Raw genomic sequence first — 56,456 nt, forward strand, 5'->3', positions numbered from 1 at the left:
TTCGACCTTGCAACTTGACGAGCGTCATGCTGCGAGAGCATGCTGGCGTACAGAGAGACTTTGACTGCTTTCTCTATTTCCTTCCGCTCTTAGGACGTTGTCAGTCGCGGCCCTTCACCTCTGTCACATGCCCCATCTTGCGACCGGGGAGCGGGGGGCCCTTGCCGTAGATGTGAACGGCGGTGCCGGGCACGGTGAGCCACCGCCCGTAATCGAGGACGTCCTTGCCGATCAGGTTTGTCATGACGGCACTACCCCGCCGGACCGGCTTGCCGAGCGGCCAGCCGGCGACTGCGCGAATATGCTGCTCGAATTGCGAGACCGAGGCGCCATCGAGCGTCCAATGACCGGAGTTGTGGACTCGTGGTGCGATCTCATTGACGAGCAGCGTTGGCCCGCTCGCGCCGGGTACCACAAACATTTCCACGGCCAGCACACCGACATAATCAAGGGCAACAGCAATTTTCTCTGCCGTGTCGCGAGCCTGCGCGGCGAGCGCATCAGGAATCGCGGCCGGCGCGCGCGAATATTTCAAGATGTGATCGTGGTGCTCGTTCTCGGTCACGTCGAAACATTCGACACGTCCATCGACACCGCGCGCGGCGATTACAGAAATCTCACGCTCGAACGACACGAAGGTCTCGACGATTGCGGACTTGGTGCCGAGATCGTCCCACACCTGATCAAGATCGTCGCCCGCGCGAATGATGGCCTGTCCTTTGCCATCGTATCCGAAGCGACGGGTCTTGATCACGGCGGGAAGGCCGATGACGTCGATTGCTTCGCGAAGCCCCTGCGCCGACGCCACGTCGGCATAGGCGGTAGTACCGATCCCAAGACCCGCGACAAATTTCTTTTCAAGCAAACGGTCCTGCACCGTTTCCAGGATACGATGATCTGGCAGCACCGGCCGGCGTGCGGCGAGGATCATCGCGGTGGCCGCTGGGACGTTCTCGAATTCATAGGTGATCACGTCGACGTCGGCTGCGAACAATTCCAGTGCCTCGACGTCGGCGTATTCTGCGCAGGTGGCGTTCTGCACAACGTCGAACGCCGGGGAGTCCGGGTCCGGCGAGAATATCTGACACTTGAGGCCGAGGCGTGCGGCCGCCAAGACCAGCATCCGGCCGAGCTGACCGCCGCCGAGAATTCCGATGGTGCCTCCCGGTTTAAGCGTCGGCCGCCGAGAACCAATCACGCTGTTTCCTCCGGGCGCTCGGCTACTGCATCCGTCTGCCGCTTGCGCCAGGCGGCAAGGCGGCCAGCGAGCGATGGGTCATTGAGCGCCAGCACGCTTGCCGCCAGCAGCGCCGCATTGATGGCGCCGGCCTTGCCGATCGCGAGCGTTCCCACTGGAACGCCGGCCGGCATCTGCACCATGGAATAGAGCGAGTCGACCCCGGCAAGCGCCCTGGACTCGACGGGCACGCCAAGCACCGGAAGTTCCGTCAGCGATGCCGCCATGCCGGGCAGGTGCGCCGCGCCGCCTGCGCCCGCGATGATGACCTTGAACCCCTCGGCCTTGGCGCCCCGGGCGAATGTAAACAGTCTTTCAGGTGTGCGGTGCGCGGAGACAATCCGGTTTTCACTGGTGATGCCGAGCGCGGCCAGCGTTTCCGCGGCGTGGCGCATGGTCTCCCAATCCGACTGGCTTCCCATGATGATGGCGACAACGGCGGTCATTTATCTATTTGTTTGTTCGGGAATCCAGAAACCGATCCGAATTATAGGAAGGCGTCTTGACGAGGCAAGCAGCTGGGAATGAACTATCCTTTCTTGGTGAACGGCGGCAAGCCTTGCGACGATGAAAAAGACACCTAAAGCGGCTCGGTCCCCGACCGTCAAGCGGAAGGCTAGTCATCGCAAGGCAGCGTCTGCCGCGCAGCTGGCAGCGCTCGGATCCAAGCGCCAAACGGCAAAACCTGACCTGGCGGCAGATGCCAGGGCGGCCGTCCGCCGCCTCAAATCCCGGCTCGCGGCGGCCCAGGCGCGGATTGCGGATCTCGAGGCCTCAGCGGATACCGATCATCTTTTGGGCGTTCTCAATCGCCGCGGCTTCGAACGCGAACTGCGCCGCTCGGTAGCCTACATTCGACGTTATCACGCAAGCGGTGCGCTATTCGTGCTCGATGTTGATCGCTTGAAGCCCATCAACGACTCCTTCGGTCATGCGGCGGGAGATGCGGTGCTGAAAGCCGTGGTCGGCGCACTGTCGCGAGACGTGCGATCCTCCGACCTGATAGGGCGGCTCGGCGGCGACGAGTTCGCGGTGTTATTGTGGAATCTCAGCGAGACCGACGCCAAAGCGAAGGCGTCGATGCTCGAAGAAACCATCGACCGGCTGACACTGACTTTCCGTGGAGAGGCGATCACAACCGGAGCCTCGATCGGGGTCGCCATGCTCGGACCGCACATCGACGCGGCGAGCGCGCTGGAGCAGGCCGACTGCGAAATGTATGTTCGCAAGGCGCAGCGGCGCTGTCGTTGAACGGGTCATGCCTTGCGGCCGGTTGGGGAGGCACTGACGTTCATCTCCGACGACCGCGGGGGTCGCTCGGCGTTCAGGCAATAATATCCGGCGTGATCTGGTCTTCGATGAAGGAGATGCGGTCACGCAACTGCAGCTTACGCTTCTTTAGCCGCTGTAGCCGCAACAAATCGGGTGCAGGCGATTGATGCAGCGCATCTATGGCGGCATCCAGGTCGCGGTGTTCCTGTTGCAGACGGGCGAGCTCGGCTCCGAGTTCACGCTCTTCTTCGTCGGTCATGATGACGTACTGACTTGAATCGCGAAGAGTTTGCGAAGGGTTGGGGGAGTTTCTACTCCGCGAATTATCTCCCGTGCCCGCGCTGCGCGCAAGTCGCCGGGTTCCATGCGGGCGGGTTCATTTTGGAATCTCACAAATATGATCGATGGGCCTTTCTGTCCCATCGACAGTCGTCGCCATTCATGTAGACTTTACTGTTCGGAGCGAATCTGGGGGTCTAATCTCACCTAGGAGGTTCGAATGGCAATTCAGGCGCATCTCGCTGAACTGGAACGGAAACATCGAATCCTGGAAAGCGAATTGCACGATGCTCTCAGGCACCTTTCCACCGACGATACGAGGATTGCCGAGTTGAAGCGCCGAAAACTGATGCTCAAGGACGAGATCGAACGACTCAAGTTCTCCACAGCCGGGACCGTCCACTAAACTCTCGACCTCTCCTCTCACTTTTAGGGTCATGGAGTCAGTAGCCGTTTTGCTGCTGCTGCCGGTTCGCGCGGGCGGAGCCCAAACGATAGTGCCAGCTATCGCCCAAAGGGGGACACTCCGCTCGATAGCTGTTGCCTGTTTTCAATTAGCCTTGTTCGCTATTTCACGGCCAAGGCAGCGACATGGTCGGCAATCGCAAGTGACGAGGTCAGGCCGGGCGACTCAATCCCGAACAGGTTGATCAGCCCGGTCAGGCCGTGGTCTGCGGGTCCCTCGATCATGAAGTCCTGCACCGCAACCGCAGGCGGCACGATCTTAGGACGGATTCCAGAATATGCGGGGATCAGGGCACCGTCAGGCAGGTCAGGCCAGTAGCGTCGGATCGCCGGGTAAAACTGGGTTGCCCGCCCTGGATCGACGTCATAGTTCGGTATCTCGATCCATTCCACATCGGGGCCGAAGCGGGGCTGGCCGGCAAGGTCGAGCGTGAGATGCACGCCAAGGCCGCCGGGCTCCGGGACCGGATAGATCAGGCGCGAAAACGGCGCACGGACGCTGCAACTGAAATAGCTTCCCTTGGCGAGATAAGCGGGTGGAATCCGGTCGACGGGCATGCCTTCGATACGGCGTGCCACCGCCGGAGCGCCCAAGCCAGCGGCATTGATCAGCAGATCGCAGGCGAGTGTCATCGGCGAGTCGCCGCCGGTTTCGATTTCCAGCCCATGAGGCGTCGCCTTGGCGCCCAACAAGGGGGTAAGAAATGCGAACGTCGCACCGTCCCGCTCGGCGTCACCGCGCAAGGCAAGCATAAAGGTGTGACTGTCGATAATGCCTGTCGACGGAGATAGTAGCGCGGCCACGCAGTGCAGCGCCGGTTCGAGCGCGCGGGCATCGCCGCCGCTCAGGAACTGTATGTCTTCGACGCCATTGGCCTCCGCGTGAGCTCTGATGGCCCGCAACCTGTCGACCTCACGTTCGGTGGTCGCAACCACCAGCTTGCCGCAGGTGCGGTGTGGAATCCCGTGTTCCCGGCAATAAGCGTAGAGGGCGGGGCGTCCGCTGACGCAAGTCCGCGCCATCAGACTGCCGGCGGGATAGTAGATACCGGCGTGGATCACCTCGCTGTTGCGCGACGACGTTTCCGTTCCGATGTTGTCCGCAGCTTCGAGAACGATAACCTCGCGGCCGGATCGCGCGAGCTGCCGCGCGATCGCAAGCCCGATCACGCCTGCGCCCACGACCACGCATTCAACCCTGTCCATTTGGTAATCCGGACTGTTTTCTGTCGCCCGCGTAATTCCCGCTGGTCCGTCGCCTGGAATCCGATTCAACGTCTCCACGTTTCGGCATCATGCTCTAGCGGGGCCATTAATCATGAGAGATCGATTGTGGCAATCCAGGGCATATTTGCCAACCAATCTCAATCAGGCGCGATGATGCAGGTTTGTGCCATCGGATCTGTAACGACCAATATTCCGATCTATGGGTTACATCGAGGAGCATTGCTAGCGCGAGTGCAATCTCCGAGCCCGAATGCCGCATCCAAAACTCTGCCGACAACGTGTATTGCCGTTGGTCGGTTGATTTCGACATTCGCAAGTAGATGATGCGATCATTGGAATCGGATCACTAGAGCCTCTCCGCTTCTGATGGATCAGAAGTGGGACTCTATCTTTATGTTTTGATGCGTCTTCACGCGAACCGGTATCCACCTCGAAAACGCTATAGCCTTCATCGCGAAACGAGACGGGATGGAATGACGAAAGAAGCGAGACCTACCTCCGATGCGGCCGCCCCGTCCGACCTGCCGCTGTTGCAGGTCGATGCGGTCGTCAAGCGCTTTGGCGGATTTACCGCTGTTGATCGCCTGTCACTCGACATCAGGGCGGGGGAATTTTTTGCGCTGCTGGGGCCAAGCGGCTGCGGCAAGACCACGCTGCTCCGGATGCTAGCCGGGTTCGAGACGCCTGACAGCGGGCGCATCCGTCTCGGTGGTCAAGACATATCCGGCGTTCCGCCGCATCGGCGTCCCGTCAACATGATGTTCCAGAACTATGCGCTATTTCCTCATCTGTCTGTGCGAGACAACATCGCATTCGGGCTGAGGCGGGCGAGCCTGTCGCGCGCCGAGATCGATGCTCGCGTCGCGGAGATGGTGGCACTGGTGAGTCTCGATGGCATGGAAAAGCGCAAGCCGGAGCAGCTTTCGGGCGGTCAGAAGCAGCGCGTGGCGCTGGCGCGCGCGCTCGCGCGGCGCCCGCGGCTATTGCTGCTCGATGAACCGCTGGCCGCGCTCGACATGAAACTGCGCGAGTACACTCAAGCCGAATTGATGCGGCTGCAGCGCCAGCTCGGTATGACTTTCATCATCGTCACCCACGATCAGGAAGAGGCGATGATGATGGCGGATCGCATCGGGGTGATGAATGCGGGGCGTCTGGAACAGGTGGCGACGCCACGCCAGCTCTATGAAGCGCCGAACTCTCGCTGGATTGCCGAGTTCGTTGGCGGAATCAACATCATCGATGGCGAAGTGGAGTCGCGCGACGCCGGCCGCGTAACGGTCGCAACGCAAGCAGCGGGACAGGTGACGGCTGCGGCACCCGTGCAGGCGCTAACGACGGATCAGGTCTGCGTTGCAATACGCCCGGAGAAGGTTCGCTTGTCGCGAGGCGAGGCGACATCCGATGCGGGCGACGCGGCCGGGATCAACCGCTTGGAAGGCGTCATTTCCGGCATCAGCTATCTTGGCGGTCAGACTCGCTATCAGGTCAGGCTTGATCGCGGCGCGCTGCTGTCCGCGTCGGTTGCTAACAACGTTCGGCGGGAGGTTGACGCCTACGATAAGGCGGAGCGCGTGGTGGTGTGTTTCGCGCCAGACGATTGCATGGTGCTTGACCGATGAACGGGCGACGTCTTTTTTCCGTTCCCGCGCGCAGGGCGGCGATTGCGCCATTTCTGTGGATGTTGCTGTTTTTCTTGCTGCCGTTCGGCTTCGTGCTCAAGATCAGCCTGTCACAAACGGTGATGGCGCAGCCGCCTTATCTGCCCGTGTTTGATCCGGCTGAGGGCATAGCTGCCCTTAAGGCAGCCATTGCGGCGCTGTCGCCTGAAAATTTTAAGCTGCTTGCGTCGGACCATTTTTACGTCCTGTCTTACCTGCGAAGCGTTGTCGTCGCCCTGATATCGACGTCGATCTTGCTCGCGGTCGGCTATCCCATTGCCTACGGCATGTCGCGCCTGCCGGCACGCTGGCAACCGATTGCGATGATCCTGGTGATCGTGCCGTTCTGGACCTCGTTTCTGATCCGCGTCTACGCGTGGATCAACATTCTCCAGCACGATGGCATCCTGAACAACGTGCTGATGGCGCTGCACCTCGTCAGCGCTCCCGTCGTGTGGCTGTCCACCGATGCGGCGATGTATATCGGGATCGTCTACTCCTATCTGCCGTTCATGATCCTGCCGCTCTACGCGACATTGGCCAAAATGGATCCCGCGCTTCTTGAGGCTTCCGCTGACCTCGGCGGTTCGCGTCTGACCACGTTCTGGCTGGTGACGGTGCCGTTGTCGCTGCCGGGTATCGGCGCAGGCGCGCTGCTGTGCTTCATTCCGATTGTTGGCGAGTTCGTGATTCCGGATCTGCTCGCGGGGTCAACCTCGCCGATGATCGGGCAGACCTTATGGCTGGAATTTTTTACCAACCGAGATTGGCCGGTGGCGTCGGCGATCGCCGTCGTGCTGCTGGTGCTGCTGTTGGCGCCGCTTCTTATTAACGAGCGAGTGCAGCGTCGCCAGCTGGAAGAACTGCGATGATGGCAAGGCCCGCGCTCGCCAGACTGTCGCCTTTCAACATTACCGCGCTCGCGCTCGGGTTGACGTTTCTGTACCTGCCTATCGTCGTTCTCGTGATCTATTCGTTCAACGCCTCGCGGCTGGTGACGGTCTGGGGCGGATGGTCCGTGCGCTGGTACGTTGAACTTTTCAACGACGAGGCGATGTTGTCCGCGCTTGCGATGAGCCTGCGGGTTGCCGCAGTGTCGGCCACGGCCGCTACCGTTCTGGGAACGCTGGCTGCGGTCGCCCTGACGCGCGCCGGCGCCTTCCATGGACGCGCGCTGTTCTCGGGAATGCTGTACGCCCCGCTGGTGATGCCCGAGGTGATTACCGGACTGTCCTTGTTACTGCTGTTCGTTGCGGTCGATGCGCAGCGCGGGTTCTGGACGGTCACGATCGCGCATACGACGCTGACCATGTGCTTCGTTGCCGTGGTGGTGCAGTCGCGACTCGGATCGCTCGATCGAAGCCTGGAGGAAGCTGCGATGGACCTGGGCTGCGACCCCCTCCAGGCGTTCGTCAAGGTGACGTTGCCGCTGATCCTGCCGTCGGTCATCGCGGGCTGGATGCTTGCCTTTACGCTGTCGATGGACGACGTGGTGATCGCGAGTTTCACCACCGGTCCCGGGTCCACAACGCTCCCGATCCGGATTTATTCAGAGGTGCGTCTTGGCGTGAAGCCGGAGATCAATGCGATCTGCACACTGATCGTCGGATCGATCGCTGCGGTTATCGTGGCCGCGTCGCTGGCTTCGAAACTCTCGAGCCGGCAAGGCGAAAGCGCCGCACCCTTGTAGACGTTGGTGGAAGAAGGGCTTGGGATTGAGGAAGAGGCTTGCGGACAACGTCAGTTTGTACGCGACGCTCCGGACCCGGTCGGGGTGTCCGGAACGGTCGCCTCGGGAACTGCCTTCTGATCCGTTAGATGTTCGATCACCGAGCGAACCGCGTCGCGCGTTTTGCGGTCCCTGACCGCGTCGAGTAGGGGCGCTGACGCCTTGGACCGCCGTATCAGGCTTTCCGGATCGGGAAAGACCAGCGGATCGTCCCATGGTCCCTGGACCACGAACGGTAACTCGAAATTGTCGGCACCCGCTGACGACGTCAGGCTCGCGACGCCCTTGAGATCGTAGTCTCGCGAAGGCACCGAGGCAGTGCCGGTCAGAGTGAGACGCGCTGCAGGCCCTTCGACGCGCACGTCCGTCGCGACGGCGACCCCGTCGTCGAAATCGAGGGCGATGTTCAGCTTGTCGAATGGTGTCTTTCCGTTGCGGAAATTTCCGCCGCCGGAGAGCGGCCGCCGCTCCAGCCGCTTCAGCAGTTGCTCGACATTGAATCCGCTGATCGCGCCGTCGTGGCCGGTCAGAACCGCCGTCCCGTCGAGCGATTGCGCCAGCCCGTACGGACTCGATCCCTTGGCCTCAAGCGAAATATTCAGGTTGCCGCGCCCGGAGAGCCGGCCGGTGCCGAACAGATCGCTGAGGCAGGCTTGCAGATCGACGTCGATCAGCTGAAACTGCGCCTTCACATCGGCGGCCGCTTCGGCGTACGAGATGCCGAACGATCCCTTCGCGATACCGTCATAGATTTGCGCTTCGCCGATGCTGAGCGCGAGCGATCCGTTGCGAAGGTTGGCGCCGAGTGCGGTTTTGCCAAGCCTGGTGGAGCCGACGATGACCTTTGCCGCCGAAAGCCGCATGTCGAGGTCGGTGGCGGACAGCGCATGCAGATCGAATAGTTGCCGGTTCCAGTCGCGAGCTCCGCCGGCGAGCAGCCGGATCGTCTTGACATAAGGGGTGAAATCCAGCGTTCCGGCGGCAAGCGTGGCCTGCAGGGTCTGCCGTCCGTTATTGGCGTAGGTCATTACGCCCTCGGCGACATTGCCATCGATTTCGACGTTGACGTTCGTGAGCGCGACCGACGAGCCGATCATGCTGGCGCGCGCCTTGAGCGCGAAGCGATCGAAACCGCCGTCGCCGGGAGGAGGCTGTCCGATCCAGCGCAGCGCCTCGCGCAAGGAAGTGCTATCGGCGGAGAGCGTACCTTCCATCATCCAACTGATCGGGTTGGCGACCGTACCGTCAAACGAGAATTTCAGCGGTGCGCTGGCGACCTTGATCTTCAGGCCGGATCGATCGCCCGATAGCGCTGCAAGAAAATCACTGAGGCTTATGCTGCCGTCGACGCGTTCGCCGCGCCAGTCGAACTGTCCTGTCGCTGCGAACGAGCGGGAAATCGAGGGCCACGCCAGCGACAGATTGAGGTCGCGGAGGTTTTCGGAAATCTCACCGGCCGTATCCTCATAGCTGAGTTCGCCATTCTGGATTTGGATTTCCGAAAACGAGACCGGGCTGTCGGCTCCGGGCTTCATATTTCGCGCAATCGTTTCCACGAAGGGGGTCCAGTTGCTACGGCCGTCGGCAGCGCGCTTAACGCGGATGTGAGGGTGCAGCATCATGACGTCGTCGATCTGGAAATGCTGCATGAGAAGCGGAATCAGGCGCAGATTGGCGGTCAGCACATCGACGCTGAGTGCGGGAGCCTCGGCGTCGCTACCCTTGATGCGGGCACCATGGAAGGAAACATAGCTGCCGGGAAAAACCGAGACGTCGATGCGGCCATCTGCGACGAAGTCGAGTCCCGTCACCGTGCGGATCTGACTTTCGACGGCGTCTCGCAAGGCGTCGTGGTCGAGCAGCCGCGACATGGAGATCAGCCCCGACAGGCCGATCACCGCAACTCCCAGAACGGCCGCGACCGATATTCCCAGGCGCTTCATTCCTTGGGCCATCGTCAATGACATGTCCGGGGTTGGTTGACGCTTGCCGGCCGGTCGGACGCCGTCCGGCAGCGCCCGCAACTTGATTGGTTTTCTTGACGCTTTCAAGGCCGCCGACAGTCCGATTTTGACATTTACACGCCGCTACGGCGAGAGTTTTGCTGCTGTAAACGTGAATAGCGAATGTCAAATTCGCTACGCTAAGACGGCCATAGCTCCAATTGACGCCCCACGAGGATTTTGCCTAATACTCCCCTTTAACCCTGCCCGTGCGCCGGTAGCGGCGCTTTCCTCCTTGCAGGTCGCAGCTCATGAACAAAGTCTACCCCGACGCCAAATCGGCCCTCGATGGTCTCCTCAGGGACGGCATGATGATCATGTCCGGTGGATTCGGCTTGTGTGGCATCCCGGAAACGTTGTCCGATGCCATTCGTGACTCTGGAGTCAAAAATCTGACCTTCGTGTCCAATAACGCCGGCGTCGATGGAATCGGACTGAGCCGTTTGCTCGAAACACGGCAAATCAAGAAGATGATCTCGTCTTACGTCGGCGAGAACAAGCTTTTCGCCCAACAGTATCTTGCCGGAGATCTGGAACTTGAATTCAATCCGCAGGGCACGTTGGCTGAGCGCATTCGCGCGGGCGGCGCCGGCATTCCGGCGTTCTACACAAAAACCGGCGTCGGCACCCTCATTGCCGAGGGCAAGGAGGTGAAGGAATTCGACGGCCAGAAATATCTTATGGAGCGAGGGCTATTCGCCGATCTCGCCATCGTCCACGCCTGGAAGGGCGACACCGCTGGCAATCTGGTCTATCGCAAGACCGCGCGAAACTTTAACCCGATCATGGCGACTGCCGCGAAGGTTACCATCGCAGAAGTCGAACATCTGGTGCCCGCTGGCGAGATCGATCCCGATCATATCCATACTCCCGGCATCTTCATCAAGCGTATCGTCGAGGTGGGGAGCGCCAGGAAGCACATCGAATTCCGCAACACCCGTCCACGCCCGGCGGCATAGGCGCTTCTAGGCTCAGGACAGTGCTGGATCGCTTCCGATAAGCTCCTTGCAACGACAACAATATGACAGGAGAGCCCCATGGCCTGGACCCGCGAGCAGATGGCAGGGCGTGCCGCCAAGGAATTGCGCGATGGTTATTACGTCAATCTCGGAATCGGTATTCCGACGCTGGTCTCAAACTTCATTCCCGACAATATCGACGTTCAGCTTCAGAGCGAGAACGGCATGCTCGGCATGGGTCCATTTCCCTATGAAGGCGAAGAGGATCCCGACCTTATCAACGCGGGCAAGCAGACCGTCACAGAATTGCCGACCTCCAGCTATTTCTCGTCGGCCGACTCGTTCGGCATGGTGCGCGGTGGCCATATCGACCTCTCGATCCTCGGAGCGATGCAGGTGGCGCAGAACGGCGATCTCGCCAACTGGATGATCCCGGGCAAGATGGTCAAGGGCATGGGCGGCGCGATGGATCTCGTCGCCGGTGTCAAGCGCGTCGTCGTCGTGATGGAGCATTCCGCCAAGGATGGCCCCAAGTTGCTCAAGCGGTGCACGCTGCCGCTGACCGGCGAAAGGGTTGTCGATATGGTCGTTACCGATCTTGCGGTGTTCACCATCGACAAGCACGGCAAGGATGGCATGACGCTGATCGAGCTCGCCGACAGCGTCACGCTGGACGAGGTCAGGGCTAAGACCGAAGCCGAATTCGGCGTCGGGCTGCAGAGCGCTTGAGGACGATGCGCGACAGCGGCCAGAAGCCGATATCCGATGGCCTCAGGCGCTACAGACCCGGCCGCAGGGTTTCAGTCATAGATTTGACGCGTTTTCTTCACGCGAACCGGATTCCACTTCGCTCGTAAACGCTCTAGGATAGCGCGTTTGTTTGCGCAAATACCACTTCGATCAGCGTGCCGGAGTGTGGCCCCGTTTTGATGTGGAACTGGGCACGATTGGCCTCCACCAACGCCTTGGTGAGCGACAGGCTGACGTCTGCGCTCTTCGAAGCCTGATCGCTCGGCGCCGGTGTGCGGAATGGCTCCGTCGCCGCGGCCAACTCGTTTTCGCTGAGGCCGTGTCCGGTGTCCCGGACGCGCAACGCCACGTCACCGAAATCATTGATTGTCGTCGAGACGATGACCTGCCCGCCGGCATTGGCCAGATGGATCGAGTTTCCGATGAGATTGAGCGTGATCTGACGTAGCGCCTGTGCGTCCGCGACGACCGGCGGTAGCGTGTGCGCAAGCGAGGTTCGTATGATGATACGCTCGCGATTGGCCTGCGGCTGCATCACGGCGACGCATTGCTCGACGATTTCGTTGAGATTCTGGTTCACGAAGGCGAGATCAAGTTTGCCGGTCTCGATCCGCGACAGGTCGAGCAGGTCGTCGATGAACGCGATGATGCGTTCGCCCGAAGCACGGATGTCCTTCATGTACTCGACATAGCGCTCGTTTCCGAGCGAGCCGAATTTTTCATCGATCATCACCTCGGCAAACCCGATAATGGAGTTCAGCGGCGTTCTGATTTCGTGGCTGATCCGCGCCAGCACGTCGGCCTTTGCATTCGCTGCGCGCTCGGCCTGCCGTCGCGCCTGTGACAACTCGGTCTCGATTTTCTTTGACTGCGACAGGTCGCGGAACACGGCGAAAAAGTTGGGGCTTTCAGTCTGGGTCCGGCCCATCGTCATCGCTAGCGGGATCAGGCTGTCCTCGCGCACGCGGCCCAACACCTCGCGCCCGTGATCGAGCAGTCTTGCGTCGTCGTCCACGAGGCCCTTGAGATAATCGCGCACCGCGCCCTGGCTTTCCGGCGCGAAGAGATCGGCGAGATTACGCTGCGTGAGACTGTCGCCGGAATGCCCGAACAACGCTTCGGCGCTGCGGTTGCAAGCAGTGATGTGTCCGCCGTCGTCGAACATCAGGATGCCTTCGGCTGCGGTGTCGACGATGGTGGCAAGCTCCTCGGCGCTTGCATGGCCGACGCGAGAGGGCGCCGATGCACCGCCGCATATCAAGGCATGCGCGGGCTCGCCATCCCAGGCCATCACGAAAAGACGGGCGGTGATCGGTTGTTGCGGCGCGCCCGACGGTGGCGTTGCCGAGACCGTGACGGGAGAGCCAGTGGGCGGCATGCTGTCGGCGGCGGGCATGTCGGCTTGAACCAGGAGGGCATCGAGCCCGCCGGCCTCTTGCAGCGCCTGAAGACTGCTGTAGCCGACCTGCGCGAGAAACGCCGGGTTAGCGTACAGTGCGCGGCCGGCTCGGTGGATCATCACGCCGCCTGGAAGCAAGTCGAGGATCAGGCTGTCGCGCGCGATAGTGGCCTGCGGAGTCGGTTCGGGCGGTGACAATCCATCCACCTGTGTTTGGGTGGCTTCGGACGGCTTCTGCACGACCGGCTGCTCGGCGTTAGTTCCAGGCTCGGCGGCGTCGGGCTCGCCCTCCAGCCGGGCCGAGAGCTGGCGCGCCAGTTCGTTGAAGGCATTGTTCTCGACAGGCGTGAGAGGAGGCGGTTTCAAGTCGACCGGAGGCTTGAACGGCAGGACATTCTTGGGCGTTTCCACGGTGGTGTCCGGTTCTGTTGGTTGTTGCAAGAGTTCGGAGGGCTCGGTGTCGGCAGAACCCGCTGGGCCCGCCGGCGGCGGATGGGAGGTCTCGCTGAACGAAAATTCGTGGCGCCGATTTGCTGCGAGCCGCGCCAAACCCTCCCGATCGCGGCAGACGCCGAAGCCACGATAGCCGACGAAATTGCGTGCGCGGTCGTAGATCGGAAGCCCCGACAATTCGACACGCAAACGTGCATCCGATCCATCGACGGGCCAAAGGAGCGTGATGCCGCTCCAGGTGTCGCGGGTTTGGACCGCTTTCGCAACGCGGCCTTCAGGATCGAATCCGAATACGTCCGTGATCTCGCTCCACAACCGGCCGAATCCTGAGGCTGTTCGCATTCCGATGATGCGGGTGAATTCGTCGGATCCGAACGAGAAGCGGCCTTCGGCATCCATCCGCCACATGAAGCGCAAGGGATGGTGGCGCCTCTGCGGTGGAGAATCACGCGACGGACTTTTATCCGGCTCGGGCGGCGACTCGATGGCTTGCATCGGTGGAACGGTTGCGGTGTTCCGCAATGGAAATTCGGTCTCCGGTTCAGTCAACGGTGCCGGGTGAGTCGAAGAGCGCTCGGAGATGTTCGGCTCCAGCAGGGCGACAAGTCCAATGTCGTCGCCGCTTCCGACACGTTGCAGCACCAACTGCCAAAGTCCGACCGGGGTCTGGGCGCGACCCTCGCGTAGTGCATTGTCGCGCAAGCCGTCCAGCCCGCCCTCGGCGAGACTGCCAATGCCGAACAGCGGTCGTCCCCTGTTGCTGGCGGCGACGAACCGGCCGTCGCGCGAGAATGCAGCCACCGGCATATCGACGCCATCCACCAGTCGCTGCAATCGTTCGACAAGCGGCATGCCGCGACCGGCCGGCTCAGCGGCCCTCACGAGGATGGCGCTGCCGACGCCCGGAAATTCGAGCCGCGAGCAGGCGCAGGTGAGAAGGCTTCCTAGGCCGGCATAGCCCCGCATTCGTTCCAGCTGCACTGCGCCAGTGGGCGGCAGACGGCGCGCGAGCTGCGCCAGCTGCCGTCGGCGCGGGTCGTCGGGGTCGATGTGTCGTGAAGCAAGAGCGGAGGTGTTGGTTGCCCCGACAATAGAGACGCCCACCGGATTGGCCCACAGGATGCAGGCGCCGTCCAGCGACCACAGCCACGCGGGCAGGGCGCTCGCCGCATGAACGGCCAGCCGTGGGTCGGTCATACCCTGCAACTGGAAATCGGCGCTATTCATGGGCACCGCGTGTCAGATGTCTTGGGCTTTTGCCTTCGGCGGCTGCGCATGTCGGCTTTCATTGGCCGCAGTCCTAACAGATCGTCAGTATCGTGTCCGCCATGTCGGAGGTCCACGGCCGCTCTCCTGAAATCCCCGGCAAAGCCGGGATAACCTTAATTTGGCCGTTGTCATGGGACCTCCGCGATCGGTGGCACGTTGAGGTGGTGGGGACCGGAGGACCGGGACCCATGAAAGAACCACCACAGGGAGCGGCGACCATGAGCAACCAGGGACGGCATTTTGAAGTTTCGAACGAGATGCAGTCGCTAGCGGAGGCAGGTTTCGAGCAGGCACGCAAGGCGCTTGAGAGTTTTCTCGACGGCGCCCAGCAAACCGCCAATTCGATCGAGGGTCGCAACGAGGCGGTTCGCGACAGCGTTCGAGATATCAGCAGCAAGGCAATCTCCTTTGCCCAGCAGAATATGACCGCATCACTGGACTATGCCGAGCAACTTCTCCGCGCGAGGGATCTCGCGGAGGTGATGCGGCTGAATACGGAATATGTGCAGGGTCAAATGAAGGCCTTGAGCGAGCAGGCCAGCGAAATAGGGCAGAGCATGGGCCGGGCCGCCTTGGGAACCCGCAAACCTCAAGTCTAAGGGGCCAAGGCCGCTATTCGAGTTTTCGCGCTCCGCGATAAGTTTTGCGTCGCAATATATTGTTGCGTCGCACAAGGGAGTCATGGTAGGAGTAGATCAGATGCTGGCCTGATCAGTTCGCAATCAAGCTGAGTTGCAGGACGATCGTCGTTGCAGGTCACACCGCGTTCCCAACTGCAAAGGATGACTGCCATGGCTAATCCAACCGAGGCTTTTGAAGTTCCCGAGGAAGTGCGTGCATTCGCCGAGAAGGGTGTTTTGCAGGCGCGCGATAACTACGCGAAGTTCAAGGAAGCCGCGCAGGACGGCAACGGCGCCGTTGAGGCCGTGTTTAACGCTGCAACTAAAGGGGCGCATGCTTATTCCGCTAAGCTGCTCGATTTCGGTCAGGCCAATACCAATGCCAGCTTCGATTTTTTGCAGGCTCTGGTCGGCGCGAAATCGTTGTCCGATGCGACCGAACTATGGAGCACCCATACCCGCAATCAATTCGGAACGTTCGCGGTCCAGGCCAAGGAATTGACCGAACTGACCCAGAAAATTGCGGCGGAGACTGCCGAGCCGATCAGGACTGGCGCGTCGAAACTGTTCCAGCCGACCGTTTGATAAACGCCTGTTCGCGTTAAATCTATCAACCCGGGCCCCTCGGTCCGGGTTTGCTATTTTCAGTGTCGCTTCCGCCGCGATCAGATCCGGCCTATGCCCACGCCCGATTGCCGTGGAGCCAAAGCTCGCGATAAGATGCAACGACCAAAGGATTGCTGTCTGAAACGACCAAGCGGCGCGCGATAACGGATCGTTGTGGCCTTGCCAAAGCGGAGCGTTGCACCTAGTTTCCGCCCCGTTCGCAGTGCGTTTTGGGCGCGCGAGCATGATGCAGTTGTAGCTCAGTTGGTTAGAGCGCCTGTCTGTGGAACAGGAGGTCGGTGGTTCGAGCCCACCCAACTGTACCAACAAAATCAACTATTTATCTCAGGTCGCCATTTGTTCGCTGCGTTTGGGTAGCGTATTTAGGTAGCGCGCGAGCGTTCTTTCCAATCGCGACGCGACCCGTTTGTCTCCAAATCGAGCGGTTCGGCGCGTCGGATTGAGAAAAGGTTATTAGTTCGGCTAAAAGCGCGAATCGATGCATTGTTCGTCGAGTCTGAGAGGAACAAAAATGCTAGCGCGAAACGAACAAGGCGATCCTGCACAAGATCTCTTAGCATTCGCCAAAAAGCGTCGCTTCGCAACGATCCTTGCCGATCCGCCTTGGCAGTTCATAAATCGGACTGGAAAGATGGCCCCGGAGCATCGACGTCTCGCTCGTTACAGCACGATGACTTTGCCTGAGATATCGTGCTTGCCGGTATCTGAAATAGCTGCTCCCACGTCGCATCTATACTTGTGGGTTCCCAATGCGCTATTGCCCGAAGGTCTCGTCGTCATGAAGGCTTGGGGTTTCTCCTATAAATCGAACATCGTTTGGCACAAGATAAGGAAGGATGGGGGGCCAGATGGCCGCGGCGTCGGTTTTTATTTTCGCAACGTAACCGAATTGCTCCTGTTCGGAGTGCGCGGCAAAAATGCACGGACTCTTCAACCGGGACGAACGCAGGTTAATTTCCTGGCCACGCGAAAGAGAGAACATTCGCGAAAGCCCGATGAACAGTACGAATTAATTGAGGCCTGTTCACCCGGCCCGTTTGTTGAATTGTTTTCGCGTGGTACTCGAAAGAAATGGGCAGTTTGGGGTAATCAAGCCGACGAAGGCTATCGGCCGACTTGGGAAACGTACTCGAACCATTCCCAGGTTAACAAAACTATTTAAGCGGGTTTGCGATTATCGCTAAACCAATCAAAATGCCATTTAACGCATGTGTCGTCGAGCGCGTGTTTCGGCTTGATGAGTTTTCCATTGAGTGCATCACCCGGTACGCTTGATGTGATCTTCAAATCCTGTCCACTCATTTCAAGCCGAATAACCCCTCGATCAAATTGCAAATGATGATTTGGACAAAGGATTAGGATATTGCCGGTCTTGTCCGGACCATCGTGCGGCGAACCTAAAGGCTTTATGTGAGCCGCTTCAGCATAGAATCTTTGATCTCCGATCTGAAGACGTGTTCCACAGAACATGCAGCGATGTTTGTAGTGTAGCCGCAGCTGAGACGCAATTTTGCGGCTGCGTTTTTGCAATAGCTTTGAGCCGAGCGACCGACCAACTGCTTCATCCGACCCTTCTTCGTCAATCCACGAGGCGGCCGATGGCGGCGTCGCAGGTGTAGGAGTGACAACTTTTTTGACGCTGACAGGCGCGGCAATCGCTGGAGTCGATGAAGCAAATCTGTCGGTCGCACCTGCATCCAGATAGAGTGACACAACGACCTTGGCGATTTCATCGAATTCGGCTTTCGATGTTCCGATTAGTTTATAGAGCTCCTCATCGTCGACGTACTTAAGTAAGGTGTCCTTTTCCTTGGGAGCACCGTCGAGCACAAAACGATCCCAGGCAAGATAAATTGCAGGCGTGATCCACCCTTCCTGACCGGTATTGATTGTTTCGCCCGATGTCGGAAGGTAACCAGCAAGTTCAAAAAAATAACGGTAGTTGTTCCTACACTTAACTCGAACATCTTCGCTGGCGTTCATCGTCTGGGAGATGAAATTGTCGAGAGTACTATGAACGAGCGCGGCCGATTGCCAACTATCGTTTTTCCACAGCACCTCTTTTGCAAACTCGTTTGCCCACCGGGCAGGACGTTGCGGTCCTTGCTGTGGCGGCGTGCCCACTTGTGTTAGATGAAATGCAAATAGAGAGAGACGATCAAAATCGATATTGTGAGGTCGAGAAATGGCTTGAAACACCAATTCGTCGACGGACATATTTCCTGACTTGTTATGAAGGAAAAAATTTATAGGGATTAGTTCTAGGGAGCTGTCCTTGATGCCGGAGTCTGCTCGCCATTTCTCGCGAGTGACGGGCGAAAGGGTGCTGCTGTAGCCGGCACGGATCACTGAATGTAACCGCAGGAAGCCGGTCCCGGCCCAGGCGAAGTTCTTGGTAAAACTGCCCGGCGTATATTTGGGTCGAGGTGCCATGAATATCAGCTACAAGATTGGAGATTGTAGCTGAGTATCTATGCATCCCTAGAAATATCAAACGCCAACGCCGAGCCTGGCGAATTGCCAACATATTTTTGAGCGAAGGTTACTTCATCGCCTTCATCCGGAACAAATCCAGAATTGCTAGCAGCATTCATAAAGCGAAGCAGAGAATTTTAGTGCTGCCGGAAAATGTTTTCAAAAACTAGAGCGTTATAAGAGCGCTATGAAATACACCAAGCAGGCTCTGCAGCGTTATCTTCAAAGCCGTCAGGAATCTTGGGCATCTTATACGCCCCTCGTTGAAGCGCCTGAGGCTTGGATCGATCAGTTCGACGGCATCGAGCTGGGGTTTGACCATAATCGGCGCGGGCGGCCGCAAGCGCAACGGTCCCGAAATCCTCGAACGTTTCAGTCACGTCAAGCGGCTGAGTTTGCGCAGGAAGAGGTAGTCAGGTTTAGGTATCATTTTGACACTCGCCAGGTGCCAAAGGCCGTTCGCGATGAGTTCATCAAGGCCGCGATGGGCTTTTATCCGAGTGCTAAAGACGAAACCGTTTGGGATTATTTGCGAATGAACCGAAAGCGGCTTTGAATTTATTTCGTTCAAAAGGCTTTACTCCAAGTTTCTTTGGTTGTAATTTCACCGATACGTCGATCCTCGCCCAATGCGAAGAAAGGATCGCGTTATGAAACCTCGAAAGAAGAATAAATTGTTCAAGTCGCTGTTTAAGTCCGGCGACATCTCCGTTTCATTCCCCGACAACGATTTACCAGACTGCTGCGTTCTAACTATAGCTGGCGGCAAAATGCTGCTTGAATGCACTGACGATGACATCGTGAAATACGCGTTTGCGCCGGAGGAAGCGGATCCGGATGATGACTACGGTTCTCCCGAGAGCCTTTCCGTACAACGATCCGAGAAGTAGACAGTAAGATCCTCGCCGTCGCTAGGCGGCGAGGATCCTGTGCAACTGCATTGGATCAAGCCATGTCGATCGCTGAAATTCAATCAAACGTGCCGCTAGTGGTTTCGAGAGCGCGGGCTTGCGACATGCTCGGCGGCATTTCAGTCTCTCATCTACGGAGACTGATGGACGCAGGTGAACTGCGTCCATTCGATATGAACACCAGTCCGCAGCCACGCAAACGTGGAAAGCTATTTTTCCTCGTCAGCGATATCGAGGCGTTTGTCGAGCGATATGCAAAGCGAGACCAACCAACCTCGCCGGTAAGTTCGTGATGCATAAGACACAAGGGGACAATGACACGCGCATTTGTCCCCTTGTGCTGTTGCCGTGCCCGCCGCGCCGATGGCACACCGACCGCGGGCTCTGGTTTAAACCCCAGCTAGGGTGCCATCGCCTCAGTTGGAAACTGACCAATGGCTGTGGTCTGTTATTTTTGCCGATCGTGGACACCTGACCACTGGTCCACGCCTCGCAGGGAAGACCCGCAAATACCTGCGAGGAGAACGATCATGCGGCGACGTGCGCCTTCTTATTGATGACGATCCCAAGGATGACCGCTGGCGATGCATCGGGACGGCGCGCGATATCGAAGCCCTCGTCCGCCGCCTTTTCGATCAAGCCCTCTTCTTCGCGTTCAAGCTCAATAATAGCCGCCTTGATTTCCCGAAGACGCTCGCGCTTCGCATCAGTCGATAACGCAAACTTCGGTTTCGGCATCGCGTCGATTTGAGCGCAAAGCCGTTCCCGAAATAGCTCAGGATTCAGCCAGGCCAGCAGCGCTTGCACATCGAGCTTCGCTGAAAACGATGGGGGGTAGCTTAATTCGAACCGATCATGATCTGCCGTAATATTTGGACTGCCCTTTGCAGCCAATTCGTTGACGTATGCGCGCGCAGCCCGTTTGCGATCAGCTATAGGCAGTTCGGCGCGCAAGACCCGATGACGTTCGCGTACCTGATCTGCGATCTCGCCCCGAATGCGATCAATAGCGCGTGTCAGGCTCTCTCCCTCCTTAAGGCGAACCTTGAGGCGCGGGGCCGCTTCAATCGAAGAGCCAGGAGGTACCTTCTCAAGGTAGTGGCGAACGCTGGCATTTAGGTCAGCCAGCGCACAATGCCGGGCTTGTTGCGTTTCAAGCCGCTCGGAAAGTCGATCGATCTCAGCCTCGAATTCGGCCTGACGCCCAGGATTGTTGCGTATCGCGTCCCTCAGTTCCCGCATCATGCCGAGAGTCGCGCTGACCATCGCTTGGGCTGCCTGTGTCGAATCGTCGATCGCCTGTGCCTTCACATTCGCTTTCAAAGGTAGTCGAGAACTTGATGCCATTATGTTGTCTCCATGCCGCATCGGTTCGGCGGCTATTGGTCGTGAACAAACGCCTCCACGTCGCGAGAAATTTTGTGAACGGCACGATCTTAGCTCTTCCACGCATTCTCAAGGCGCGCTTTGCGCCGGTCGACGGCGCGATCGACATCTGCGCTTGTAACTGCGCTGGGCTGCTGGGGTGGCCTTAGAACGACAGGAGCCGCGTCGTTCACGACATCGGAAGCGCTCTCGCGCCATCCGTTGGTCAACCGCTGATTTCGACGGTCGTAAGCGTCGTCAGCGCTGTCACCAATTGTCAGTTTGGGACCACCGCGCGCTCTATCGACTTGCGCAAGATGATTTACATTGATGTTCTTCTGCACTGCTTCGTATTTCACACCATCAGGTGTGACACCTGGAACCATATCGATGTCGCAAGTGTAGCCGAGAGATAATTGACGAGTCCCCTTCTTGAATGCGTCAATAGCGCGTGCATCCATCAGCGTCATTGGGATACGAATGAACTCGCCGTCACGCAGGATATCGCTACCCACACAACCGACGGCAACGTCCTTCCAGTTCCTTGCATCTACAGGCCCTGACGGATGATTACGCGTCACAGGCTTATGTGCTAGCGATCGCAACGCCTCGTCCCTGAACACTTCAGACTCGGGACGGTAGACGTTGATGACGCGCTTGGCGTCGGCCCCTTGCAGTCCTATCTCGTGGCCGTAGTACTGCTGAATGCCGGTGCGGGCGACACGAGGGGTCGCCACAAGGTATCCATCGTTCGTGTATCTGACGTTAGCGTTGTCGTCGAACACTAACGCTTCATCGCATTGTACTCTCATGTCAGAGTCCTTTCGATCTGAGCAAGCGGGAGACATATTCGGAAGCGGAACTTCGGTCGTCCTCTGACGGCTCGCTTGGCAACGCCCATGCCATCGTGCAGTCGTATCGATATTTGCGAGAGCCCATGCTCGTGATCACGCCCGCAACGGCGTTCGCAACGTCGTCGTGACCGTTGGGAGCGTGATCAATCGAGTCCTTACCGCCGCGCGCTGTGCGACGTTCAAGGGCCACGAGCTGGCTGAAGAGCTTTTGGTGATCCACCAGCAAACAGCGCTTGCTGTTCAGCAAAGGCAGGAACTCCGAATAAATTTGAGACTTAGGGCGAGCGCTTGGTTCGTAGGTGATGCCGTGTTTGCTAAACTGTTCGCGGGGCCATTCGCCCGCGTACCTGTCGCCGACGATTTTGCGAATGGAATATGCCTTGAGAAGTTCAGCCATCATCTGAACCGTCGCCTCGGGTGAAAACGGGGGCCTGACCTCACGGATCACATCGAGGACACTCAAGCCGTCCTCCACATGCGCCAAAGCCAACGTGAAGCTGTCGCTGCCCGAGCCGCCCGCCGGATCGACGAAGGCGTGATATTGAAATTGGGAGAGATACGGGCGTTCGCGCTCGTCGCTTGTAACCGCCTCGATTGCCTCGCGATTGATAAAGGCTTCGATATCGGATCGGAACTGAGCGCCGTACTCCGCCGATGCCGAAGCCAGGTCATCTGCATATTGTTGATCAAGGAAGTCGCGATCGATTGTCGGGTTCATCACGTCCGTGGATGCCTGCCATGACAAGGTCAGGGGATCGTTGATGCCGTGATATTGCTTGTGCATTCGATAGAGGACACCACGCCTCGAATAAGGGCTGGATGCGATCAGCAGCATCGATGACGGGATCGTCGCCATTGCAGGCTTGATTGCGTTGATCACCTCCTGATCGGGGTTGACTGAATTCTCGCTGGACCAAAAGGCAATTTCATCGCAAAGCGCCGCGACCACCGTTCGCCCTCGTACGGCTCGATAGCTTGAGGTCGTGATTTCGATAGCGATTGAGTTCGAGAGTTCGATGCCGACTTGCGAAGCCCGCTTGATCATTCGATGGAGCATCGGCACTCGATGCAGGAAGGCTTTTACATAGCGCAGGAGCACCTTGGCCTGATCGCGATCGGCGGCGAGGACCTGCACAACGCCGAGTTCGCCTGCATCGAGGTCCTTCGAATGATCAACGAAACAGGCTAGCCACACGGCAATCAGCGCCAGTATGCGAGACTTCCCCCCACGGCGACCGACGACTAAGACCATCGTTCGCATTTGTTGGGAGGGCGGCTCCGTGCGCCCCGTGCAAGACTGATATATCGCCAACTGCTCGGGGCTCATGGGCAAGCCAAACGCCGCAGCTATGAACGCGCGCCATGCAAGCCAAGACTCAAGGTCGGGGAAGAACCTTGCGAACAGGTTCGGGTCGTCCATCGCATCAAGCAATGTCAGGCGTGACGGCTCCGAGCGCTTGGGCTTATCAAGCCGTTCGCGCTTAATCGGTGCTGGAGGTGTGGTGGGGGTTTTGGTGGGGGGCTCTGCGGCTAGTCTTTCGCGCTTAAGCCCCATTGCGTCAGCCTGATCGCTTCGAACGTTTGGGACGGCTACCGCCATTGGCGTACGACAATGGGTCTAGTTCGTCGTCCTCGTCATGGGCTTTGGGTTCGGTCTCAATCAGGAGGCCGATCTTGCTCATCAAGCGAGACTGGCTATTGGCGAGGCGCTGATATTCGAGCCGGCTTTCAAACGACGTATCGCCGGTCTTCACGTATTGGGCTTCGCAGTCTTCGAGGACGCATTGAAGGTATGCGATGCGCCGAATGTGATTGCGTGTGGTCTCGCTGATATTGTCGCGCCCGCCACAGTCTTCGATGTAGAGATTGACGAGGTCCATGAAGCGACGCCCTCGGGGCGAGTCCGCCGAAATATGTTCAGCGAACATGCGGCGGCCTGACGTGACCGCCGATCGATTGCGTTTAAGACCTCGCGTTTGTTTCAACGTACCGTGCAAAATACTTGACCCGTGCTCGCGAATACATCGCACTGATTTCTGTTTCGATGATACCCATGCTTCTACCCACGTCTATCCCGAAGTGCGAATGCTTGTATTTGTTGCGGAAAACAGCGGTAAAACGTAGTTCTGACTTCCTGTTGCGATATCAGGTGGTCCCAAATCAGGCGCTTTGAACGTATCAAACACTTTGCGCGAATAGGTAGGGTTGATGCGTGTGGACACGAAAACGACGTTTCAACTTATGTATTCGACAGCGTGACAAAGACTGGGACGAGACTAGTCGTCGGTCTGATCGTCACGTTCTATTTCGTCTCTTAAAGCGCTTGAGTGCTGCCTGATCGATAATGTCGATTTGGGTGAACAGCTTCAACGCGTGTTTGGCGTCGCGAAAGACGTTTGCGAATGTGACGGGCGTCAAATGGGTCCCGATATCGTCTTCATGATTTTCGTACGCCTCCTTGAACGTCGGGTACTTCAGGGCTTGAAGCATCACGAGGGACTTCGTGTCCCTGATTGTTCGCTCGGGGGCGTCGTAGCTGTCGTCAGTCTTTAATCGTTCGCGCCTGATGGGCTCTGATTGAGCTCGTTTCGAATGGCGGCGTGATACGTTATCGCGCTCGCACTCGTGGCGTTTCGCTCCTCTACCGAAGCAAATGCTGTAATCGATTTCGTTGTCGGGGATTGGCATGATCGCCTCCGTTATCATGAGGCATTTCAACATCGCCGCGATCGTTTGATTTGCCAAGCCCGTTCGGCGTCGTTTGGCGAGGGCGGGCGTTCGCCTGCTCGACGGCGATTTTGATGGTGCGTATTTCCCCCATATCTGCGGATGGGGAGGATTTCGAGGCAGGGGCGCTATGTGGGTACGTCAACGCGGTAAAACGAGTATGGGGAGGGCTGTCGCAATTTTGCGGCGATGACGGATTTTGTCACTCGCAATTGATATAGAGTATCGAGGCTTTGGGAAAAGCGGAGGCGTATATGGCAAAGCGATTTGTCCCTGTGCAGGACGTTGATCGGCGAGCAATCGCATTATACAAAATGCTCCGCGAAGTGGAGCAAATGCCACTTGTAAAGGTGATTGTGTTCGATGATGAGCCAAAACCTATTATATGTTTGAAAGACGTTAATGACCCAGAGCAATGGTTCAACTTCTCGGTGACCGGATTTCTACGGCTGAGTGCCGTAGAGAACTTCATGCTTGGGGACGATGACGAGTAGCGATGGATTAGTCCTAAGCCGGTGTCACGCTAAGCCGATGGCTACAGTCTTTCACGCTTGATCAATCTTTCACGTGCAATCGGCTCTGATCGTTGCGCGTGATAGTCTGATTTCGAGGGGGCTCTCATATTAATGTACGTCCCCTTTATACATTTCTCCCCTATGTCATTGATTTCGTTACAACGCGCTTTTGCATTACGAATAGCTCCCCACGTCAATGCATTAGGCCCTGATACGAGACCGTTGTTTGGATGAAACAGCGATGCATTCGATTGATCGTAGACACGCTGCATGAATTCAAGCTGTGCATCGTTATGAAGCTGTTTGAGACGTGCAATCGCTCTAGTCCTCACAGCACCCGCGTTCGCTTGCATCATACGCTTCGACATCTGCAATCGTCGTTTTTGTAAATCATCTGAAACGAAACGAACGTATTCGAATAGGTGCTTCATTGGGTCTAGTTTTAACAGATCGCTTAGCAGCACCCTTCTCGCTGTAGGTCCCTTCAACCTGAGTTCCATGCGCGCGACATGTTGGTCTCGATATGCGGGTAGTTTCGATTGTCTCGTGTACAGCACGAGATCACGCTGACGGTGATGATGTGAAAAGTAAGAGCCTTGGGTGCCGTCGTCGTTACTGATCACCTTGATCGGCTGTCGCGTGCGAGAACGCATCAGGACATGCTCTTTGATGAACCTGAATTGCTCTGATGCAGCTTGCATTGGATCGGGGATCACGTCGTAACCGATATCGAGGCGTGATATGCGAATGCGAATACTGGAGTCGGCCTCGCCTAATTGCTGATCCGTATCGACGAGTGCTTCGGTCAAATCAGGTTGAGGGCACTGAAAGGTCAGCCGTAGGTAGGGAAACATACGGTCTTCGGTTTTGGGACTGGGCTTTTGACTGTGAGGTCTGTCGCCGTAGATTTTAACGAGGCGATCAAACATCGGGCTCGGCAATCGATCGGTGCCGGTGACGATAACCCCCAACGTGTCGATGTAAGGCGCGAATATGAGCTGTGGAGCGGGCTTGTTCTGCCTCTCGGGGTCCCCTACGATGATCGACATGGCGCTGTGCTGGCCTCTCTGTCAGACGCGTTGTGCGCAAGGATTGATTTGGCGATTGGTCCTGTGCTGAACGAAGTGACGCAAAGCCCGTCGCTGTGAGCGCAGCGGCGGGTTTTCATATCTGAGCGTGTCAAATGAGCGCGTTTCGTCATCGCGCTCGATATGACGGATCTCACGCCGTCGATGCAAACGCGAAGTTCTTCCATCATTTCAATCATGTAGAATCGACGCCCTCTCACGCCCAGTTCGAGAGGCGTGGGGCAGTTGCTGGCGTTCGCCGCTGTATCGCCCCATCGAGGCGGAAAAAACGAGTATGGGGAGGGCTGTGGGGACATTCGAGGTAGGGAGGCGCGTTATGCGCGCCGCGTGGCGAGCGGAACGACGTTCGACGCTTTTCGAGGCGTCCCCTGATCGGGCGGCAGGCCCACGACATCAGCGATGTGCAGCGAAAGGCGTAGCAGCGCATCGCCCCGCTTCTCTTTGAACTGCGAACGAATATAGGTCCGTTTAACTCCTGGCAGGGCGTGACCGAGCACCACCTCGCCCGTCTGCATATCGACGCCAATGTCTTCAAGCCGTGTTCGCGCTGTTCGCCTCAGGTCATGCAGGGTCCAGCGTGGTATTTTTCGGGGGATTAACTTTTCAAGTTCGGCTTTGCGCTGGCTCCACGAGTTCAATGGCTTGTGTTCGTCGTTATGCTCGACGCCAAACACATAGGGATTGCCCTTGATGCGGGGCAGGGTCTTGAGGATGTCGAGGGCGAGGGGAGGGAGCGGCAAGACTTGGCCGGTGCCCTTCGGCTCTCCCGGCTCTTCGCGGATGTGCCACGTATCGTCGACAATCTCTGACCATTTGGCCGTGGCGAGGCATTGGCGGCGTTGGGCCGTTAACAAAAGGAGCCGAACGAGAGCCCCATAAAGTCCGCCCATTTGCGTTGCAGCGAGCCAGACCATGCGCAACTCGTCATCATCGAGCACCCGCTCTCGCCCGCCCTTGCGCTGTCTGTTTTTGCCCCGCCGCTTGGGCCGATAGCGAAGGGGGCTTTCGTAGTTGTCGAGGATCTCCTCGTCCTCGACCCACATCATGACCGTGCGCAATAGGGCAAACACGATGTCGGCCTGACGCATGCCGTTCGGTCGTCGCATGTTGCGCCGCATCTGGCCCGCGTCGCTCTTTTTCAGCTCGACGAAGACCTTATGGCCGAGGGCGGGAATGACATAGCGGTTGAAACAGCGCTCGGTCTCGTAGCGGGTCCGAAAATTGATCACGACCTCCGCTATGTATTTTTTGACGACATCGGCGACCGTCGCCGTCACCCACCACGCTTGATCCTCCGACATCCCCTCGGTCGAGGTCTGTTTTAGGTCCTTTTCGGGATCAAATTTGCGAGCGGCCTTGCGGGCAGCTTCGACGTTGAACAATTCGGCGTCCCATCGCCCGAGCTTGTGGGTCCGGGACTTGCCGTTGCGGTCTCGATAACGGACGCGAAAGGTGCGGGTGCCCCCATAGGACATGCGCAAAACGAGGTCGGGCAGCGCTGTGTCAAACCAGTCCTCTTGCGGTAGCGTGAGCTTATGTCGGGCGATCCACGTGTCGCTGAGGCGCTGCTTGCGCCGCTCCTTCGGCTTTCGGCCATTGCCATTTTCGATCACAGACGCCCCCGATACGCGGTACGTGGGTTATTTTAGGTAGCGGCAACACGACGATCGCCAGCTCCCTAATGCGTCCCGATGATAACAAATGGAGTCCGAAAAATCGACTTAAGTTATTGAAATAGTTTGAATATTTTGATTGACGGACTGGATGACGCTGGTTGAGCGTCATTGATGTCAGGCGCGACCCCGCTGTGGAACAGGAGGTCGGTGGTTCGAGCCCACCCAACTGTACCAATACAGTTGAATTGCCCCGCAAGATCAGCAACATATTGATAAGCCAAGTGGATTAGCGCCTCACAAAATACAAAGGCGCGTACAAATGGCATTGCGGATGGTTTCTTTAGGCCGGGCTCCGGACAAGCGGTGGTTCGCTCGCAAGGGTATCCCTTGGGCCCTTCGAGCTGCAGTGTTGCTTCAAGAGAGAGTGGTATCGATTGCGTAGCCGAAGACAGCCGAACTCCCGGCCACGGTGAAGCCTTCGGTTTGAGCGAAGGAGGAGAGGTTTTGCCGTTGTGCTTCTATCCCGAGTCCAGATCGGCCCTGACCCGAAGTACTCACGCGGATGTAGCTGACAATGGGATTGGCAGACATGCCCAAGGCTCTCCAGAACTGCTCTGTATAGAACCTTATCGACCCTATTCCGTTGGACGACGCCCGTTACTTGGCTGGCCTGGCGTTCACTTGCGAGTCTGTTCCTTCGCGAAATTCCACCGTGACCCCTTTCTTCACCATCTGCGCTAGGTGCGCCGCATCCCAATTGGTCAGCCTCACACAGCCGTTGGACTCAGCCTTGCTGATCTTAGAGGGTTCCGAAGTGCCGTGGATACCGTAGCCCCGCTCAGATAGCGCGATCCACGTCGAACCGACGGGATTGTTCGGTCCGGGATTGATGGTGAAGGCGCGGCGTGCTCTCACGCCCTTGAACTTGTAGTCCGGATTGTAGCGGTAGAAAGGGTTGCTACGCACCGCGAGCACCTTCAGCGTCCCGCTCGGCGATGGCTTCTCCTCGCTACCGACGGTCGCAGGGTAAAACGCGACGAGCGCATTGTCTTGGGAGAAAGCCTTGATCGTTTGGAGGTCCTTATTGACCTCAATTCGGGTAACCATCGTGGATGGCTTGGCCTTGAGGACGTTCGCGACCATGAGGGTTGTGCCGGCCTGTGAGAATTCCGCATGCGGGTTAAGCGCCACTAAAAGCGCCTCGCTCATGTGGTGGCGCTCAGCAAGTGCTTCCTTGGCATCGCGATAGGCGAGGCGTTTGAGGCCCTTCATCTCGTCAAGGCCCTTTGGCTGCCGAGGGAGAAAGGGCCCTTTGACATCGTCCTCGGTGACGGTGATCTCGACGAGCAAGGACCCATTCATGTTCGCGGTCAGCCGTTCGAAGACGTCGTGGTTCAGCGTCATCGTCGAAGGTAAGCCGTTGGCCTCCGAATAGGCGCGTAGCGCCTTCTTAACATTCTCGCCGAGCTTTCCGTCGATTTCGCCAGGCGAGAAGCCTGCGCGGTCGAGCAGAATCTGCGTTTTCACCACCAGGGCATCGATGTCGGAATCATCCGGCTGGGCGCCCAGGAATTGTGCGCTCTCTATTGCGATACCGTCCAAGGTTTTCGCATTGGCGGATAACAGGGAAAGCGCAAACGCGCCAAACAGGATCAGTGCACGCACGAGATTAATTGACATGACATATCAAAGCTCAGCGCAGTCGCAAGTTCCCGCGGATTCCGCAAAGGTCGGTCCATCTATCCCTCGTGAAGGGGTCGCCGCAGCACGCTGCGGAGTCGCGTGCGATCGATTGAAGTGCCGCCAATTTGATCTGGCCATATTGGGCAGACTTGCCAGACGAAGACGAGAACAAGGTGGTTGGGCCACAACCCAATTCCCGCGCACTCTGTCTTCAATCATACTGACGGCAGCAGGCCGCGCCGCAATTCGCGGGTGCTTCTGAGGATGGGGAATGAGCAAACACCGCGCCAGAAAGGGCCGCGCTTACGCTGCCGGGGCACGTGACGCGCTGGACAGGCTGCGCGATGAATTGCGCTGGGTGAAACCGTCGCCGTCGATCATGTCGAGCATGGATGTGTTGATCAACCGTACACGCACGAAGTTTCCGATGCCTGAGCCTGATGGAAGGAGAGAGGACAAAACATCGGTCCCATGAATCACTTCGGCGGTTGAAGCTCCGGCGAGTTGATCCGCAACAATCTCGCCTGAGATCAAGTCCCCCGACGCGCGGTCCTGGGAAGCGGCGCGCCGGGGCCGCGCCGGATCGGTATTAAACCGCCAACACGGAAGCCCACCCTAAAACTATCAACGGGCATCACAAGGCAATTCGACGATCATTCGAACCATTCTAGTGCCCGCCGTGCTGTGCGTCCCTGACAATCCAATACGGATCAGGCGGGGGAGGCGCTTCTCTCGTGCGTGACTGCTCCTCGGCGGCCAAGAAGAAGGCCGGCAGAAATGCCGGCCTTTAGAACGGTGATCGCACAATCAGGTGAGGAAGATCGCCATCAACACGACAATGGTAGCTACGGCCGCTGTGGCGGTCGCCCCTACCTTAATGAACGCCTTGTACTGCCGCTCATGAGCCGGATAGTCCATTCCATCCGACGTTGAGTACACAATCTCGCTATGGTCTGACATTTCAAGTCTCCCAAGGCACGTTGAGCTTGCATTGAGAGATTAGCGCAATCTCCACTGTCGTCGATCCTTCGGTGTGTCACGATCATGTGAGGCGTTGGGGTGGAAGGCGGCGTGGCACGGCGCAGTATGCGAGATTAGAACAAACCAGCGATAGAGAATGTTTTGCGCGGGGAGGAGGATCTCCAATGCGCAGAATCTTCTCAGAATTGGATGAACAAGAGAGACAATTTTTGCTGATGGTGACGGATTTCGGCATCGCGGTCTGTGCGGCAAAGCTGATGATCCATTTGATCAGCCTTTTCGTCGCGTGAGGAAGGTGTTCGTCGAAGTCAGCTGTCCTCAGCCGGACCGCCTAGACAATAGTTCGCTGCGATGGCGGTGTGCGCAGGCGCGTTGTTTGGCGCTATGGTCAACCTGGACAGGCTCTGGAGAACTTCGCAGTGCATCCTTCAACGGGATGCCTTGCGGTGACGTTGGCGCAGGAAACGACCCAGCAGCCGACGTTTTCCCTTGCGCGGAATGAGGTCAATATCGCTGACTAGCTTCGCGCCACCCTTACCTCGCTCCAGAACGATCTTTCGAGTATGAAAGGCTTCGAGTTCGACGCGATGAGCCACGCTGACGACGGTGGCATTAGGGAGCTCCTTATTGAGGAGGTCCATCATCTTGTCCTGGCTCTTTGCATCGAGCGCGGATGTTGCTTCGTCCAGCACGACAATATCGGGATTATGCAAGAACAGCCGGGCGAAGGCGAGCCGTTGCTTTTCGCCCCCCGACAGCGTCTGGTCCCAGGGCGCCTCTTCCTCAAGTCGCTCCTTGAGGTGAGCAAGTCCTACTTTGTCCAGTGCAGTGCCAATTTGTTCGGGAGTCCAGTCTTCCGCAGCCGCGGGGTAGGCGGCAGCGCGACGTAACGTGCCAAACGGCACGTACGGCTTTTGCGGGAGCATGAATAACCGTCGATCTGGATGGAAACTGACACTGCCGCCACCCCATGGCCAAAGACCAGCGATAGCACGCACCAGCGTGCTTTTGCCGGTCCCGGACTCGCCCGCCACCAGTACGCGCTCGCCGGCCTCGATGATCACTTCCGCTTCTCCCACCACGGCGGTGCCGTTGTCTAGCGTCACGGACAAGTCGTTAAGGCTGAGCATCGCGTCGTTCTCGGTCTCGCCGCGCTGAATGCGGCCGACGCCGTCGCCACGCTCGGCCCGGTCCAGCCCGTCGATCGACATCATCAGCGACGCAATCCGCCGCGCGCAGGCATTCCAGTCAGCCAGACGGGGATAATTGTCGACAAGCCAGCCGAACGCGCTCTGCACGATGGTGAAGGCCGATGCGGCCTGCATCACATGTCCCAAGGTCATGCTGCCATCGAGGTATTTCGGCGCGCATAGTAACAGCGGGATGACCGGAGCGATCAGGCTCGATCCCTGCGAGACGATGGTGGTGCGCATGTGCTGACCGCAGAGGAGCGCCCATTGCTTGATGACGCTGGCGAACGTTTTGTCGATTCCGCTGCGCTCTTCCTCCTCGCCACCCAACAGGGCGATGCTTTCACCGTTCTCGCGAACGCGCGTCAACGCGTAGCGATATTCGGCTTCGGCCTGGTTTTTACTCTCCGAAACCGCGACGAAGTGACGTCCGATGTAAACCATCGAACTGCTGGTTACTCCGGCATAGATCACCGCCGCCACCACCAGGAAGCCGGGCACGGTAAATGTCGACCCGCCGACTGTCAGGGTCAGAGCGCCACCGATGGTCCAGAGCACGACAATAAAGGTTGCAGCCGAGAGGAAGGCGGATATCACGCCGGACGCGAAATCCACCGGCGCGTCGGTGGCGACTCGCAGATCCTCGGCGATACGATATTCCGGGTTTTCGTGATCGCCGCTGACAAGATTGAGTTGATAGTAGCGGCCGTTGGTTAGCCAACGCGACACCACTGAATCGGTCAGCCACGCGCGCCAGCGGCGCTGGATGCCCATGCGTGCGAACACCTGAAAAACACCGAGCGCCACACTGCCGATCGCGAGCGGGAAGAATACCCCCGTTAAATAATAAACCGTGGCGGAGTCGCGCTTCTCGATGGCGTCAAAGATCGCGCGATTCCAGACGTTGATGGCATATTGAAATGCGACGTTTATAATAATCAAGGCGATCAGGCCGAGAGACAACACCCATGCCAGCTTGCCGCCGTTGACACCCCAAAATCCTTTGGCGCTGATCCAGAATCGCGTGAGCAGATAGTCCCTGCGTGCCTGCTCAATCTCCTCCGGCGAGAGATCCGCGTTCGGTTCCAAGATTTCCGGAGGCGGAGGTTCAACTGCTTGTCCGGTCTCCGCGACAACTTCAAGGATCGGCGGCTTCGGCATTCGCTCACGACCTCGGTTATACGGGTATCGTCAATGTTCTGTGGCGTACCGTGCCCGGTCGGGATGACGCTCAGATGGGGCTGCTCGCAAAAGGAAGCGCACCTGAAAAGCTGCGGTCGTCGCAGCCCATGTGCGCGGCTATGATCTCTTGTTCAGGATTTAGTTTTTCGATCATTAACTAACCTCCCTTGATCGAGGGAGGTTAGCGTCTGGTCAGAAATAGAAAACACCGCTAGAGCGGGATATGGCGGTACCCGGAACGCTAACCCCCCATCAGCGTTCTCCAGACACCGTCTCTTTAGCTCGCCTGCCCGGTGGGCCTTTTTTGATGAAACACGTTCCGTCCACCTGCATTGACTCAACCGGAACGGCGATCTCCTCGCTCCCATCTCGTCTGGGTCTCTCGGATTTCGATTGGTTAGCCTGACCAACAGTCGGCGACACGCATGCGAAGTTTACATGCCGTGGCTTTGAAAGACTTTCTGGCATTTCTGGCTAAGTTTCGCCCGATGCTGCTGAAGACACTGTTGAACGGCCATGTCATCGCCTAGCAACTGTCGGCAAAAGCGTGAGGCGTCTCGGGAGCATGCTTTTTGCTCCTGCGGCGTGCCCATATGTTGCGCGCCCTGAGCAAAACAATATGTGCTTGTAAGCATGAGCGGGACAATCAAAAGCATCCTTCGCATTGTGGGGTCCTCTTTCTCGGCCGTTTGCCCGGCGCCATCCCACAACTCGCGAGCGAAGAGCAGGTTCCACCCGAACTGGTCGGTCGCTGCTTCGTCTACACCCGAACGCGGCCCCGCATCCGCGTATACCGCAACGCAATTCCAGCTCCAAAGATAGTCTTCTCGTAGATGCGCCACCATTGAAAATGGCGGGGACGAAAACATCAAAATCCGCACAAATCAGATCCTGCCTTAAGTAATTAAGAGCGTCGCGCGAGTGGCCAGTCCCTAATGGGCTGGCGCTCGCGTGCTAAAGCGCGGGTCGTGATTCAATCGCACGAACGTGTCTTGCGAGTAAGTCTTTGAATTAAAGATCCGTCCGGTCGGCGTTGTCTGATCTTCTAATCTCGAGAGCGCCTTCCGAATGCTTCAACCGCCTTAGACAACAGGATCTTCACTTCGTTCGGGGCGCGTGTGAAAGGCAAGAAAAATCCCAGCCAGAAGAAAGACAAGCTGAATAGCACGCTCAAGTTCACAATATCCGATTGGTCGGCCCTTCCCAACTGGACGTAGGCAAACGCAAAGTAAAAACAAAACAATACGCCGACGCTTAGAATGAGAAACCTTTTGGGTCGTGGCCTGACGAGCCGGCCAACAAGTTGGCCAGCCTGATATCCCACCATAACTCCAACAGGTGCTAAAAGCCGAAATGCAGAGAGCTCTGGAACAAAAAATCCATAGCTCAGAACAAATCCGATAAGGCCAAATACGCCGGTCAGCATGAGGTTCATTGTTTCTTGAGTGCTCTTGTCTCGTAGAGAATAACAAGTTTTCGCGCTGGCTGACCTGCGAACAGGGATCCTCAAATCCGGCGTGCGTGATTTGCACGATCAACTCGAGGAGTGGCCCGCAATTTCTACCGCGCGGCAGCCTACCATAAGGCTGGGGCCAGTAAACAGCGGTGAGCGGAGTCATTGTTCGTCGTCATAAGCGCGGCTTGTCCCGTAGTCCCTTGAGCGTTTGGAACCATAAGGCCCGCCGCACATTGACAGGCGCCAATGCACGCGGCCCCCAGCGTTCATGGCACGCAGACATAGCCCAGTCTCCTGGAAAAGCGAAAGGAGAGAGAGCCATGACTCATCGGCGCCGTTACAAACAGACCAAGCCTTTTCAGGACCGTCTCTTTGATTTCCTTGCGGAATCGCGACAAAGAGCCGACGAAGCCCCAGACGGCATAGAGCGAGAAAAGATAATCAAGAAAATCGAGAGTGCCAAAACGGCAGCAAGAATCGATGCATGGGCGAACTCGCCAAAAATGCAGCGGCCGAAGTAAAGGCCATCAGACGCGTCGCCGGAGCTGTGATGCGTGACGAGATGCAAAATATCTTCAGAGGCGGTTGACGCCGTGCAGTCCGCTTCAGACCGAACGTTGGAAATCGGACAAAATACGCGATGCACTCCAAAGGAATCGAAGACGCGAAACAACGACCAGCACGCATCCGAAAACAACGACCAGCACGCATCCGAACAGTGGATTGTCCGGTTTGCGCTCGGAACACGCGCTAGCTACTAATTCGAGCATTCTCCCGGCTAAACCGGATTTCCACTTAGCCGGGAAAAGTCTTGTCCACTTCGCCGGAAAGGGATTCTAATATCCCTGCCAGCGCGGCGGTTCTTTCGTGTCAGGCCAGGACTGCGCCTTCGCATACCAGTTATCGACTTGCTTTTTCGCGAAGTCGTCCTGGTACCCGTAGCGCTCCTTCAGTTTCTTTTCGAGTTGCTCGCGATGGCCGGAGATTTCCCAGAGGTCGTCGAAAGTGAATTTACCCCACTGATCTCTGACCTTGTACTTGACCTGATCCCAGTTTTGTTCAATCCGGTCCCAGTCCATAGTTCCCTCCTTCGCGCGATTGCCGCGAAAGGGGAAAACTAAAAAACTCGAACTTCGTTCCGCCGCTGCGAAGGACGAATGGTCGCACATGGACTGCAGCATGGCCGGTTTATCCAAGGAATCCAAGAACAGAGTAGAATAGGGCTGTGCCGCCAATGCCTTGATGGCAACGTGCCGGCGCAAATTCCCGATACCCCGCTGCTGTTGACTTGTCCGGGACCGACTCGAACGGCAATCTATAGCTGTCTGGTTGAATTCGCGGTTTCACGTTCTGCGCTTTGAAAGCGCCGGGATGTCGTCTGTGGTTAATCAGGCTGCATATTTAGGAGACGTTCGCATGGGACAGAAAGCTGGAAGCGGAACATACAGAACGTCTTTCCCGGATCCTGACTCGACCGAATTCACGCACGACGTTGAGGAATACAGTGCGCCTGATTTTCCGGAACGGTTGAGGGATCCTATGCGGGTTGACCTGGCATTGCTGGCGCGGATTGACGCTGCCCAAAAAGCTCATGGGCGGCTCGGCCAGCTCTCCGTCTGGTCGCGTTGGTATGCCTGCCAGGTCGAGGAATTGCGCGGCCGGTGGACGGAACTGTTCGACTTCTACAAAATTACAGCGCGCGCACCGGAGGACGCCTGGATGCAACTAGCGACTTCCCTGGCGCGAGATTTCGTTCCCGGCCTGCTGGTGGACAATGTTTTTCCGACTCAGGATATGCTCGTGGAACAGGCGCGACTGTTTTCCCTGATTACAGAAGTATCGGAAGCCGTGCTCGCCCGGCGCGGTGAGGCGGAAGGCCAGGACGTATCGGAACGAATGGTCCTCGAGCAGGATTTTTTCAACGAGGAGCCGTGGAATGACGACCTGTTTGGCAAGAAACCGGACAGCATCGATACACTCATGGCAAGGTTCTCGCGAGAAAAGGAACGTTTCGCCAGATTGCTCATCGAGCAGTATTGGTCGAAGACGGCGGTCATGTCCTTCTTTGCCGACTCTGGTCTTGAGGTGCCCAAATTCGTCGCGGATCTGCCCGCCTAACGCAATGCCCCTGCGATCCAGCGGGAGGGTCAAAAGGGAGGCTGCACACGCCGGGAACGGGTTAGACAAAACGCGTGCCAATGCGTTGGTGCCGCAGCCTGAAACCGGCAAAATAGGCTACGTCCATCATCCCCGTCGCGGCCGGTTGTCACCCGGCGTGTGCCATTGAGAGAAATGGTACGACTCTTCCGCTGGCTTTTCCATCGCTATGATGCACGCCCCACGAAACGTTGATAGGTGGAACCCGCAACGCTGGAATCGATGACAACGCTCAACAGCCTTGTCGGGTGGGGTTCGAATACGCTCTCAAGCGCGCAGTTTGAAATCTGCGCGCCACCGGTGGCTCCGGCTTTTAGCTGATGTCCCGGGATGCCGCGACGGTTGGGACGGGCAGGCTTTCAAGCAGCGCTCGCAGCGTGGTCAACGTCGATTGATCGGCGACGCCGTCGACCTTTTCAGGCCGGAAGTGGCGCTGAAAAGCTGTGACCACTTCCATGGTCGGGTTATCGAATTTGCCGCTCGCCTTGATGCCGTAACCGTACCGCGCCAGCGATTGCTGTAGCGCGCGGACGTTCTCACCTTCGCTGCCGGTCTTCAGTACGTCGCCGGCCACGATTGGCGCCGGCCGGACCCAATGTCCGACGCCCGAATCGGCCAGCGAATGCCATGGAAATTTTTCGCCAGGATCCTTCTTGCGCGCGGGTGCGACGTCCGAATGGCCGACAATGCGATGAGCCAGGATATCCCTTCGATGAATGATGCCGCGACATAGCGCAATGACAGCGGCGATTTGTCGTAGCGGGAAAGCCGGATAGCCCCAGTCGTGGCCGCGGTTGACGATCTCGATACCGATCGAGCAGGAGTTGATGTCCTCTTCGCCCGCCCATGAGGAGACACCGGCGTGCCAGGCCCGCTTCGCTTCCTGAACGCATTGCACAACGCGACCGTCCTCGAGCACGACGTAGTGTGCGGACACCTCGGTTCCAGACGTGCATAGCCGCGCCAGCGCGCCTTCAACGTCGGGCATCCCGGTATAGTGCAGCACGATCATATCCGGCGGCCGCCCTTTGGCGCGGTCGCCAAAGTTTAAGGATGGCACCGTGTCGGAGACGAGGGATGAGTCAGGGACGAAGGTCGGCATTCCAACGATGGCCTTGGGGATCGGAAGAGGGCGTCGGCGTTTTAAGTCAAGACTGACGGACGCAAACATGCAACGATCCAAAACAGGCATTAGAAATCGCGGAAAACGGGAGCGCGTGCCCGACTTGTCAGCGAATCACTAGGATCATTATCCGGAGGCGTCATGCGGCATGCAATCGAATGCGTGACTCCTTTTCGCTTTTTCCTGTTAACGGCTTTGGCTTTTCCGTTAGCTGTGTGGGTGCTGCACCACCCAGGGCCACCACAGGGAAGGGATAGCTCGATTGCTGTGTAGGCTATCAACGCTTTCTTAACGCTAAACGCCGTTACTAAGTGGTGAAGAGCCGAACCGGCATCGGGACGGCCGAGGTCCCATTTGCGTTCGAAATCCCCATGGCAACCCTTCAAATTCCATGCGGAAGCCCGGGTTTGTCAGCTCATCTCCTTGTGGAGAAGCGATTGGGGGCCGGTCCGAGCGGTTTTACGGTGGTGAGCTGGCTCCAGGACCGGAAAAGGCGGAATTCCGGACGGTCGGAGTCGGATGGGCACACACGCGGCGAGAACGAGACATTTGCGGATGGAGGCCCGATCATGACGGCGCCGCCCATCCGTCATGTGCCTGTGCTCGGCCGCGAGGCTGTTGCCATGCTGGCGCCGCGCGCCGGCGGCATCTACATTGATGCAACGTTCGGCGCCGGAGGCTATTCACGCGCCATTCTAGCAACTGCGGATACCCGCGTGATCGGAATCGATCGCGATCGTACCGCCATTGCTGGCGGCTTCGGTCTGGTGGAGGAGTCCGGCGGCAGGCTGACGCTGGTCGAGGACCGCTTCTCCAATCTCGCCGCGGTCTGCGCGGCGCAGGGCACAGCCGCTGTCGATGGCATCGTCATGGACGTCGGCGTATCCTCGATGCAGCTCGACGAGGCCAATCGAGGCTTCTCCTTTCGTCTCGACGGTCCGCTCGACATGCGCATGAGTGGGCAAGGGACAACTGCCGCCGACGTGGTGGCGCGCGCGTCCGAGACCGATCTCGCCAATATCATCTACATCTTCGGCGAGGAACGTCGCTCGCGCGCCGTCGCCCGCGCCATCGTCACGGCCCGGCGGCTCGCGCCAATCGCGACCACACGGGCGCTGGCCGATATCGTGTCGAAGGTGGTTCGCGCAAAGCCTCATGAGATTCATCCCGCGACGCGGACGTTCCAGGCTCTGCGGATTTTCGTCAACGAGGAGCTCGACGAACTGATCGCGGCGCTAGCCGCGGCAGAACGCGTACTAAAGCCGGGTGGCCGGCTTGCTGTGGTGTCCTTTCATTCCCTTGAGGACCGTATCGTCAAGAACTTCCTGGTCAGGCGCGGCAAGACGGGTGGCGGTTCGCGCCATCGGCCGGAAATCGAACGGGCGTCACTCAGCTTTGCCATTCTAACGAAACGTCCGCTGACGCCGGGTGAAGAAGAAATGCACGCCAATCCGCGCGCTCGCTCGGCCAGGCTGCGCGCTGCCGAACGCACCGATGCGGCGGCAATCGATGACGGCGCCGAGCGTCCGGCCTGGCCATCGCTTGCAAACGTGATGCGGGGAGGCTGATAGGTGCGGATCATCCATTTCCTCGTCGTCTGCGCGCTTATCTATGCGGCATCGTATGTCTATCGCATCAAGATGGATTCGACCGCCCGTACTGAGCGTGTGTCGCGGCTTCAGGCTCAGGTGCGCGAGCAGCGCGAGGCCATCGCGGTCCTGCGCGCGGAATGGGCAAAGCTCGATGCGCCACGGCGTCTGCAAATTTTGGCCGAACGACATCTGAAATTGAAGCCGATTGAAACCAGACAGTTCGATTCTCTGAAGAACCTGCCGGAGCGACCGCCGAGCCTGGTGCCGCCCGGCACTTCCGATCCGATCGGTGCCATGATCGAGATCATCGATCCCGACGCCGTCACCGGTTCTCTGCCGTTGCAGGAGGCCCCGCAGTGAGTGGTCAAAACAGGCTTCCGTCGGCGTCTTGGAGTCAGCGCGTGATCCGTAACCTGCTCTATGGGCAGAACGTCGATCGCGCCGCCAAGGCGCGGGTGCGCGTCGGCTTCGTCATCATCTTATTCGGGCTGATCTATGCGGTAATCGCAACGCGTCTCGTCATGTTTGCAACATTTCCGGACGACCGGGGAGGGCATCGTGCCGCCTCGCAGGACGCGATCGCCACAGCGCGACCCGATATCATCGATCGTAACGGCCAGGCTCTTGCCACCGACATCAAGGCGCCGAGCTTGTTTGGCGAACCGCGACGCATCATCGACAGGGACGAGGCGGTCGAGTTACTGACGGCGACGCTGCCAGATCTGGAGACCGCCGAGGTTCGACAGCGTCTTGGCACCCGTAAGGGTTTTGTCTGGTTGAAACGCGAAATCACCCCTGCCCAGCAAAAGGACATTCATGGTCTCGGAATTCCTGGGATTGGCTTCCTGCGCGAGAATAAACGCGTCTATCCAAGCGGGCGGGAGGTTGCGCACCTGATCGGGCTCGTCAACATCGATAACCAGGGCATTGCCGGGATGGAGAAGTGGCTCGACAGCAACGGGCTCGCGGACCTGCACCGCGCCGGCTTCGCCACCGACCGCCTGCAGCAGCCGGTGGAATTGTCGATCGACCTGCGTGTCGAGCACGCGTTGCGCGACGAGCTTATGAATGCCAAGGAGCACTATCAAGCCAAGGCCGCCTCGGGTATTGTCTCCAACGTGCGAACCGGTGAGATCGTCGCGATGGTCTCCTTGCCGGACTTCGATCCCAACAATCCGAAAGAGGCGCATGATCCCGATCGTATCAACCGTCTGACAACGGGCGTGTACGAAATGGGATCGACCTTCAAGGCGTTCACGCTGGCGATGGCGCTCGATTCCGGCAAGTACGATCTGAATTCGATGTGGGACGCGCGTGCGCCGTTGCATTTCGGCCGCTTCGCGATTCATGATGACCATCGGCTCGGCCGCTTCATCAATATGAAGGAAGTGTTCACCTACTCATCCAACATCGGCGCGGCGCGGATCGCACTGGCGCAAGGCGTCGAGGCGCACAAGGCGTTCCTGCGCAAGATGGGCCAGATGGATCGCCTGCGTACCGAGTTGCCGGAAAGCGCGTCACCGATTCTGCCGCGCAAGTGGGGCGAGTTGAACACCGTCACCATTGCTTTCGGGCACGGCATGGCGGTGGCTCCGTTGCAGGCGGTGATGGGGATCGATGCGCTGGTCAATGGCGGCTGGTTGATTCCGCCGACATTCCTCAAGCGCACCGAAGAGGAAGCAAGGGCGGTTGCCAAGCGCGTCATCAAGCAGGAAACTAGCGACAAGATGCGCTTCTTGCTGCGCCTGAACGCCGAGATCGGAACCGCAAGGAAGGCCGACGTCAAGGGCTACTATGTCGGCGGCAAGACCGGCACCGCCGAGAAGGTGATCAACGGTCGCTACGCCAAGAAGCGCGTGCTCAATGCCTTCACCGCGATCCTGCCCGCGGACAATCCTCAATACCAGCTTCTTGTGATGCTGGACGAGCCGCAGCCGCTCAAAGAAACCCATGGCTTCATCACCTCGGGATGGAACGCAGTTCCGACCGGGGGCAAGGTCATCGCGCGCATCGCTCCGATCCTGGGCGTGCAACCGCGGTTCGATTTGCCGCCGTCCGAGCGCCTCATTCTTGCGGCATCCCGTGCGACGCAATAGGACGACCGGGCCTTTCCGGCGTCCCGAATTGGAGGTTCGCCTCATTTTCAGCGCGCCACGCAGCAAACTTCGGACTTAAAAAGCACACCGGCAACTTGATATTCGCCGGTGGTACTTTGATGATTCTGACGTTTGCCGGAAACTCGCTGAAATGGGATGTTAGAGTTGAACCACCGGGCTGGGAGAACATGAAACTTCGTGAGCTTTTCGGTGACGACGCCACCATGGACGCGCCGACTGGCGAGCTTGCCGTCACGGGTCTCGCGGTGGATAGCCGCGCGGTGAAGCCCGGAGACCTTTTCTTCGCGCTTGCCGGTACGAAGACAGATGGCGCGCGGTTCATCGATGTCGCGATCGCGTCGGGCGCCGTTGCGGTGGTCGGTGACCACGCGCCCGCGTCCGGGCGCGTTCCGTTCATCGTAACGCCGAATCCGCGGCGCGCGCTGGCGCTGGCCGCCGCTAAATTTTACAAGCAGCAGCCCACGACCATTGCCGCCGTTACCGGGACCAGCGGCAAAACCTCGGTCGCGGCATTCACGCGGCAGATCTGGCAGCGGCTCGGCTATTCGTCGGCGAGCATCGGCACCATCGGCGTGGTCGCACCGTCGCGCACGGTCTACGGCTCTGTGACGACGCCCGATCCGATCGAGTTGCATCGGGAGCTGGATCAGCTCGTGAGCGAAGGCGTGACGCATCTTGCGCTGGAAGCGTCCTCGCATGGTCTTGATCAATATCGACTCGATGGCGTGCGGGTGCGTGCTGCAGGTTTCACCAACCTGTCGCGTGATCACATGGATTATCATCCGACCGTCGCGCACTATCTCGATACGAAGCTGCGGCTGTTCCGCGAGCTGGTCGAGCCGGACGGGGTCGCGGTGATTTCCGCGGATCATGACTGTTCGGTTATCGTGATCGAAGCGGCAAGCGCGCGCAACGTGCCGGTGATGCGTGTCGGCCGTCGCGGCGACGGTGCGCGCATCGGCATTCGTCTGGTCGCGGCCACTATCGAGGGCTTTGCGCAACGGGTGACTCTCGAACATGCCGGACGCGAACGTATCATACGTCTGCCTTTGGTCGGAGAGTTCCAGATCGAGAATGCGCTGGTGTCGGCCGGTCTCGTCATCGGAAGCGGTGGCGACGTGGATGGAGTATTTGCGGCGCTCGAACATCTCGAAGGCGCCAGGGGACGGCTTGAACTAGTCGGTGAGCGCAATGGCGCTCCGGTCTTTGTTGATTACGCCCACAAACCGGATGCGCTGGCAAAGGCGTTGCAGGCGTTGCGGCCCTATGCCAAGCGCAAGCTCGTGGTGGTGTTCGGAGCGGGCGGTGATCGCGATGCAGGCAAGCGTCCGCTGATGGGCGCAATCGCCGCCGATAACGCGGATGTGGTTATCGTGACCGACGATAATCCGCGCAGCGAAAATCCCGCCGCGATCCGCGCCGCGATCCTCGCCACCGCCACGGGTGCCCGCGAGATCGGCGATAGAGCCGAAGCGATCCGTGCTGCGATTGCGGGGCTGCAGCCGGGCGACGCCTTGCTGATTGCCGGCAAGGGGCACGAGACCGGGCAGATCGTGGGTGATCGCGTGCTGCCGTTCAGCGACCACGAGGCGGCTATCGCGGCACTGACATCGAGGCAGATATGAGCGTGCGCGCATTGTGGACTTTGGACGCGATGGTTACGGCGATGCGGGCCGAGAGACGCGGGGCTTTGCCGGCGGTGATTACCGGAATCTCCATCGACAGCCGAACTATCGCGCCGGGCGAGGCCTATTTCGCGATCAAGGGCGACGTGCACGACGGTCACGCTTTTGTCGATGCCGCCTTGAAGGCGGGTGCGGCGCTGGCGGTGGTTGAGGACGCGCAGCGCGATAAATTCGCCGCCGATGCGCCCCTGCTGATCGTCGAGGACGTGCTTGCCGCCTTGTGCAATCTGGCGCGGGCATCGCGCGCGCGACTTTCAGCGCAGGTGATCGCGGTGACGGGATCTGTCGGCAAGACTTCGACCAAGGAGGCGTTGCGGAGCGTCCTTGGCGCGCAGGGCAAGACACACGCCTCGGTGGCTTCGTTCAACAATCACTGGGGCGTACCGCTGACGCTGGCGCGCTGCCCGGCGGATGTGCGTTTCGCCATCTTCGAGATCGGGATGAATCACGCTGGCGAGATCGAGCCGCTGGTGAAGATGGTGCGGCCGCATGTTGCGGTCATCACCACGGTCGAGCCGGTGCATCTCGAGTTCTTCTCCGGCATAGAGGGGATCGCCGACGCCAAGGCGGAAATTTTCGAAGGCGTCGAGCCGCGCGGAGCCGTCGTGCTCAATCGGGACAACGCTCAGTTCGCGCGGCTGCAAAGACGTGCAAAGAAACTCGGCATCGCGAAGATCGTCTCGTTCGGCTCGGACGAGAAGGCCGACGCGCGCCTGCTCGACGTGGCGCTGCATCCGGCGTGCTCCGCCGTGCACGCCAAAATTCTCGGCCATGAGCTGACCTATAAGCTCGGCATGCCCGGCCGTCACATGGCGATGAATTCGCTGGCGGTGCTGGCGGCGACGTCACTGGCGGGCGCCGATCTTGCGCTTGCGGGGCTTGCGCTGTCGCAAGCGCAGCCGGCCGCGGGGCGCGGCGTGCGCCATGCGCTGACCGTGCTGGGCGGGGAGGCGACCCTGATTGACGAAAGCTATAACGCCAATCCTGCTTCGATGGCTGCGGCGCTGGGCGTACTTGGCGGGACCAGGGTCGGGACGCAGGGTCGCCGCATCGCCGTGCTGGGCGATATGCTGGAGCTCGGTCCCAAAAGTGCGGACCTGCATCGTGGCCTGACCGAGGCGATCAATGCCAATGCGGTCGACATGATTTTTTGCTGCGGCCCTCTGATGCGCAATCTGTGGGACGCGCTTTCCTCCGGCAAGCGGGGCGGTTATGCAGAGGACTCGGCCGCGCTCGAATCGCAGGTGGTGGCGGCGATCCGCGCCGGCGACGTCATCATGGTCAAGGGCTCGCTCGGATCGCGAATGAAATTGATTATAACGGCGCTTGAAAAGCGGTTTCCCGACAACGCCGCGCACGACGGAGTCGCGGTTTAGGGTTTCATAAAATGTTTTACTGGCTGATCGATCTTTCTAACACGGTTCCGGGGCTCGGCATTTTCAAGCCGCTGCTGAACGTCTTCCGCTACATCACCTTCCGCACCGGCGGCGCGATGGTGACAGGCGCGTTGTTCGTGTTTCTGTTCGGCCCCTGGATCATCGACAATCTTCGCCTGCGTCAGGGCAAGGGACAGCCGATCCGCACCGACGGGCCGCAGTCGCACCTCGTCAGCAAGAAGGGCACGCCGACCATGGGCGGCCTGATGATCCTGTCGGGACTTGTCGTGTCGACCGTGCTGTGGGCCAATCCCCTCAATCCGTATGTCTGGATCGTGCTCGCGGTGACGCTCGGTTTCGGCTTCATCGGCTTCTATGACGACTACCTGAAGGTGACGAAGCAGACCCACGCCGGATTCTCCGGGCGCACCCGCCTGCTGCTCGAACTGTTGATCGCGCTGGCCGCGTGCTATGCGCTGACGCGGCTCGGCCGCGAGCCGTTCTCGACGGCGCTGGTGATCCCGTTCTTCAAGGACGTGGCGCTGGACCTCGGCTGGTTCTTTCTCGCCTTTGGTGCCTTCATCATCGTCGGAGCCGGCAACGCGGTGAATCTCACCGACGGCCTCGACGGTCTCGCCATCGTGCCGGTCATGATCGCGGCGGCGAGTTTCGCCATGATCGCCTATCTCGCCGGCAATGCGGTCTTCGCCGACTATCTTCAGATCAACTACATCGCGGGGGCGGGCGAATTGGCAGTGCTGTGCGGGGCGGTGCTCGGGGCCGGCCTCGGCTTCCTTTGGTTCAACGCCCCGCCGGCTTCAATCTTCATGGGTGATACCGGTTCGCTGGCGCTGGGCGGCATGCTCGGCTCGATCGCAGTGGCGGTGAAGCATGAGATCGTGCTGGCCGTGATTGGCGGCCTGTTCGTGCTGGAAGCGGTGTCGGTGATCGTTCAGGTCACGTCGTTCAAGCTCACCGGCAAGCGCATTTTCAAAATGGCGCCGATCCACCATCACTTCGAACAACTCGGCTGGACCGAGCCGCAGATCGTGATCCGGTTCTGGATCATCTCGGTGATGTTGGCGCTTGCCGGCCTTTCGACGCTGAAGCTGCGGTGACTCGTCGTCATGGCCGGGCTTGTCCCGGCCATCCACGTCTTAAGCGAATCGTTCCAGTTCGGATTGTTTATTATGATTTTTCGAATCTTCCAGGCGCGAGGCCGGTGCTTGATGCTTCGGTCCGTGCTGCTTGGTCCAATCATCAAAGACGTGGATGGCCGGGACAAGCCCGGCCATGACGGCCACAACCTCGCCGGTTTATCCACATGATCCCCGTCACCTCCTTTGCCGGCAAGACGGTCGCGGCGTTTGGCCTCGGCGGCTCGGGTCTTGCAAGCTGCCACGCGCTGAAGGCCGGCGGCGCTGAAGTGATTGCGAGCGACGACAACGTCGACAATCTTGCGAAGGCGGCGCAGGCTGGTTTCATCACCGCGGATCTGCGAAACGTATTGTGGACGAATTTCGCCGCGCTGGTACTTGCGCCCGGCGTGCCGTTGACCCATCCGGCGCCGCACTGGAGCGTGCTTGCGGCGCGACAGGCGGGTGTCGAGGTGATCGGCGACATCGAACTGTTCTGCCGCGAGCGGAAGCGTCATGCCCCCGACGCGCCCTTCGTCGCCATCACCGGCACCAACGGCAAATCCACCACCACAGCGCTGGTCGCGCATCTGATGCGCGAGGCCGGACACGATGTGCAGATGGGCGGCAACATCGGCACCGCGATCCTGTCGCTGGAGCCTCCGCGCAGAGGACGCGTGCATGTGATCGAGATGTCGTCGTACCAGATCGACCTCGCCCCCTCGCTCGATCCGACCGTCGGCATTCTGCTCAATGTCAGTCCCGATCATCTCGATCGTCACGGCAGCATCGAACACTATGCGGAGGTGAAGGAGCGACTCATCGCCGGTGTGCAGCCGCAGGGCACAGCGGTCGTCGGTGTTGACGATCGCTGGTGTGGAGCAGTCGCCGACCGTCAGGAGCAGGCCGGCCGCAACGTCGTGCGGGTGTCGGTGAAGCGGCCGCTGGCGTACGGTATCAGCGTCGAACAGGATAGGATCGTTCTCGCGTCTGGTGGTGCGCGCAGCGAAATCGCTGACATTGGTGGAATCGGGTCGCTGCGCGGGAGGCACAACACGCAGAATGCAGCGTGCGCTTCGGCGGCGGCGCTGGCGCTCGGGGTTAGCCGGGAGATTCTGCAGCAGGATTTACGCAGTTTCCCCGGTCTCGCGCATCGCATGGAGCAGGTGGGGTACAAGGCTCACGTGCTGTTCGTCAACGACTCCAAGGGCACCAACGCCGACGCCACCGAGAAAGCGTTGTCGTCCTTCACCAATATCTTCTGGATCGCCGGGGGCAAACCGAAGAGCGGCGGCATCGCCTCGCTCGACGCGTTCTTTCCGCGCATCCGGAAAGCCTATCTGATCGGAGAAGCGGCACAGGAGTTCGCCGCGACGCTGGAAGGCAAGGCGGCTTACGAGATCAGCACGACGCTGGAGGCCGCAGTACCTGCTGCGGCGCGTGATGCCGAAGCCTCCGGCCTTGCGGACGCCGTGGTGCTGTTGTCGCCGGCCTGTGCTTCATTCGATCAGTTCCGCAATTTCGAAATTCGTGGTGATCGTTTCCGCGAGCTGGTTCGGGCGTTACCGGGCGTCACACCCGTCGTGTAGCTCGTCCACCGCAAATATGGCCTCTTGCCGGGACCTGATCCGGACATCCATCGAACTTCGTGAATTTGCAAAGAGGATGGGTTGCCCCTTTGCGCGAAGACGTGCTTTGCGCTTTTGGCGAGCGATGACGAAGATATAGCAACAGCCTTAACTCTCCGGTAACCACGATGAGGGACCAATGGGTTATCTCCGCCCGCAGGACCCGCCATGATTTCACGCGAACAACGCACACCGCTCTCGGAATGGTGGTGGACCGTGGATCGGTTGCTGCTGGCGGGTATGGTGCTTCTGATGCTCACCGGTGTGGTGCTGTCGCTGGCGGCGAGCCCGTCGGTGGCGACCCGGATCGGCCTTGATCCATTTCACTTCTTTCATCGTCATGTGCTGTTTCTGCTGCCGTCGATCGTCGTGATGGTCGGCGTGTCGTTTCTGTCTCCGCGTCAGATCCGCCGCTCGGCGCTGATCGTGTTCGCGCTTAGCGTGGTGTTGATCGTCGCCACGCTCGGATTCGGTCCGGAGGTCAAGGGCGCGAAACGCTGGATCACGATCCTCGGTGTCAACATCCAGGCTTCGGAATCCGCGAAGCCCGCTTTCGTCGTGCTGGCGGCCTGGCTGTTTTCGGAATCCGCGCGCAAGCCCGAGATGCCGGCGACTTCGATGGCGCTGACACTGCTGCTGGGACTCGTCACACTGCTGGTGATGGAGCCGGACTTCGGCCAGACCATGCTGATCCTGATGGTATGGGGCGCGCTGTTCTTCATCGCAGGCATGCGCATCGTCTGGGTATTCGGTCTCGCAGGCGCGGCGATCGCCGGCTTGTTCGCCGCCTACATGATGGTGCCGCACGTCGCGCTCCGCATCCGGCGCTTCATGGATCCGGCCTCCGGCGATACCTTCCAGGTCGACACAGCGATGGACGCTTTCGCCAACGGTGGATGGTTCGGGCTCGGCCCCGGCGAGGGTATCGCCAAGCGGAGTCTTCCGGACAGTCACACCGATTTCGTGTTCGCGGTCGGCGCCGAGGAATTCGGCATCATCATGTGCCTCGGACTGCTGGCGCTGTTCACCTTCATCGTCATGCGCACACTGTCGCGCGCTTATGCATCGGAGGATCTGTTCTCGCGTTTTGCCGCGTCCGGGCTCGCGATCATGTTCGGCGTGCAGGCCGCCATCAATATGGCGGTCAACCTGCATCTGATTCCGGCCAAAGGCATGACGCTGCCGTTCATTTCCTATGGCGGCTCGTCGATGATCTCGCTCGCCTACGGCGTCGGCTTGATGCTGGCGCTGACACGCGAACGGCCGCGCACGGAAATGGAATCAATAAACGCCACTGCCGCCGCGAGTTATGCGTGACCTGGTCCTGCTGAAGCAACTTCGTCATTGCTTCGCTACGCTCGCAATGACGTTCGGAACGCAAATCTCATGACCACCACGCCTCTCATCCTGCTCGCCGCTGGCGGAACCGGGGGACACCTGTTTCCCGCCGAGGCGCTAGGCGTCGAGCTGATGAAGCGCGGCTTGCGCGTGCGGCTGGTGACGGATGCGCGTGCGCTGCGTTATAGTGGGCTGTTCTCGAAAGACATGACCGACGTGGTCCCGAGCGAGACGGTGCGCGGCCGCTCGCCGCTGGCGCTGGCGCGCACCGGCCTGATGCTCGCGATCGGGACTGTCGTCGCGCTCAACCTGATGCGTCGCCTGAAACCGGCCGCCGTTATCGGATTTGGCGGCTATCCGACCTTGCCGCCGCTGATCGCGGCGCAACTCAAGGGCATTCCGACGCTGATCCATGATTCCAACGCGGTCATGGGCCGCGCTAACAGCTTTCTGTCCAAGCGCGTCAGCGCCATCGCCACCTCGTTGCCGGGCGTGCTCGACAAGGAGCCGTCGCTGATCGGCAAGACCACGACGACCGGAACGCCGATGCGGCCTGCGATTCTCGCTGCCGCCATGGTGCCGTTCGCCGCACCAGGCTCGAACGATCCTTTGCGCGTTCTTGTGGTTGGCGGTAGCCAGGGTGCGCGCGTCATGAGCGACATCGTGCCGGATACAATTGAGAGACTCGAACCGGCGCTACGGCAGCGATTGATATTGACCCAGCAGGTGCGCGACGAAGATGTGGCGCGGGTGCGCCTGGTCTATGACCGGCTGAAGATCGAAGCGGAGCTTGCGCCGTTCTTTGCCGACCTCCCGGCGCGGCTGGCGTCGAGTCATATCGTCGTATCACGCTCGGGGGCGGGTACGGTGGCTGAACTCGGTGCGATTGGGCGCCCCTCCATTCTTGTACCGCTGCCCGGCGCGATCGATCAGGACCAGTTCGCCAATGCCGGTGTGCTCGCTGATGCCGGGGGCGCGATTCGCATCGTGCAGTCCGACTTCACTCCAGACCGGCTCGCGGCGGAATTGTCCGCGCTCGCGGAGGAACCGTCGCGACTCGCGGCCATGGCGGCGGCGGCGCGCAAGGTAGGCCGCCTCGACGCAGCCGAACGGCTGGCGGATCTGGTGATGAAGGTGGCGCGACTTGATTCGCCGGCGTGACGGCTTGACATTTGCCACTATGGCCGGACTTGTTCCGGCCATCCGCGTTTTGCATGAATCGGTTCGAAAGCAAGACGTGGATACCCGTGATAAAGCCATGTGCCGGCGAGTGCCGGGTTAGCGGGCATCAGGACTTTTGCGAGAAGACGACCCATGAGATTGCCGCGCGAAATCGGCCCTATCCACTTCATCGGCATCGGCGGCATCGGCATGAGCGGCATCGCCGAGGTACTGTGCAACCTTGGCTACACGGTGCAGGGTTCGGACGCTTCCGAAGGCGCTAATGTGGTGCGTCTCCGTGAGAAAGGCGTCAAGGTCACGGTCGGCCATAAGGCCGAGAACGTAAACGGCGCTGACGTGCTGGTCGTTTCGACCGCGATCAAGCGCGACAATCCCGAGCTGATGGCGGCGCGCGCGCAGCGCATTCCGGTCGTGCGCCGCGCCGAGATGCTCGCGGAACTCATGCGGCTGAAAAGCTGCGTCGCCATCGCCGGCACTCACGGCAAGACGACGACGACATCAATGGTTGCGGCGCTGCTCGACGCAGGCGATTTCGATCCCACTGTCATCAACGGCGGGATCATCAACGCCTACGGCACCAACGCGCGGCTGGGGGCCGGCGAGTGGATGGTTGTGGAGGCCGACGAGAGCGACGGTACCTTTTTGAAACTGCCGACCGACGTTGCTGTCGTCACCAACGTCGATCCCGAGCATCTTGATCACTTCAAGACCTTCGATGCCGTCCAGGATGCATTCCGCTCGTTCGTGGAGAACGTGCCGTTCTACGGCTTTGCGGTGATGTGCATCGATCATCCGGTCGTGCAGAGCATGGTCGGCAAGATCGAGGACCGCCGCATCATTACCTACGGCGAAAATCCGCAAGCAGACGCGCGGCTGATCGATCTCGCACCGAACGGCGGCGGCTCGCATTTCAAGGTGGTGTTCCGCAATCGCAAGACCGATGCCGCCCACGAGATTTCCGATCTGGTGCTGCCGATGCCGGGCCGCCACAACGCGCTCAACGCCACAGCGGCAATCGCGGTGGCGCACGAACTCGGCATTCCCGACGCGACAATCCGCAGCGCTATCGCAGGGTTCGGCGGCGTCAAGCGTCGCTTTACCAAGACCGGCGAGTGGAACGGCGTCACCATCATCGACGACTACGGTCATCATCCGGTCGAGATCGCAGCGGTGCTGAAGGCGGCGCGCGAGTCCACCGGCGGCAGGGTCATCGCCGTGGTGCAGCCGCATCGCTATACGCGGTTACAAGCGCTGTTTGAGGAATTCTGCACCTGCTTTAACGACGCCGATACGGTTGTCGTCGCGGACGTCTATCCGGCGGGCGAGGCACCGATCGCGGGCATCGACCGCGATCACTTCGTGCTCGGCCTGCGTGCCCACGGCCACCGCGAGGTGGTACCGCTGCAGGAGTCCGCGGCGCTCGCGGGTGTTATTGCAGGCCTCGCGAAGCAGGATGACTATGTCGTGTGTCTCGGCGCCGGCAACATCACGCAATGGGCTTATGCGCTACCCGGTGAACTCAAGGCGCTGGGATGATGCAACAGGCGCGAAGTTTATGTTCGTCATGGCCGGGCTTGTCCCGGCCATCCACGTCTTTATTTGATGATCGTCGGATAGAGATCGTTCCATTCGGGATTCGCGGCGACAATTGTCCGGACCTTCCAGGCGCGCGCCCAGTGCTTGATGTTGCGTTCTCGCTGAATGGCGCTGGGGATATCGTCGAAGATTTCGAAATAAACAAGACGCTTCAGACCGTGCCGCTTCGTGAATCCAGCGACGAATCCGGAACGGTGTTCGAAGATGCGCCGCACGAGGTCATTCGTCACGCCGACGTAAAGAACGCCGTTCGGCCGGTTAGTCAGGAAATAAACATATCCGCCTGCCATGTGGGAATTCTGCAAGACGTGGATGGCCGGGACAAGCCCGGCCATGACGAACATGTAGATTTTCTTCTGAGTGGTTTCTGCGGGATACTAGTATCCAATAAAGAATTCTGCATCTCAACGCGTCATGGCCGGGCTTGTCCCGGCCATCCACGTCTTTTGAGTCATAGCGTCGGGCGGTGGTTTCAATGACCTTCCCCGACATCACGACAAAGCTGAAATCGCAAATGCCGGAGTTGCGCGGGCGGCTGCTGGCGAATGAGTCGCTGGCGCCGCTGACATGGTTTCGCGTCGGTGGCCCGGCGCAGGTGCTGTTTACGCCCGCGGACGAAAACGATCTCGCCTATTTCCTGCTCCATCTGCCGCAAGAGATCCCGGTCTATTGCATCGGCGTCGGCTCCAACGTTGTGGTGCGCGACCGCGGCCTGCCGGGCGTGGTGATCCGCCTGTCTCCGCGCGGATTCGGCGACGTTACGACCGATGGCGACATCGTGCGCGCCGGCGCGGCCGCGCTCGACAAGCGCGTCGCGGAAGCTGCGGCTGCAGCGAACATTAGCGGGCTTGAATTCTATTTCGGCATTCCCGGCACCATCGGCGGCGCGCTGCGCATGAACGCGGGCGCCAACGGCAGCGAGACCAAAGATGTTCTCTTCGAAGCTCGCGCAGTCAGCCGCCGTGGCGAAAAGATGGTCTTCGATAATTCCGGCATGGCGTTCGAATATCGCAGCAGCAGAGTCGATCCCTTCGTCATCTTCACCGGCGCGATATTTCGTGGCCGTCTCGCCGATCCGGAAACGATCCGTGCGCGCATGAACGGCGTGCAGGCTCACCGCGAGACGGTGCAGCCAATCCGCGAAAAGACCGGTGGTTCGACGTTCAAGAATCCGCCGGGCCAGAGTGCCTGGAAATTGATCGATGCCGCCGGGATGCGCGGCCATCGTGTCGGCGGCGCGCAGGTATCGGAAATGCACTGCAATTTTCTCATCAACACTGGAGAGGCCACGGCGCGTGACATCGAAACCTTGGGCGAATCCGTCCGCGAACGGGTAAAACAGCATTCCGGTATCGAACTGCAGTGGGAAATCAAGCGGATCGGGGTTGGAGCATGACCCCCGACAAAGGAAGCCTGGCTTTCGGATAAGATCATGCTCGATCATAAAGATAAGGCGAGCGGCTGATTCAACGCAGTTGATCAGACTCTCGAGAAGGTCGATGCGCATCACCATTTTGTTCGGCGGCAGCAACAAAGAGCGTCTCGTTTCGGTCGCGAGCGCGCAGGCGCTGCATCACGCTTTGCCGGAGGCCGATCTTTGGTTCTGGAACCATCGCGACGAAGTCATCGACGTGCGACCCGACGCGCTGAGAAATCATGCGCGGCCGTTCGAGGACGAGTTCGTCCCTGCCGACGCAGGCACGCCGCTTGAACGGGCGCTGGATAGGGCGAAGGCCGAGGGCCGCCTTCTGGTGCTCGGCCTTCACGGAGGTCGCGCCGAAAATGGCGAACTGCAGGCGATGTGCGAACTCCGCCGCATTCCGTTTACGGGGTCAGGCTCGGCCGCCTCTCATCTTGCGTTCGACAAGGTTGCGGCCAAGCGGTTCGTGGCCCTGGCCGGTGTTAATACGCCGGCGCATGTCTTGCTTGAGAACATCGACCGTGCGTTCGTCGAACACGGCCGGCTGGTTGCTAAACCCGCATGTGACGGATCGAGCTATGGCCTGATCTTCATCAATGCGCCGCAGGACCTCGTCACCGTTCGCGACGCAGCGAAGACAGAAGACTATGTGATCGAACCGTTCGTGTCCGGCATTGAGGCGACTTGCGGCGTGCTGGAGCATTCCGACGGTTCGGTCGTCGCGCTTCCACCGGTCGAGATCGTGCCGGCCGAGGGCGCGTTCGACTATGCCGCGAAATATCTGGCGAAGACGACGCAAGAGATCTGTCCGGGGCGTTTTTCGCCGGAGATAGCCACGCAGATTATGGATCATTCGCTGCGGGCGCATCTGGCGTTGTCCTGTCGCGGCTATTCCCGCACCGACTTCATCGTGACAGACAAGGGGCCGGTCTATCTTGAGACCAATACCCTGCCGGGCATGACCGCGGCGTCGCTTTATCCGAAGGCGCTTCATGCACACGGGGTCGGGTTTGCGGATTTCCTCAGGGATCAAATCGTGCTTGCCGAAAAGACAGTACGTCCGATTTGAGGAGCCTGACGCAGCGCGCTGAGGGAACCGCGAAGGGTGCACGGCAATCCGACGGGCTGATCCCGAAAAGCCGCAAGGCATTCTTTTATCGCGTCAAAATGCGGCCTGTCCGCACCGCATTTACCTTTTGTTTACCAGGACGTCCCAAGGTTAACACTGGCGGCGCATGTGGCGTTTTGGCTGCCGGGGCGCGAGCTGGCGGAATTTTCCGCTTCCGACCGCATCGAGGGAATAGCGGACCTGCCGGAGGTCGGCACCCCGCCCGGTATCGCTAAAACGTTGGGCGCGCTCCCAAATTCGTGTTTCTGCGTTCAGCACCGCGGTTCAAGCGGGGCGGGGCGAAACGGTGACGAGCTCGCGCAATGAATGGTGGAGGACACCTCGATCGGTCGTTGAGATTGCCGAGGTTCAAGTCTGGCCTCTTGAAGGAGGTCGGCCTGCTCGGGTTGGCCGCCAGCGGTGCCGCCATCTTGCTGCGCGAACAGATCGACAAGCTGAAGCGCGCACGGGCGGAACGTCTGGATGCGCGTGCCAGGAATCCCAACCGCGCGATTGCCTTTATCGAGCGCCACGTTCCGCGCCGGCTTGGCGCGGTCATGACCGTTGTCGTCGTCGGTGGCAGCGCTGCGTTCGGCGTGGTCGCGGGCGGCCATGTCGATGAAGCGATCGCGGCCTTGGACGACACGCGCAATGCACTCGCCAACGCTGCGGGCTTCGGGATCACATCCGTTACCGTTAATGGCCGCACGCAATTGACGCAGGATGAGGTGTTGGCCGCAGGCGGCGTCAACGGCCGTTCATCCCTCCTGTTCCTCGATGCCGCCAGCGTGCGTGACAGCCTAAAGGCTAATCCGTGGATCGCGGATGCGACCGTATTGAAGCTTTATCCGGGCGCGCTTCAGATCGACATCACCGAGCGTCTTCCCTTTGCGCTTTGGCAGGAGAACGGCAAGCTCGCGGTGATCGCCGCCGACGGAATGGTGCTTACGCCATACGTCGCGCAGCGCTTCGCGTCGTTGCCACTCGTGGTCGGCAAGGGGGCGGAAACCCGCGCCAAGGATTTTCTTGCGCTGGTTGCGAACTATCCGGTTGTGAATAGCCAACTCAAGGCCGCGATCTTCGTCGGCGAGCGGCGCTGGAATCTGCGTCTCAAGGACGGACTCGACATCCGGCTTCCGGAGAATGACGTCGGTCTCGCGCTCGCTTCGCTCGTAAAATATGACAGAGAAAACAAGTTGCTGTCGCGCGACATCACCGCAATCGACCTGCGGCTGCCCGATCGCCTGACCGTGCGGCTTTCGGAAGAGGCCGCGAAGGCGCGCGAAGAACAGACCAAGAAGTCCAGCAAAAAGGCCGGCAGCGCATGACGGTCCTCGATCGCGACCAGGCCCCGAAAACCCGGCCGATGCAGCGTAATCGCAGCGCGCTGGTGGCGTCGCTGGACATCGGCACCAGCAAGATCGCCTGCATGATCGCAAGGCTGCGGCCGAGCGCACCGAACGATGCGTTGCGCGGACGAACCCACGCAGTGGAGCTGATCGGCTACAGCCAGATTCAGTCGCGCGGCATGAAGGCCGGCGCGGTGACCGATCTCGCCCAATGCGAGCAGGCGGTTCGCCAAGCCGTTTCACTGGCCGAGCAAATGGCAAAGGTCCGGGTCGAATCCGTGTTGCTGTCGGTCTCGGCCGGACGGCTGCAAGGACAGTTGATTGAAGCGGCCTCCCACATTCAGGGTGGCGCGGTTACGCCGTCCGATGTCAGCCGGGTGACTTCGACCGGAATGCATCACGCCACGGCCCCGGGACGCACTGTGCTTCATGCGCTGCCGGTCGGCTATTCGCTCGACGGCGTAAAGGGTATCCGCGATCCTCGCGGCATGGTGGCACGCCGATTTGGCGTCGATATGAACGTCGTGACCTCGGAGGCGACCGTCGCGAAAAACCTGATGCTGGCGGTGGAGCGCTGCCATCTTACCGTCGAAGCCATGGCTGCCAGCCCTTATGTTGCTGGCTTGTCGGTATTGACCGACGACGAGGTCGATCTCGGCGCCGCGGTCGTGGAGATGGGCGCGGGAACCACCACGATCGCGATCTATTCGGCTGGGCGCTTTATTCATGCCAGCGGTTTTGCCATCGGCGGACATCACGTCACGATGGATCTCGCGCGCGGATTGGGTGCGTGCATTGCGGATGCCGAGCGAATCAAGACGTTATATGGCACGGTGCTAACGGGCGGCTCGGATGTCCGCGAACTGATGACGGTTCCGGCAGCCGGAGACAGTGACAGTGATGCGCCGCAGGTCGTGTCGCGTGCGACCATCGCCAACATCGTTCGTCAGCGTGTTGAGGAGATTTTTGAGATGGTCAGGGACCGGCTCGCGGATTCCCCATTTGCCGCCGAGCCGCGTGCGCGGGTTGTGTTGAGCGGCGGTGCGTCTCAGCTTACTGGCATTCCCGAACTCGCCCGACGCGTCCTCGGTCGCCCGGTTCGCATCGGCCGTCCGCTCGGCTTCGGCCGCCTGCCCAATGAGGCCAAAGGCGCTTCGTTCGCCGTTCCGACCGGGCTGCTGGTGTATCCGCAATACGCGCATCTGGAACATGTTGAACCGCGGCGCACGCGGCAGGTCCGGACAGGGACAGACGGCTATTTCGGAAAGGTCGGACGATGGCTCCGGGAGGGCTTCTGATGAATTTTCCGCCAATTTGCAGATTTCCATCAATTCCCGCGGTCGACGACCGCCGGCATAGCGACACCGCGCGTGTAATCGAGAGGCAACCATGACCATCAATCTCAACGTTCCCGACATTCACGAGCTGAAGCCGCGGATCACTGTATTCGGCGTCGGCGGCGCTGGCGGCAACGCGGTCAACAACATGATCACGGCCGGACTGGTCGGGGTCGATTTCGTGGTTGCCAACACCGATGCGCAGGCGCTGACCATGTCCAAGGCGCAGCGCATTATCCAGATGGGCACGCAGGTCACCCAGGGTCTCGGCGCGGGTTCGCAGCCCGATGTCGGCGCTGCTGCGGCGCAGGAAGTCATC

The 56,456-nt window shown here is 59.4% G+C and carries 54 protein-coding genes and 1 tRNA gene (1 of these 55 running past the window's edge); 33 read left to right on the plus strand and 22 right to left on the minus strand.

Annotation, left to right across the window (positions count from 1 at the left end; all coding sequences use genetic code 11):
• Positions 1-100: 100 nt before the first annotated feature.
• Positions 101-1,198: a 5-(carboxyamino)imidazole ribonucleotide synthase gene (locus B2M20_RS05460; RefSeq protein WP_079446068.1), complete on the minus strand. Its 1,098-nt coding sequence runs from the start codon at positions 1,196-1,198 to the stop codon at positions 101-103.
• The gene (gene purE, locus B2M20_RS05465; protein ID WP_079446069.1) at positions 1,195-1,683 is read right to left on the minus strand and encodes a 5-(carboxyamino)imidazole ribonucleotide mutase; all 489 of its coding nucleotides are present in this window, start codon (positions 1,681-1,683) and stop codon (positions 1,195-1,197) included. The genes B2M20_RS05460 and purE overlap by 4 nt, the downstream gene beginning before the upstream one ends.
• A gap of 121 nt (positions 1,684-1,804) precedes the next feature.
• On the opposite strand from purE, the gene B2M20_RS05470 reads away from it, so the two are divergent.
• Positions 1,805-2,488, plus strand: a complete 684-nt coding sequence (locus tag B2M20_RS05470; RefSeq protein WP_079446070.1) for a GGDEF domain-containing protein — start codon at positions 1,805-1,807, stop codon at positions 2,486-2,488.
• Positions 2,489-2,561: 73 nt separating this feature from the next.
• On the opposite strand, the gene B2M20_RS05475 is transcribed toward B2M20_RS05470, so the two are convergent.
• Positions 2,562-2,768, minus strand: a complete 207-nt coding sequence (locus tag B2M20_RS05475) for a YdcH family protein (RefSeq protein ID WP_009799179.1) — start codon at positions 2,766-2,768, stop codon at positions 2,562-2,564.
• 240 nt (positions 2,769-3,008) lie between these two features.
• Here B2M20_RS05475 and B2M20_RS05480 point away from each other — a divergent pair, with 240 nt between their 5' ends.
• Positions 3,009-3,194 carry a YdcH family protein gene (locus B2M20_RS05480; RefSeq protein ID WP_079446071.1) on the plus strand — a complete coding sequence of 62 codons (186 nt, stop codon included), beginning with the start codon at positions 3,009-3,011 and terminating at the stop codon, positions 3,192-3,194.
• Between the two features lie 161 nt (positions 3,195-3,355).
• Here B2M20_RS05480 and B2M20_RS05485 read toward each other — a convergent pair whose 3' ends face one another.
• Positions 3,356-4,459 carry an NAD(P)/FAD-dependent oxidoreductase gene (locus tag B2M20_RS05485; RefSeq protein ID WP_079446072.1) on the minus strand — a complete coding sequence of 368 codons (1,104 nt, stop codon included), beginning with the start codon at positions 4,457-4,459 and terminating at the stop codon, positions 3,356-3,358.
• A gap of 494 nt (positions 4,460-4,953) precedes the next feature.
• Here B2M20_RS05485 and B2M20_RS05490 point away from each other — a divergent pair, with 494 nt between their 5' ends.
• The 3 genes from B2M20_RS05490 to B2M20_RS05500 are packed head-to-tail and all read left to right on the plus strand — an operon-like array spanning position 4,954 to position 7,831.
• Entirely contained in the window at positions 4,954-6,102 is a 1,149-nt protein-coding gene (locus B2M20_RS05490; RefSeq protein WP_079446073.1) for an ABC transporter ATP-binding protein, read from the plus strand.
• On the plus strand, positions 6,099-7,013 hold the full coding sequence (locus B2M20_RS05495; RefSeq protein WP_079446074.1) for an ABC transporter permease: 915 nt from the start codon (positions 6,099-6,101) through the stop codon (positions 7,011-7,013). Before B2M20_RS05490 ends, B2M20_RS05495 begins: the two co-directional genes overlap by 4 nt.
• Positions 7,013-7,831, plus strand: coding sequence for an ABC transporter permease subunit (locus B2M20_RS05500; protein WP_173815921.1), 819 nt, complete (start codon positions 7,013-7,015; stop codon positions 7,829-7,831). The genes B2M20_RS05495 and B2M20_RS05500 overlap by 1 nt, the downstream gene beginning before the upstream one ends.
• A 50-nt stretch (positions 7,832-7,881) precedes the next feature.
• On the opposite strand, the gene B2M20_RS05505 is transcribed toward B2M20_RS05500, so the two are convergent.
• Positions 7,882-9,825: an AsmA family protein gene (locus B2M20_RS05505; protein ID WP_079446175.1), complete on the minus strand. Its 1,944-nt coding sequence runs from the start codon at positions 9,823-9,825 to the stop codon at positions 7,882-7,884.
• Between the two features lie 299 nt (positions 9,826-10,124).
• Between B2M20_RS05505 and B2M20_RS05510 the strand changes: the two genes are divergently transcribed.
• Positions 10,125-10,832: a CoA transferase subunit A gene (locus B2M20_RS05510; RefSeq protein ID WP_079446076.1), complete on the plus strand. Its 708-nt coding sequence runs from the start codon at positions 10,125-10,127 to the stop codon at positions 10,830-10,832.
• A gap of 78 nt (positions 10,833-10,910) precedes the next feature.
• Positions 10,911-11,561: a 3-oxoacid CoA-transferase subunit B gene (locus B2M20_RS05515; RefSeq protein WP_079446077.1), complete on the plus strand. Its 651-nt coding sequence runs from the start codon at positions 10,911-10,913 to the stop codon at positions 11,559-11,561.
• A gap of 133 nt (positions 11,562-11,694) precedes the next feature.
• Here the strand turns inward: B2M20_RS05515 and B2M20_RS05520 are convergent, their stop codons facing one another.
• Positions 11,695-14,661: a sensor histidine kinase gene (locus tag B2M20_RS05520; RefSeq protein WP_079446078.1), complete on the minus strand. Its 2,967-nt coding sequence runs from the start codon at positions 14,659-14,661 to the stop codon at positions 11,695-11,697.
• A 260-nt stretch (positions 14,662-14,921) separates the two neighbouring features.
• On the opposite strand from B2M20_RS05520, the gene B2M20_RS05525 reads away from it, so the two are divergent.
• The 4 genes from B2M20_RS05525 (at position 14,922) to B2M20_RS05540 (ending at position 17,112) form a co-directional block, all read left to right on the plus strand.
• Positions 14,922-15,302: a phasin family protein gene (locus B2M20_RS05525; protein WP_079446176.1), complete on the plus strand. Its 381-nt coding sequence runs from the start codon at positions 14,922-14,924 to the stop codon at positions 15,300-15,302.
• Between the two features lie 183 nt (positions 15,303-15,485).
• Complete coding sequence (locus B2M20_RS05530; protein ID WP_079446079.1) at positions 15,486-15,908, plus strand: phasin; 423 nt, start codon at positions 15,486-15,488, stop codon at positions 15,906-15,908.
• A gap of 270 nt (positions 15,909-16,178) precedes the next feature.
• Positions 16,179-16,255 (plus strand) — tRNA-His (locus B2M20_RS05535).
• A 206-nt stretch (positions 16,256-16,461) separates the two neighbouring features.
• Positions 16,462-17,112 carry an MT-A70 family methyltransferase gene (locus B2M20_RS05540; protein ID WP_079446080.1) on the plus strand — a complete coding sequence of 217 codons (651 nt, stop codon included), beginning with the start codon at positions 16,462-16,464 and terminating at the stop codon, positions 17,110-17,112.
• On the opposite strand, the gene B2M20_RS19875 is transcribed toward B2M20_RS05540, so the two are convergent.
• On the minus strand, positions 17,109-18,383 hold the full coding sequence (locus tag B2M20_RS19875; protein ID WP_079446081.1) for an HNH endonuclease: 1,275 nt from the start codon (positions 18,381-18,383) through the stop codon (positions 17,109-17,111). The genes B2M20_RS05540 and B2M20_RS19875 overlap by 4 nt on opposite strands.
• 229 nt (positions 18,384-18,612) lie before the next feature.
• Here B2M20_RS19875 and B2M20_RS05550 point away from each other — a divergent pair, with 229 nt between their 5' ends.
• Complete coding sequence (locus B2M20_RS05550; RefSeq protein WP_079446082.1) at positions 18,613-18,981, plus strand: hypothetical protein; 369 nt, start codon at positions 18,613-18,615, stop codon at positions 18,979-18,981.
• Between the two features lie 94 nt (positions 18,982-19,075).
• On the plus strand, positions 19,076-19,315 hold the full coding sequence (locus B2M20_RS05555) for a hypothetical protein (protein ID WP_139372847.1): 240 nt from the start codon (positions 19,076-19,078) through the stop codon (positions 19,313-19,315).
• A gap of 549 nt (positions 19,316-19,864) precedes the next feature.
• On the opposite strand, the gene B2M20_RS05565 is transcribed toward B2M20_RS05555, so the two are convergent.
• The 5 genes from B2M20_RS05565 to B2M20_RS18975 all read right to left on the minus strand — a co-directional run bounded on the left by B2M20_RS05565 (position 19,865) and on the right by B2M20_RS18975 (position 24,045).
• Positions 19,865-20,683: a hypothetical protein gene (locus tag B2M20_RS05565; protein WP_139372848.1), complete on the minus strand. Its 819-nt coding sequence runs from the start codon at positions 20,681-20,683 to the stop codon at positions 19,865-19,867.
• Positions 20,684-20,772: 89 nt separating this feature from the next.
• Positions 20,773-21,513: a DUF2213 domain-containing protein gene (locus B2M20_RS05570; protein ID WP_158081505.1), complete on the minus strand. Its 741-nt coding sequence runs from the start codon at positions 21,511-21,513 to the stop codon at positions 20,773-20,775.
• A 1-nt stretch (position 21,514) separates the two neighbouring features.
• On the minus strand, positions 21,515-23,110 hold the full coding sequence (locus tag B2M20_RS05575) for a hypothetical protein (RefSeq protein WP_201789009.1): 1,596 nt from the start codon (positions 23,108-23,110) through the stop codon (positions 21,515-21,517).
• A gap of 4 nt (positions 23,111-23,114) precedes the next feature.
• Positions 23,115-23,435, minus strand: a complete 321-nt coding sequence (locus B2M20_RS05580; protein WP_079446087.1) for a hypothetical protein — start codon at positions 23,433-23,435, stop codon at positions 23,115-23,117.
• A 415-nt stretch (positions 23,436-23,850) separates the two neighbouring features.
• Entirely contained in the window at positions 23,851-24,045 is a 195-nt protein-coding gene (locus tag B2M20_RS18975; protein ID WP_139372849.1) for a hypothetical protein, read from the minus strand.
• 491 nt (positions 24,046-24,536) lie between these two features.
• On the opposite strand from B2M20_RS18975, the gene B2M20_RS05590 reads away from it, so the two are divergent.
• Positions 24,537-24,776, plus strand: coding sequence for a hypothetical protein (locus B2M20_RS05590; RefSeq protein WP_139372850.1), 240 nt, complete (start codon positions 24,537-24,539; stop codon positions 24,774-24,776).
• 41 nt (positions 24,777-24,817) lie between these two features.
• Here the strand turns inward: B2M20_RS05590 and B2M20_RS05595 are convergent, their stop codons facing one another.
• The 4 genes from B2M20_RS05595 to B2M20_RS05620 form a co-directional block, all read right to left on the minus strand.
• Positions 24,818-25,846 carry a hypothetical protein gene (locus B2M20_RS05595; RefSeq protein ID WP_079446090.1) on the minus strand — a complete coding sequence of 343 codons (1,029 nt, stop codon included), beginning with the start codon at positions 25,844-25,846 and terminating at the stop codon, positions 24,818-24,820.
• Between the two features lie 353 nt (positions 25,847-26,199).
• Positions 26,200-27,498 (minus strand): tyrosine-type recombinase/integrase, encoded by a 1,299-nt coding sequence (locus B2M20_RS05600; protein ID WP_079446091.1) that lies wholly within the window; start codon positions 27,496-27,498, stop codon positions 26,200-26,202.
• A gap of 660 nt (positions 27,499-28,158) precedes the next feature.
• Positions 28,159-29,181, minus strand: coding sequence for a L,D-transpeptidase family protein (locus B2M20_RS05610; protein WP_079446092.1), 1,023 nt, complete (start codon positions 29,179-29,181; stop codon positions 28,159-28,161).
• A gap of 810 nt (positions 29,182-29,991) precedes the next feature.
• The gene (locus B2M20_RS05620; RefSeq protein WP_079446094.1) at positions 29,992-30,144 is read right to left on the minus strand and encodes an aa3-type cytochrome c oxidase subunit IV; all 153 of its coding nucleotides are present in this window, start codon (positions 30,142-30,144) and stop codon (positions 29,992-29,994) included.
• A 185-nt stretch (positions 30,145-30,329) separates the two neighbouring features.
• Between B2M20_RS05620 and B2M20_RS20550 the strand changes: the two genes are divergently transcribed.
• Positions 30,330-30,455 carry a hypothetical protein gene (locus B2M20_RS20550; RefSeq protein ID WP_274533947.1) on the plus strand — a complete coding sequence of 42 codons (126 nt, stop codon included), beginning with the start codon at positions 30,330-30,332 and terminating at the stop codon, positions 30,453-30,455.
• A gap of 138 nt (positions 30,456-30,593) precedes the next feature.
• Here B2M20_RS20550 and B2M20_RS05625 read toward each other — a convergent pair whose 3' ends face one another.
• From B2M20_RS05625 to B2M20_RS05635, 3 genes are all read right to left on the minus strand, one after another.
• The gene (locus B2M20_RS05625) at positions 30,594-32,516 is read right to left on the minus strand and encodes an ABC transporter ATP-binding protein/permease (RefSeq protein WP_079446095.1); all 1,923 of its coding nucleotides are present in this window, start codon (positions 32,514-32,516) and stop codon (positions 30,594-30,596) included.
• Positions 32,517-32,971: 455 nt separating this feature from the next.
• Positions 32,972-33,193, minus strand: coding sequence for a hypothetical protein (locus tag B2M20_RS20145; protein WP_420799271.1), 222 nt, complete (start codon positions 33,191-33,193; stop codon positions 32,972-32,974).
• Positions 33,194-33,582: 389 nt separating this feature from the next.
• A complete protein-coding gene (locus tag B2M20_RS05635) occupies positions 33,583-33,972 on the minus strand; it encodes a hypothetical protein (protein ID WP_079446096.1) in 390 nt (129 codons plus the stop codon).
• 341 nt (positions 33,973-34,313) lie between these two features.
• On the opposite strand from B2M20_RS05635, the gene B2M20_RS05640 reads away from it, so the two are divergent.
• Entirely contained in the window at positions 34,314-34,514 is a 201-nt protein-coding gene (locus B2M20_RS05640) for a hypothetical protein (protein ID WP_079446097.1), read from the plus strand.
• A gap of 315 nt (positions 34,515-34,829) precedes the next feature.
• Here the strand turns inward: B2M20_RS05640 and B2M20_RS05645 are convergent, their stop codons facing one another.
• The gene (locus B2M20_RS05645; RefSeq protein ID WP_079446179.1) at positions 34,830-35,072 is read right to left on the minus strand and encodes a CsbD family protein; all 243 of its coding nucleotides are present in this window, start codon (positions 35,070-35,072) and stop codon (positions 34,830-34,832) included.
• Positions 35,073-35,550: 478 nt separating this feature from the next.
• Between B2M20_RS05645 and B2M20_RS05650 the strand changes: the two genes are divergently transcribed.
• Complete coding sequence (locus B2M20_RS05650) at positions 35,551-36,111, plus strand: hypothetical protein (RefSeq protein WP_244553434.1); 561 nt, start codon at positions 35,551-35,553, stop codon at positions 36,109-36,111.
• 352 nt (positions 36,112-36,463) lie between these two features.
• Here B2M20_RS05650 and B2M20_RS05655 read toward each other — a convergent pair whose 3' ends face one another.
• Complete coding sequence (locus B2M20_RS05655; protein WP_079446099.1) at positions 36,464-37,321, minus strand: N-acetylmuramoyl-L-alanine amidase; 858 nt, start codon at positions 37,319-37,321, stop codon at positions 36,464-36,466.
• A gap of 521 nt (positions 37,322-37,842) precedes the next feature.
• Here B2M20_RS05655 and rsmH point away from each other — a divergent pair.
• From rsmH to murC, 11 genes are all read left to right on the plus strand, one after another.
• On the plus strand, positions 37,843-38,841 hold the full coding sequence (gene rsmH / locus B2M20_RS05660) for a 16S rRNA (cytosine(1402)-N(4))-methyltransferase RsmH (protein WP_087881121.1): 999 nt from the start codon (positions 37,843-37,845) through the stop codon (positions 38,839-38,841).
• A 3-nt stretch (positions 38,842-38,844) separates the two neighbouring features.
• Positions 38,845-39,225, plus strand: a complete 381-nt coding sequence (ftsL, locus tag B2M20_RS05665; RefSeq protein ID WP_079446100.1) for a cell division protein FtsL — start codon at positions 38,845-38,847, stop codon at positions 39,223-39,225.
• Positions 39,222-40,961: a peptidoglycan D,D-transpeptidase FtsI family protein gene (locus B2M20_RS05670; RefSeq protein WP_079446101.1), complete on the plus strand. Its 1,740-nt coding sequence runs from the start codon at positions 39,222-39,224 to the stop codon at positions 40,959-40,961. The genes ftsL and B2M20_RS05670 overlap by 4 nt, the downstream gene beginning before the upstream one ends.
• 188 nt (positions 40,962-41,149) lie before the next feature.
• Complete coding sequence (locus B2M20_RS05675) at positions 41,150-42,607, plus strand: UDP-N-acetylmuramoyl-L-alanyl-D-glutamate--2,6-diaminopimelate ligase (protein WP_079446181.1); 1,458 nt, start codon at positions 41,150-41,152, stop codon at positions 42,605-42,607.
• The gene (locus tag B2M20_RS05680; RefSeq protein ID WP_079446102.1) at positions 42,604-44,043 is read left to right on the plus strand and encodes a UDP-N-acetylmuramoylalanyl-D-glutamyl-2,6-diaminopimelate--D-alanyl-D-alanine ligase; all 1,440 of its coding nucleotides are present in this window, start codon (positions 42,604-42,606) and stop codon (positions 44,041-44,043) included. The genes B2M20_RS05675 and B2M20_RS05680 overlap by 4 nt, the downstream gene beginning before the upstream one ends.
• A gap of 11 nt (positions 44,044-44,054) precedes the next feature.
• Complete coding sequence (gene mraY / locus B2M20_RS05685; protein ID WP_079446103.1) at positions 44,055-45,161, plus strand: phospho-N-acetylmuramoyl-pentapeptide-transferase; 1,107 nt, start codon at positions 44,055-44,057, stop codon at positions 45,159-45,161.
• A 9-nt stretch (positions 45,162-45,170) separates the two neighbouring features.
• Entirely contained in the window at positions 45,171-45,371 is a 201-nt protein-coding gene (locus tag B2M20_RS19445; RefSeq protein WP_079446104.1) for a hypothetical protein, read from the plus strand.
• Positions 45,368-46,768: a UDP-N-acetylmuramoyl-L-alanine--D-glutamate ligase gene (murD, locus tag B2M20_RS05695; protein ID WP_079446105.1), complete on the plus strand. Its 1,401-nt coding sequence runs from the start codon at positions 45,368-45,370 to the stop codon at positions 46,766-46,768. The genes B2M20_RS19445 and murD overlap by 4 nt, the downstream gene beginning before the upstream one ends.
• Positions 46,769-46,975: 207 nt before the next feature.
• Positions 46,976-48,124 (plus strand): putative lipid II flippase FtsW, encoded by a 1,149-nt coding sequence (gene ftsW, locus B2M20_RS05700; protein WP_079446106.1) that lies wholly within the window; start codon positions 46,976-46,978, stop codon positions 48,122-48,124.
• Positions 48,125-48,193: 69 nt separating this feature from the next.
• Positions 48,194-49,306, plus strand: coding sequence for an undecaprenyldiphospho-muramoylpentapeptide beta-N-acetylglucosaminyltransferase (gene murG / locus B2M20_RS05705; RefSeq protein ID WP_079446107.1), 1,113 nt, complete (start codon positions 48,194-48,196; stop codon positions 49,304-49,306).
• 153 nt (positions 49,307-49,459) lie between these two features.
• Entirely contained in the window at positions 49,460-50,863 is a 1,404-nt protein-coding gene (gene murC, locus B2M20_RS05710; protein WP_079446108.1) for a UDP-N-acetylmuramate--L-alanine ligase, read from the plus strand.
• A 59-nt stretch (positions 50,864-50,922) separates the two neighbouring features.
• Here the strand turns inward: murC and B2M20_RS05715 are convergent, their stop codons facing one another.
• Positions 50,923-51,258: a GIY-YIG nuclease family protein gene (locus tag B2M20_RS05715; RefSeq protein WP_079446182.1), complete on the minus strand. Its 336-nt coding sequence runs from the start codon at positions 51,256-51,258 to the stop codon at positions 50,923-50,925.
• Between the two features lie 140 nt (positions 51,259-51,398).
• Between B2M20_RS05715 and murB the strand changes: the two genes are divergently transcribed.
• The 5 genes from murB to ftsZ all read left to right on the plus strand — a co-directional run.
• Positions 51,399-52,319 carry a UDP-N-acetylmuramate dehydrogenase gene (gene murB, locus B2M20_RS05720; protein WP_079446109.1) on the plus strand — a complete coding sequence of 307 codons (921 nt, stop codon included), beginning with the start codon at positions 51,399-51,401 and terminating at the stop codon, positions 52,317-52,319.
• 103 nt (positions 52,320-52,422) lie between these two features.
• Positions 52,423-53,412, plus strand: a complete 990-nt coding sequence (locus B2M20_RS05725) for a D-alanine--D-alanine ligase family protein (RefSeq protein ID WP_079446110.1) — start codon at positions 52,423-52,425, stop codon at positions 53,410-53,412.
• 362 nt (positions 53,413-53,774) lie between these two features.
• Positions 53,775-54,779 (plus strand): cell division protein FtsQ/DivIB, encoded by a 1,005-nt coding sequence (locus B2M20_RS05730; RefSeq protein ID WP_079446111.1) that lies wholly within the window; start codon positions 53,775-53,777, stop codon positions 54,777-54,779.
• Positions 54,776-56,098, plus strand: a complete 1,323-nt coding sequence (ftsA, locus tag B2M20_RS05735) for a cell division protein FtsA (RefSeq protein WP_079446112.1) — start codon at positions 54,776-54,778, stop codon at positions 56,096-56,098. Before B2M20_RS05730 ends, ftsA begins: the two co-directional genes overlap by 4 nt.
• A 91-nt stretch (positions 56,099-56,189) precedes the next feature.
• Positions 56,190-56,456 carry the 5' end (the start) of a cell division protein FtsZ gene (gene ftsZ, locus B2M20_RS05740; protein WP_079446113.1) on the plus strand. The gene runs 1,527 nt beyond the window's last position, so 267 of the gene's 1,794 nt are visible here — the first part of the coding sequence; its start codon is at positions 56,190-56,192; its stop codon lies off the right edge, out of view.

Origin of the sequence: Nitrobacter vulgaris, from assembly GCF_002028545.1 — a bacterium.
Lineage (GTDB): Bacteria > Pseudomonadota > Alphaproteobacteria > Rhizobiales > Xanthobacteraceae > Nitrobacter > Nitrobacter vulgaris.

Bases quoted from the DNA above. Each gene is read 5' to 3' on its own strand.
- B2M20_RS05580 (WP_079446087.1), bottom strand. From the start codon at position 23,435: ATGGACCTCGTCAATCTCTACATCGAAGACTGTGGCGGGCGCGACAAT.
- B2M20_RS19445 (WP_079446104.1), top strand. From the start codon at position 45,171: ATGGCCGGGCTTGTCCCGGCCATCCACGTCTTAAGCGAATCGTTCCAG.
- B2M20_RS05510 (WP_079446076.1), top strand. From the start codon at position 10,125: ATGAACAAAGTCTACCCCGACGCCAAATCGGCCCTCGATGGTCTCCTC.
- B2M20_RS05620 (WP_079446094.1), bottom strand. From the start codon at position 30,144: ATGTCAGACCATAGCGAGATTGTGTACTCAACGTCGGATGGAATGGAC.
- B2M20_RS05515 (WP_079446077.1), top strand. From the start codon at position 10,911: ATGGCCTGGACCCGCGAGCAGATGGCAGGGCGTGCCGCCAAGGAATTG.
- purE (WP_079446069.1), bottom strand. From the start codon at position 1,683: ATGACCGCCGTTGTCGCCATCATCATGGGAAGCCAGTCGGATTGGGAG.
- B2M20_RS05480 (WP_079446071.1), top strand. From the start codon at position 3,009: ATGGCAATTCAGGCGCATCTCGCTGAACTGGAACGGAAACATCGAATC.
- B2M20_RS05475 (WP_009799179.1), bottom strand. From the start codon at position 2,768: ATGACCGACGAAGAAGAGCGTGAACTCGGAGCCGAGCTCGCCCGTCTG.
- B2M20_RS05715 (WP_079446182.1), bottom strand. From the start codon at position 51,258: ATGGCCGGGCTTGTCCCGGCCATCCACGTCTTGCAGAATTCCCACATG.
- B2M20_RS05525 (WP_079446176.1), top strand. From the start codon at position 14,922: ATGAGCAACCAGGGACGGCATTTTGAAGTTTCGAACGAGATGCAGTCG.
- murG (WP_079446107.1), top strand. From the start codon at position 48,194: ATGACCACCACGCCTCTCATCCTGCTCGCCGCTGGCGGAACCGGGGGA.
- B2M20_RS20550 (WP_274533947.1), top strand. From the start codon at position 30,330: ATGCGCAGAATCTTCTCAGAATTGGATGAACAAGAGAGACAATTTTTG.
- B2M20_RS05550 (WP_079446082.1), top strand. From the start codon at position 18,613: ATGAAATACACCAAGCAGGCTCTGCAGCGTTATCTTCAAAGCCGTCAG.
- B2M20_RS05610 (WP_079446092.1), bottom strand. From the start codon at position 29,181: ATGTCAATTAATCTCGTGCGTGCACTGATCCTGTTTGGCGCGTTTGCG.
- B2M20_RS05590 (WP_139372850.1), top strand. From the start codon at position 24,537: ATGGCAAAGCGATTTGTCCCTGTGCAGGACGTTGATCGGCGAGCAATC.
- B2M20_RS19875 (WP_079446081.1), bottom strand. From the start codon at position 18,383: ATGGCACCTCGACCCAAATATACGCCGGGCAGTTTTACCAAGAACTTC.
- ftsA (WP_079446112.1), top strand. From the start codon at position 54,776: ATGACGGTCCTCGATCGCGACCAGGCCCCGAAAACCCGGCCGATGCAG.
- B2M20_RS05520 (WP_079446078.1), bottom strand. From the start codon at position 14,661: ATGAATAGCGCCGATTTCCAGTTGCAGGGTATGACCGACCCACGGCTG.
- B2M20_RS05725 (WP_079446110.1), top strand. From the start codon at position 52,423: ATGCGCATCACCATTTTGTTCGGCGGCAGCAACAAAGAGCGTCTCGTT.
- rsmH (WP_087881121.1), top strand. From the start codon at position 37,843: ATGACGGCGCCGCCCATCCGTCATGTGCCTGTGCTCGGCCGCGAGGCT.
- B2M20_RS05680 (WP_079446102.1), top strand. From the start codon at position 42,604: ATGAGCGTGCGCGCATTGTGGACTTTGGACGCGATGGTTACGGCGATG.
- B2M20_RS05730 (WP_079446111.1), top strand. From the start codon at position 53,775: ATGAATGGTGGAGGACACCTCGATCGGTCGTTGAGATTGCCGAGGTTC.
- B2M20_RS05645 (WP_079446179.1), bottom strand. From the start codon at position 35,072: ATGGACTGGGACCGGATTGAACAAAACTGGGATCAGGTCAAGTACAAG.
- B2M20_RS05485 (WP_079446072.1), bottom strand. From the start codon at position 4,459: ATGGACAGGGTTGAATGCGTGGTCGTGGGCGCAGGCGTGATCGGGCTT.
- murB (WP_079446109.1), top strand. From the start codon at position 51,399: ATGACCTTCCCCGACATCACGACAAAGCTGAAATCGCAAATGCCGGAG.
- B2M20_RS05555 (WP_139372847.1), top strand. From the start codon at position 19,076: ATGAAACCTCGAAAGAAGAATAAATTGTTCAAGTCGCTGTTTAAGTCC.
- B2M20_RS05540 (WP_079446080.1), top strand. From the start codon at position 16,462: ATGCTAGCGCGAAACGAACAAGGCGATCCTGCACAAGATCTCTTAGCA.
- B2M20_RS05595 (WP_079446090.1), bottom strand. From the start codon at position 25,846: ATGTCGATCATCGTAGGGGACCCCGAGAGGCAGAACAAGCCCGCTCCA.
- B2M20_RS05490 (WP_079446073.1), top strand. From the start codon at position 4,954: ATGACGAAAGAAGCGAGACCTACCTCCGATGCGGCCGCCCCGTCCGAC.
- B2M20_RS05570 (WP_158081505.1), bottom strand. From the start codon at position 21,513: ATGAGAGTACAATGCGATGAAGCGTTAGTGTTCGACGACAACGCTAAC.
- B2M20_RS05640 (WP_079446097.1), top strand. From the start codon at position 34,314: ATGACTCATCGGCGCCGTTACAAACAGACCAAGCCTTTTCAGGACCGT.
- B2M20_RS05575 (WP_201789009.1), bottom strand. From the start codon at position 23,110: ATGGGGCTTAAGCGCGAAAGACTAGCCGCAGAGCCCCCCACCAAAACC.
- B2M20_RS05530 (WP_079446079.1), top strand. From the start codon at position 15,486: ATGACTGCCATGGCTAATCCAACCGAGGCTTTTGAAGTTCCCGAGGAA.
- B2M20_RS05500 (WP_173815921.1), top strand. From the start codon at position 7,013: ATGGCAAGGCCCGCGCTCGCCAGACTGTCGCCTTTCAACATTACCGCG.
- ftsW (WP_079446106.1), top strand. From the start codon at position 46,976: ATGATTTCACGCGAACAACGCACACCGCTCTCGGAATGGTGGTGGACC.
- B2M20_RS05505 (WP_079446175.1), bottom strand. From the start codon at position 9,825: ATGGCCCAAGGAATGAAGCGCCTGGGAATATCGGTCGCGGCCGTTCTG.
- mraY (WP_079446103.1), top strand. From the start codon at position 44,055: ATGTTTTACTGGCTGATCGATCTTTCTAACACGGTTCCGGGGCTCGGC.
- murC (WP_079446108.1), top strand. From the start codon at position 49,460: ATGAGATTGCCGCGCGAAATCGGCCCTATCCACTTCATCGGCATCGGC.
- B2M20_RS05495 (WP_079446074.1), top strand. From the start codon at position 6,099: ATGAACGGGCGACGTCTTTTTTCCGTTCCCGCGCGCAGGGCGGCGATT.
- murD (WP_079446105.1), top strand. From the start codon at position 45,368: ATGATCCCCGTCACCTCCTTTGCCGGCAAGACGGTCGCGGCGTTTGGC.
- B2M20_RS05635 (WP_079446096.1), bottom strand. From the start codon at position 33,972: ATGAACCTCATGCTGACCGGCGTATTTGGCCTTATCGGATTTGTTCTG.
- B2M20_RS05655 (WP_079446099.1), bottom strand. From the start codon at position 37,321: ATGTTTGCGTCCGTCAGTCTTGACTTAAAACGCCGACGCCCTCTTCCG.
- B2M20_RS05625 (WP_079446095.1), bottom strand. From the start codon at position 32,516: ATGCCGAAGCCGCCGATCCTTGAAGTTGTCGCGGAGACCGGACAAGCA.
- B2M20_RS05675 (WP_079446181.1), top strand. From the start codon at position 41,150: ATGAAACTTCGTGAGCTTTTCGGTGACGACGCCACCATGGACGCGCCG.
- B2M20_RS05470 (WP_079446070.1), top strand. From the start codon at position 1,805: ATGAAAAAGACACCTAAAGCGGCTCGGTCCCCGACCGTCAAGCGGAAG.
- B2M20_RS18975 (WP_139372849.1), bottom strand. From the start codon at position 24,045: ATGCTTCAAGCCCTGAAGTACCCGACGTTCAAGGAGGCGTACGAAAAT.
- B2M20_RS05565 (WP_139372848.1), bottom strand. From the start codon at position 20,683: ATGGCATCAAGTTCTCGACTACCTTTGAAAGCGAATGTGAAGGCACAG.
- B2M20_RS20145 (WP_420799271.1), bottom strand. From the start codon at position 33,193: ATGCTTTTGATTGTCCCGCTCATGCTTACAAGCACATATTGTTTTGCT.